Origin of the sequence: Afipia massiliensis (genome assembly GCF_014203115.1) — a bacterium.
Taxonomy (GTDB): Bacteria; Pseudomonadota; Alphaproteobacteria; order Rhizobiales; family Xanthobacteraceae; genus Afipia; species Afipia massiliensis.
In genome coordinates, this window is sequence record NZ_JACHIJ010000001.1 from 171,492 (window position 1) to 229,162 (window position 57,671).

Annotated in this window: 50 protein-coding genes (2 of these 50 cut by a window edge); 5 read left to right on the forward strand and 45 right to left on the reverse strand. The window is 62.5% G+C overall.

Annotated features, from left to right (window positions below):
- From HNQ36_RS00790 to HNQ36_RS00810, 5 genes are all read right to left on the reverse strand, one after another.
- Positions 1–1,986: the 5' portion of a ComEC/Rec2 family competence protein gene (locus HNQ36_RS00790; RefSeq protein ID WP_246395194.1), read on the reverse strand. 486 nt of this gene lie to the left of the window's left edge; the window shows 1,986 of its 2,472 coding nt (coding positions 1–1,986); it begins with the start codon at positions 1,984–1,986; its stop codon lies beyond the left edge, outside the window.
- A 131-nt stretch (positions 1,987–2,117) separates the two neighbouring features.
- A complete protein-coding gene (locus tag HNQ36_RS00795; RefSeq protein WP_184082076.1) occupies positions 2,118–2,354 on the reverse strand; it encodes a tautomerase family protein in 237 nt (78 codons plus the stop codon).
- 12 nt (positions 2,355–2,366) lie between these two features.
- Positions 2,367–3,077, reverse strand: coding sequence for an SDR family NAD(P)-dependent oxidoreductase (locus HNQ36_RS00800; protein WP_184082077.1), 711 nt, complete (start codon positions 3,075–3,077; stop codon positions 2,367–2,369).
- 146 nt (positions 3,078–3,223) lie between these two features.
- Positions 3,224–4,159 (reverse strand): LysR family transcriptional regulator, encoded by a 936-nt coding sequence (locus HNQ36_RS00805; protein ID WP_184082078.1) that lies wholly within the window; start codon positions 4,157–4,159, stop codon positions 3,224–3,226.
- Positions 4,160–4,294: 135 nt separating this feature from the next.
- A complete protein-coding gene (locus HNQ36_RS00810; RefSeq protein WP_184082079.1) occupies positions 4,295–5,965 on the reverse strand; it encodes a glutamine--tRNA ligase/YqeY domain fusion protein in 1,671 nt (556 codons plus the stop codon).
- Between the two features lie 212 nt (positions 5,966–6,177).
- Here HNQ36_RS00810 and gltX point away from each other — a divergent pair, with 212 nt between their 5' ends.
- Both gltX and gltA read left to right on the forward strand, forming a co-directional pair.
- Positions 6,178–7,608, forward strand: a complete 1,431-nt coding sequence (gene gltX, locus HNQ36_RS00815; RefSeq protein ID WP_184082080.1) for a glutamate--tRNA ligase — start codon at positions 6,178–6,180, stop codon at positions 7,606–7,608.
- Between the two features lie 161 nt (positions 7,609–7,769).
- Positions 7,770–9,074 carry a citrate synthase gene (gltA, locus tag HNQ36_RS00820; RefSeq protein ID WP_046829943.1) on the forward strand — a complete coding sequence of 435 codons (1,305 nt, stop codon included), beginning with the start codon at positions 7,770–7,772 and terminating at the stop codon, positions 9,072–9,074.
- Between the two features lie 76 nt (positions 9,075–9,150).
- Here the strand turns inward: gltA and lpxB are convergent, their stop codons facing one another.
- From lpxB to dnaE, 16 genes are all read right to left on the reverse strand, one after another.
- Positions 9,151–10,326, reverse strand: coding sequence for a lipid-A-disaccharide synthase (gene lpxB / locus HNQ36_RS00825; RefSeq protein ID WP_184082081.1), 1,176 nt, complete (start codon positions 10,324–10,326; stop codon positions 9,151–9,153).
- Positions 10,323–11,177 (reverse strand): LpxI family protein, encoded by an 855-nt coding sequence (locus HNQ36_RS00830; protein WP_184082082.1) that lies wholly within the window; start codon positions 11,175–11,177, stop codon positions 10,323–10,325. Before HNQ36_RS00830 ends, lpxB begins: the two co-directional genes overlap by 4 nt.
- Positions 11,174–12,004 carry an acyl-ACP--UDP-N-acetylglucosamine O-acyltransferase gene (gene lpxA / locus HNQ36_RS00835; protein WP_184082083.1) on the reverse strand — a complete coding sequence of 277 codons (831 nt, stop codon included), beginning with the start codon at positions 12,002–12,004 and terminating at the stop codon, positions 11,174–11,176. The genes HNQ36_RS00830 and lpxA overlap by 4 nt, the downstream gene beginning before the upstream one ends.
- A 150-nt stretch (positions 12,005–12,154) precedes the next feature.
- On the reverse strand, positions 12,155–12,613 hold the full coding sequence (gene fabZ, locus HNQ36_RS00840) for a 3-hydroxyacyl-ACP dehydratase FabZ (RefSeq protein WP_184082084.1): 459 nt from the start codon (positions 12,611–12,613) through the stop codon (positions 12,155–12,157).
- Positions 12,613–13,698 (reverse strand): UDP-3-O-(3-hydroxymyristoyl)glucosamine N-acyltransferase, encoded by a 1,086-nt coding sequence (gene lpxD, locus HNQ36_RS00845; RefSeq protein ID WP_184082085.1) that lies wholly within the window; start codon positions 13,696–13,698, stop codon positions 12,613–12,615. The genes fabZ and lpxD overlap by 1 nt, the downstream gene beginning before the upstream one ends.
- 143 nt (positions 13,699–13,841) lie before the next feature.
- Positions 13,842–16,364 carry an outer membrane protein assembly factor BamA gene (bamA, locus tag HNQ36_RS00850; RefSeq protein WP_184082086.1) on the reverse strand — a complete coding sequence of 841 codons (2,523 nt, stop codon included), beginning with the start codon at positions 16,362–16,364 and terminating at the stop codon, positions 13,842–13,844.
- A 172-nt stretch (positions 16,365–16,536) separates the two neighbouring features.
- On the reverse strand, positions 16,537–17,685 hold the full coding sequence (locus HNQ36_RS00855) for a site-2 protease family protein (protein WP_184082087.1): 1,149 nt from the start codon (positions 17,683–17,685) through the stop codon (positions 16,537–16,539).
- 46 nt (positions 17,686–17,731) lie between these two features.
- The gene (gene dxr, locus HNQ36_RS00860; RefSeq protein WP_184082088.1) at positions 17,732–18,955 is read right to left on the reverse strand and encodes a 1-deoxy-D-xylulose-5-phosphate reductoisomerase; all 1,224 of its coding nucleotides are present in this window, start codon (positions 18,953–18,955) and stop codon (positions 17,732–17,734) included.
- A gap of 4 nt (positions 18,956–18,959) precedes the next feature.
- The gene (locus tag HNQ36_RS00865) at positions 18,960–19,814 is read right to left on the reverse strand and encodes a phosphatidate cytidylyltransferase (protein WP_430641337.1); all 855 of its coding nucleotides are present in this window, start codon (positions 19,812–19,814) and stop codon (positions 18,960–18,962) included.
- Positions 19,811–20,581, reverse strand: a complete 771-nt coding sequence (locus HNQ36_RS00870) for an isoprenyl transferase (protein WP_184082089.1) — start codon at positions 20,579–20,581, stop codon at positions 19,811–19,813. The genes HNQ36_RS00865 and HNQ36_RS00870 overlap by 4 nt, the downstream gene beginning before the upstream one ends.
- 10 nt (positions 20,582–20,591) lie before the next feature.
- On the reverse strand, positions 20,592–21,155 hold the full coding sequence (gene frr / locus HNQ36_RS00875; RefSeq protein WP_046829953.1) for a ribosome recycling factor: 564 nt from the start codon (positions 21,153–21,155) through the stop codon (positions 20,592–20,594).
- Positions 21,156–21,263: 108 nt separating this feature from the next.
- Positions 21,264–21,980, reverse strand: coding sequence for a UMP kinase (pyrH, locus tag HNQ36_RS00880; RefSeq protein WP_046829954.1), 717 nt, complete (start codon positions 21,978–21,980; stop codon positions 21,264–21,266).
- Between the two features lie 96 nt (positions 21,981–22,076).
- A complete protein-coding gene (gene tsf / locus HNQ36_RS00885) occupies positions 22,077–23,000 on the reverse strand; it encodes a translation elongation factor Ts (protein WP_184082090.1) in 924 nt (307 codons plus the stop codon).
- A 171-nt stretch (positions 23,001–23,171) separates the two neighbouring features.
- The gene (locus HNQ36_RS00890) at positions 23,172–24,167 is read right to left on the reverse strand and encodes a 30S ribosomal protein S2 (RefSeq protein WP_046829956.1); all 996 of its coding nucleotides are present in this window, start codon (positions 24,165–24,167) and stop codon (positions 23,172–23,174) included.
- A 237-nt stretch (positions 24,168–24,404) separates the two neighbouring features.
- On the reverse strand, positions 24,405–26,774 hold the full coding sequence (locus HNQ36_RS00895; RefSeq protein WP_184082091.1) for a caspase family protein: 2,370 nt from the start codon (positions 26,772–26,774) through the stop codon (positions 24,405–24,407).
- A 110-nt stretch (positions 26,775–26,884) separates the two neighbouring features.
- Positions 26,885–30,406 (reverse strand): DNA polymerase III subunit alpha, encoded by a 3,522-nt coding sequence (gene dnaE, locus HNQ36_RS00900; RefSeq protein WP_184082092.1) that lies wholly within the window; start codon positions 30,404–30,406, stop codon positions 26,885–26,887.
- Positions 30,407–30,936: 530 nt separating this feature from the next.
- Here dnaE and HNQ36_RS00905 point away from each other — a divergent pair.
- A complete protein-coding gene (locus tag HNQ36_RS00905; protein ID WP_184082093.1) occupies positions 30,937–31,209 on the forward strand; it encodes a DUF3551 domain-containing protein in 273 nt (90 codons plus the stop codon).
- 16 nt (positions 31,210–31,225) lie between these two features.
- On the opposite strand, the gene HNQ36_RS00910 is transcribed toward HNQ36_RS00905, so the two are convergent.
- The 3 genes from HNQ36_RS00910 to proS form a co-directional block, all read right to left on the reverse strand.
- A complete protein-coding gene (locus HNQ36_RS00910) occupies positions 31,226–31,924 on the reverse strand; it encodes an ABC transporter ATP-binding protein (RefSeq protein ID WP_046830312.1) in 699 nt (232 codons plus the stop codon).
- Between the two features lie 8 nt (positions 31,925–31,932).
- Complete coding sequence (locus tag HNQ36_RS00915; protein WP_046829960.1) at positions 31,933–33,201, reverse strand: lipoprotein-releasing ABC transporter permease subunit; 1,269 nt, start codon at positions 33,199–33,201, stop codon at positions 31,933–31,935.
- A gap of 96 nt (positions 33,202–33,297) precedes the next feature.
- Positions 33,298–34,617, reverse strand: a complete 1,320-nt coding sequence (gene proS, locus HNQ36_RS00920) for a proline--tRNA ligase (protein ID WP_184082094.1) — start codon at positions 34,615–34,617, stop codon at positions 33,298–33,300.
- Positions 34,618–34,790: 173 nt separating this feature from the next.
- Between proS and HNQ36_RS00925 the strand changes: the two genes are divergently transcribed.
- Entirely contained in the window at positions 34,791–35,171 is a 381-nt protein-coding gene (locus tag HNQ36_RS00925; RefSeq protein WP_184082095.1) for a hypothetical protein, read from the forward strand.
- Positions 35,172–35,228: 57 nt separating this feature from the next.
- On the forward strand, positions 35,229–37,328 hold the full coding sequence (locus tag HNQ36_RS00930) for a TonB-dependent receptor family protein (RefSeq protein WP_184082096.1): 2,100 nt from the start codon (positions 35,229–35,231) through the stop codon (positions 37,326–37,328).
- A 446-nt stretch (positions 37,329–37,774) separates the two neighbouring features.
- Here HNQ36_RS00930 and HNQ36_RS00935 read toward each other — a convergent pair whose 3' ends face one another.
- The 21 genes from HNQ36_RS00935 to HNQ36_RS01035 form a co-directional block, all read right to left on the reverse strand.
- Entirely contained in the window at positions 37,775–38,050 is a 276-nt protein-coding gene (locus HNQ36_RS00935) for a DUF1467 family protein (RefSeq protein WP_184082097.1), read from the reverse strand.
- Between the two features lie 14 nt (positions 38,051–38,064).
- Complete coding sequence (gene mce, locus HNQ36_RS00940; protein WP_006020751.1) at positions 38,065–38,469, reverse strand: methylmalonyl-CoA epimerase; 405 nt, start codon at positions 38,467–38,469, stop codon at positions 38,065–38,067.
- A gap of 29 nt (positions 38,470–38,498) precedes the next feature.
- Positions 38,499–40,169 (reverse strand): ribonuclease J, encoded by a 1,671-nt coding sequence (locus tag HNQ36_RS00945; RefSeq protein WP_184082098.1) that lies wholly within the window; start codon positions 40,167–40,169, stop codon positions 38,499–38,501.
- Positions 40,169–40,978, reverse strand: a complete 810-nt coding sequence (locus HNQ36_RS00950) for a biotin--[acetyl-CoA-carboxylase] ligase (protein ID WP_184082099.1) — start codon at positions 40,976–40,978, stop codon at positions 40,169–40,171. Before HNQ36_RS00950 ends, HNQ36_RS00945 begins: the two co-directional genes overlap by 1 nt.
- Positions 40,978–42,405 (reverse strand): NADH-quinone oxidoreductase subunit NuoN, encoded by a 1,428-nt coding sequence (gene nuoN / locus HNQ36_RS00955; protein ID WP_184082100.1) that lies wholly within the window; start codon positions 42,403–42,405, stop codon positions 40,978–40,980. Before nuoN ends, HNQ36_RS00950 begins: the two co-directional genes overlap by 1 nt.
- Positions 42,406–42,429: 24 nt before the next feature.
- Positions 42,430–43,938, reverse strand: a complete 1,509-nt coding sequence (locus HNQ36_RS00960) for an NADH-quinone oxidoreductase subunit M (protein WP_184082101.1) — start codon at positions 43,936–43,938, stop codon at positions 42,430–42,432.
- Complete coding sequence (gene nuoL, locus HNQ36_RS00965) at positions 43,938–46,019, reverse strand: NADH-quinone oxidoreductase subunit L (protein ID WP_184082102.1); 2,082 nt, start codon at positions 46,017–46,019, stop codon at positions 43,938–43,940. Before nuoL ends, HNQ36_RS00960 begins: the two co-directional genes overlap by 1 nt.
- Positions 46,020–46,027: 8 nt before the next feature.
- Complete coding sequence (gene nuoK, locus HNQ36_RS00970) at positions 46,028–46,336, reverse strand: NADH-quinone oxidoreductase subunit NuoK (RefSeq protein WP_002711592.1); 309 nt, start codon at positions 46,334–46,336, stop codon at positions 46,028–46,030.
- Positions 46,333–46,971, reverse strand: a complete 639-nt coding sequence (locus HNQ36_RS00975) for an NADH-quinone oxidoreductase subunit J (protein WP_184082103.1) — start codon at positions 46,969–46,971, stop codon at positions 46,333–46,335. The genes nuoK and HNQ36_RS00975 overlap by 4 nt, the downstream gene beginning before the upstream one ends.
- 9 nt (positions 46,972–46,980) lie before the next feature.
- Complete coding sequence (nuoI, locus tag HNQ36_RS00980) at positions 46,981–47,469, reverse strand: NADH-quinone oxidoreductase subunit NuoI (RefSeq protein ID WP_046829971.1); 489 nt, start codon at positions 47,467–47,469, stop codon at positions 46,981–46,983.
- A gap of 10 nt (positions 47,470–47,479) precedes the next feature.
- The gene (nuoH, locus tag HNQ36_RS00985; RefSeq protein WP_184082104.1) at positions 47,480–48,520 is read right to left on the reverse strand and encodes an NADH-quinone oxidoreductase subunit NuoH; all 1,041 of its coding nucleotides are present in this window, start codon (positions 48,518–48,520) and stop codon (positions 47,480–47,482) included.
- Positions 48,521–48,530: 10 nt separating this feature from the next.
- Positions 48,531–50,606 carry an NADH-quinone oxidoreductase subunit NuoG gene (nuoG, locus tag HNQ36_RS00990; RefSeq protein WP_184082105.1) on the reverse strand — a complete coding sequence of 692 codons (2,076 nt, stop codon included), beginning with the start codon at positions 50,604–50,606 and terminating at the stop codon, positions 48,531–48,533.
- 5 nt (positions 50,607–50,611) lie between these two features.
- Positions 50,612–51,937, reverse strand: a complete 1,326-nt coding sequence (gene nuoF, locus HNQ36_RS00995; RefSeq protein ID WP_184082106.1) for an NADH-quinone oxidoreductase subunit NuoF — start codon at positions 51,935–51,937, stop codon at positions 50,612–50,614.
- A 10-nt stretch (positions 51,938–51,947) separates the two neighbouring features.
- A complete protein-coding gene (locus HNQ36_RS01000; protein ID WP_046829974.1) occupies positions 51,948–52,127 on the reverse strand; it encodes a hypothetical protein in 180 nt (59 codons plus the stop codon).
- Positions 52,124–52,894 carry an NADH-quinone oxidoreductase subunit NuoE gene (nuoE, locus tag HNQ36_RS01005; RefSeq protein ID WP_184082107.1) on the reverse strand — a complete coding sequence of 257 codons (771 nt, stop codon included), beginning with the start codon at positions 52,892–52,894 and terminating at the stop codon, positions 52,124–52,126. Before nuoE ends, HNQ36_RS01000 begins: the two co-directional genes overlap by 4 nt.
- 34 nt (positions 52,895–52,928) lie before the next feature.
- Entirely contained in the window at positions 52,929–53,897 is a 969-nt protein-coding gene (locus tag HNQ36_RS01010; protein ID WP_184082108.1) for an FkbM family methyltransferase, read from the reverse strand.
- Entirely contained in the window at positions 53,897–55,105 is a 1,209-nt protein-coding gene (locus HNQ36_RS01015; protein ID WP_184082109.1) for an NADH-quinone oxidoreductase subunit D, read from the reverse strand. Before HNQ36_RS01015 ends, HNQ36_RS01010 begins: the two co-directional genes overlap by 1 nt.
- Complete coding sequence (locus HNQ36_RS01020; RefSeq protein ID WP_184082110.1) at positions 55,105–55,752, reverse strand: NADH-quinone oxidoreductase subunit C; 648 nt, start codon at positions 55,750–55,752, stop codon at positions 55,105–55,107. The genes HNQ36_RS01015 and HNQ36_RS01020 overlap by 1 nt, the downstream gene beginning before the upstream one ends.
- A gap of 6 nt (positions 55,753–55,758) precedes the next feature.
- Positions 55,759–56,355, reverse strand: a complete 597-nt coding sequence (locus tag HNQ36_RS01025; RefSeq protein WP_046829980.1) for a NuoB/complex I 20 kDa subunit family protein — start codon at positions 56,353–56,355, stop codon at positions 55,759–55,761.
- On the reverse strand, positions 56,346–56,711 hold the full coding sequence (locus HNQ36_RS01030) for an NADH-quinone oxidoreductase subunit A (protein WP_046829981.1): 366 nt from the start codon (positions 56,709–56,711) through the stop codon (positions 56,346–56,348). Before HNQ36_RS01030 ends, HNQ36_RS01025 begins: the two co-directional genes overlap by 10 nt.
- Before the next feature lie 270 nt (positions 56,712–56,981).
- Positions 56,982–57,671, reverse strand: the 3' portion of a protein-coding gene (locus HNQ36_RS01035) for a tartrate dehydrogenase (protein WP_184082111.1). Its footprint extends 402 nt past the window's final position; only the last 690 of its 1,092 coding nucleotides appear in the window; the start codon falls outside the window, past its right edge; the stop codon is at positions 56,982–56,984.

A 57,671-nucleotide genomic window follows, 5' to 3' on the forward strand; every position in this document is an offset into this window, starting at 1 on the left:
CTTCAGCGTCAGCGCGATGGTCGAACCGTCCGCCGCCTGAACCACGCATCCGGACGTGTCGCACGACACGCCGTCGGTCAGCGACGCATCGGTTGCATTGCGCATGTCCGCATCGGCTGCGAGCCATTCGCGCGACAGGAACGCATCCTTTCCGGTGCGCATCAGGCGCAGTTTGCCGTCCTTGCCGCGCACAGCCACCGAGTGACCGTCCCGTGCAACAAGGATGTCCGGCTGCGGTGTCGTCAGCGCCCAGATCGTTGCGAACGCGATGAGCCCTGCACCCGCCCAGCGCAGTGGCGTTCGCAACAGACCCAGCGCGATAATGCCCGCGCTCATCGCGGCCAGCGGGCCGGTGCCGAACGATGCAATCCGGCCGATGGCGCCCGGAAGTGCGGCGACCCATTGCGCCACCGCGACCATCCAGCCGATGCCGACATCCATCAGCCGCCAGAACACGCCGTCGAATCCGAACGGCATGGCGAGCAATCCCAAGAGCCCCGCCGGCATCACCAGCACCGAGACCACCGGCATCGCCGCGAGATTGGCCAGCACGCCGTAGGGCGTGACGCGATGAAAGTGAAACGCCGCGTAAGGCATGGTCGCAAACCCTGCGACGAGCGATGCCAGCGCCAGCATGGTGATTTCACGCCCGCCCCAGAGCGCCGCACGCGCCACCTGCGCATTGTCCGGCGACACGAACAGGTTCGGCATCCCGATCTGGATCAGCGCCACGAGCCCGAGCGTCGCGGCGAACGACATCTGGAAACTCGGATGCACCAATGCTTCCGGCGCGATCAGCAGTACGATCATGGCCGCCACCGCGAGCGTGCGAAACGTGATTGCGCGCCGGTCGACCATCACAGCGATCAGCACCACCGCGGTCATGAAGAACGAGCGTTGCGTGGCGACTTCCGCACCCGACAGCAGAAGATAGAACGCAGCGGCGAGCAGCGCCGCAACCGCCGACCATTTCTTGATCGGGAATGTCACGGTGAGCGCGGGAAACAATGCGAGCAGCGCACGCACCGCGAAGAACACCACGCCCGCCACCACCGCCATGTGATAGCCCGAAATCGACAGCACATGACCGAGCCCGGATATGAACATAGCGTCGTTGACCGGGGCGGAAATCGCATCGCGCCGTCCGGTGAGCAGCGCCGTCGCAATGGCGCGGTTGTCGCCGCTGAGCACGCTGCGAATCCGCGCGTCGATCGCATCGCGCATGCCCTGCATCGCAGCCGCATAACGCAGATAGGTGCCACCGCTGCGCGGCGCCTCAACCGTTTTGATCGCGCCCATCGCGAAACCTGACGCGCCGATGCCCTGAAAGTACATGTCGCGTCCGAAGTCATAACTCCCCGGCCGCAGCGGCGAGAGCGGCGGCAACAGCCGCGCTTTCAGTTCGACAAAGCTGCCGACAGCAGGCGCGGTCCCCTTTTTGACCGACAGCCGCACGCGTTCAAGTTTGATCCCGCCGCGCGGCGACTCCATCTCCTCCACACGCAGCACGAAGCGATCGGTACGTTCACGCTCGTCGCGGGTTTCGACGAACCCTTTCATGGTTACGGAAAACATCGGCCGCGCCAGCACGCCATGGGCGACGCGCGCGGTTTTCAGCGCCGCCGTCGCGAACCCCGCCGACAGCGCGGCCAGCATCACCATGAGGGGAAAAATGCGGCTTCTTCGCGCGACGAAGGCCGCGACACAGAGCGCGGCAGCCGTCGCGGCCGCGACCGAGGCAACAGGTTCGCGATCCGCCGCGAAATAGACGGCAATCCCCGCGCCAAACGCGACCGGCACCCACGGCAACAACCGGCCCGGTCCGGCTTCCGCCGCGACCCAGCTCCGGAGCTTATTAGTTAGAAATGCGTATCCGCTCTCGGCGGCATCGCCGGCATCTGCGCGCACGGCACCGCGCGGCGGCCATGTGATGGCCCGTCCCGCCCGGCCTTGGGATCGCGTCTGATGCTCGCCCCCGCCCGCCATCGCTTCGCTCCGGCATCGCTTTCGCAATGCTAGCGGAAGCGATTGGGCTGGATAGCGGAACGGATGCAGAATGCGCTGTTCGATTTGTTAAAAAGACGGAGGCCGCCAATCGATGACGGCCTTCGTGCTGGTTATTTGCCGCTTGCGGCACGTTGCTTGCGATATTCGAGCGCGGGCAATCCGCCCCAGCCCCAGTTGTCTGTTTCGACCTCCTCAATGACGACGAAGGTCGACTCGAGGGGCTTGTGAAGCACGTCCAGCAGGAGCTGGCTGACGCCGGCGATAAGAGACGCCTTTTCCTCTGCCGTGACGGAATCCCGGCCAGGACCGGACCCTTCGCGCGTAACCTGGATCGTGACAATCGGCATGGTGGCCTCCCTTTAGTGACCGGCGCTCTGGCCGCCGTCGACATGAAGGATTTCGCCCGTCACGAAGCCAGCGGATTCAAGGTACAGAACTGCGTTCACGATATCGCTCATTTCGCCCATGTGCTTGACCGGATGAAGCGCAGCAAGAAACTCATGTGTCTCGGGCGGGTGCATCGGAGACTTGATGATGCCGGGCGACACGGCATTCACGCGGATGCCCTTGCCTGCATACTCGATCGCCAGCGCCTTGGTCGCCGAGTTGATGCCGCCCTTGGTGAGATTGGCCAGCACCGTCGGCACGCTCGCGGTCGGATTATCGGTCAGGCTGGTCGTAATGCTGACGATATGACCGGAGCCCTGCTTCAGCATTTCAGCCGCCGCACGCTGCGTGATGTGGAAGAAGCCGGCAACGTTGGTCGCGATCTTCGACGTGAAGTCCTCGACCGTGTATTCCGCGAACGGCTTGGCGATGAAGATGCCAGCATTGTTGACCAGCGTGTCGATCCGGCCGAAACGCGAGAGCGCTTCCTTGACGATACGATCGGCTGTCTCCGGTTCGCCGATGTCGCCAGCGACGGCCAGAATATCCGGATCGCTGCCCTGCTTGATCGAGCGTGACGTTGCGACGACGCGGTAGTTACGATCCCGGTACGCCTTGACCAGGCTGGCGCCGATCCCTTGGGATGCGCCGGTGACAATGGCAACTTTTTGCTGATTGCTCATGATCTGCCTCGATGATGTCCCAGCGGGCGGAGTGCTGCTGGTGGCCGCTCAGGGCCGGTGACCATCGTTCTATGGCGTCTCAAGAGGCGGCAGAATTGCCGCTGTTCGGCAGGCATTCTTCCCTCGATCGGAAGAATAACCCTCAATCAGGAACTCATTGCCCCCGCCTCTGCTGAAAGCCTGGCGAACTCCGCCCGCAGGCGCGGAAGGGCAAAATCCACGAAAGCGCGGACTTTCGGCACCGCCAGCCGGCCATGCGGCAAAACGAAATGAACCGGCATGGCCGGCGGTTCGGCATCGCGCAGCAGGAGCTTCAGCGATCCATCCTGCACCCGTTCGGCTACGTGATAGGTGTAAAGCCGCGTCACGCCATGGCCGTCTACCGCGGCGCCGAGTGCTGCCCGCACGCTGTTGACGACGAAGCGCGGCTTGAAGTGAACAGACCGCGCGATCGAACTTCCTGCGACCGGCGGAAAGACCCACGTGTCATGCCCCATATGCGTGGTGGTCACGATTTGATGCTTGGTCAGATCGGCCGGCTCGTTGATGTCGGGATGCGCAGCCAGATAACGCGGCGAGGCGGCGACCACCCGCTTGACGCCGCTGCCGATCCGAACAGCGACCATCGCGGAGTCCGGAAGTTCGGCGACACGGAGCGCGATGTCGATGCCTTCTTCGACGAGGTTGGCGTGGCGGTCGAGCAGGACGAGGTTCACCGAGACCGCAGGGAATGCATCAAGATAGGCATTGATGATGGGACGGAGGATTTCTTCGCCGCTGATCGGCGGTGCGGTGATCGTCAGCGTTCCGCGCGGAGCGGCGCGCTCGCCCGCGGCGGACAAATCGGCCTCTTCGAGTTCGATCAGGACGCGCCGGCACGCGGCGGCATATCGCTCACCCGCTTCACTCAGCTTGATCGAACGCGTGGTGCGGTGAAGCAGTTCGGCGCCGACATGATGCTCCAGAAAAGCAATCGCCCGGCTGACTGCGGCGGGTGACCGCCCGAGCCGGCGGCCTGCAGCGGCGAGGCTGCCTTCATCGAGGGCAGCCACGAACACCTTCATCGCTTCGATACGGTCCATACGTCGCCTTCCGTGTCGTGCCGCTCCGGCAATGCTAGCGGAAGCGACCGGACAGAACAGCGGAACGGATACGGAATACGCAAGACAATTGCGTCGCGAGCACCTGCTTCGGTGCTCGCGTTCACAGCGATTCAACTAGCCTGCGGTCGAGACCTTGGCCCAGGTGTCGCGCAGACCGACGGTGCGGTTGAAGACCAGCTTGCCCGGCGCGGAGTCCTTGTCGCGGCAGAAATATCCCTGACGCTCGAACTGTATCGCACCTTCGAAGTTGTCGCTCGCCAGCGCGGGCTCCAGCATCGCGGTGACGGTTTCGAGGGACTCCGGATTGATCTGCGCAACGAAGTTCGCGGCGTCGGGCTGCGGTGTCGTGAACAGCAGATTGTAAAGCCGCACCTCGGCCGGCACGGCTTCCGCCGCACTGACCCAGTGAATCGTCGCCTTGACCTTGCGTCCGTCAGGCGCGTTGCCGCCCTTGGTTGCGGGATCGTAGGTGCAACGCAGTTCGATAACCTCGCCTGCCGCGTTCTTGATGACCTCGCGGCAGGTGATGAAATAGCCGTAACGCAGCCGCACTTCCCTGCCCGGCGCCATGCGGAAGAACTTCTTCGGCGGATCTTCCATGAAATCGTCGCGCTCGATGTAAAGCTCGCGGCCGAACGGAATCTGCCGCGTGCCCTGCGCCGGATCGTCGGGATGGTTGACGGCTTCGAGTTTCTCGATCTGCCCTTCGGGATAATTCTCGATCACCACCTTGAGCGGATTGAGCACGGCCATGCGGCGGGGCGCGGTTTTATTCAGCACTTCGCGCACCACGAAATCGAACATGCCGATGTCCACGGTGCTGTTCGCCTTGGCGACGCCGATGCGCTTGACGAACTCGCGCAGCGCCTCCGCCGGAATGCCGCGCCGCTGCAGGCCCGCAAGCGTCGGCATGCGCGGATCGTCCCAGCCGGACACGTGCCCGCCGCGCACCAGTTCGGTGAGCACGCGCTTGGACAGCAGCGTGTAGGTCACGTTGAGCCGCGCGAACTCATACTGGTGCGGCCGGGACGGCACTGGAAGATGTTCGAGGAACCACTCGTAAAGCGGGCGGTGATCCTCGAATTCCAGCGTGCAGATCGAATGCGTGATGTGCTCGATCGCGTCGGACTGGCCGTGCGCAAAATCGTAGCTCGGATAGATGTTCCACGCGTCGCCCGTGCGCGGATGATGCGCGTGAAGGATGCGATACAGCACAGGATCGCGCAGGTTGATGTTGCCCGACGTCATGTCGATCTTGGCGCGCAGCACGCGCGCGCCGTTCGGAAACTCTCCCGCGCGCATCCGCGCGAACAGATCGAGGTTTTCGTCGACCGGCCGGTCGCGGAACGGGCTGTTCTGTCCGGGCTCGGTCAGGGTTCCGCGCGTCAGCCGGATCTCTTCCTGCGACTGGTCGTCGACATAGGCCTTGCCGGTGCGGATCAGATGCTGCGCCCAGGCATAAAGCTGCTCGAAATAATCCGACGCGAAATGCAGATGCTCGCCCCACTCGAAACCAAGCCAGCGCACGTCGCGCTCGATGGCGTCGATGTATTCCTGCTCTTCCTTGGTCGGATTGGTGTCGTCGAAACGCAGGTGGCAGCGGCCGCCGAATTCCTCGGCGATCCCGAAGTTCAGGCAGATCGACTTTGCATGGCCGAGATGCAGGTATCCGTTGGGCTCCGGCGGAAAGCGCGTCACCACGCCCTTTTCACGCCCCGAGGCCAGATCCGCAGCGACAATATCGCGGATGAAATCGCGGCCCGCGTTCGACGATTCGTCAGTCATTGGTACCCCTTTAAGCTGGGCCCTATGTGCCAAATCCGGGAGGCCACGCCAAGTGCCGCCCGGCGGTGACCTGACCGGACGTTTTGCTGGCAGAACCCCGGATCGGGTAACCCGAGCGTGTAAAATCCGCTGCAATTCCTGCTGAGACAGTGTGCCGTTGTTGTGATAAACGCCCGCCGATAACCTGACCGAGATGGATCGAACCGCCTGAAATGACCGAAACCGTTGTTACCCGCTTTGCGCCGTCCCCGACCGGCTTCCTCCATATCGGCGGCGCGCGCACCGCGCTGTTCAACTGGCTTTACGCACGCAAACGCAGCGGCAAGATGCTGCTGCGGATCGAGGATACCGACCGCGAACGCTCGACCGATGCCGCCATCACGGCGATCCTCGACGGCCTGAAATGGCTCGGGATCGAGTGGGACGACGAGACGATCTATCAGTTTTCCCGCGCCCCGCGGCATCGTGAAGTCGCCGAGCAACTACTCGCCGAGGGCAAGGCCTATCGCTGCTACGCGACCGCAGAGGAACTGACGCAGATGCGCGAGGCGGCCAAGGCCGAGGGCCGCGCGATCCGCTACGATGGCCGCTGGCGCGACCGCGATCCATCGGAAGCCCCTGCCGACCTCAAGCCTGTCATCCGGCTTCGTGCGCCCCTGACCGGCGAGACCGTGATCGAGGATCAGGTCCAGGGCCGCGTGGTCTGGCAGAACGAAAATCTCGACGACCTCGTGCTGCTGCGTTCCGACGGCAACCCCACCTACATGCTGGCCGTGGTGGTGGACGATCACGACATGGGCGTCACCCACGTCATTCGCGGCGACGACCACCTGATCAACGCCGCACGCCAGAAGCACATCTATGACGCCCTCGGCTGGAGCGTGCCGGTGATGGCGCATATTCCGCTGATCCACGGCCCCGACGGCTCCAAGCTGTCGAAGCGGCACGGCGCGCTCGGCGTCGATGCCTATCGCGCCCTGGGATACCTGCCGGAAGCGCTGCGGAACTACCTCGTGCGTCTCGGCTGGAGCCACGGCGATCAGGAAATCTTCTCGACCGAAGAGATGATCAAGGAATTCGACTTGCCGGCGATCGGGCGCTCCGCTGCGCGGTTCGATTTCGCCAAGCTCGAAAATCTCAACGGCCATTACATCCGCAACGCCGACGACAAGGCGCTGGTGGCGGCGTTCGAGGATGTGCTCCAATTCGTCCCCAACGGCGCAGCCATCGGCGCCAAGCTGAACGACACGACCCGGTCCCAGTTGCTTGCCGCCATGCCGGGCCTGAAGGAGCGCGCAAAGACCATCATTGAGCTGATCGACAGTTCGAACTTTATCTTTGCCGACCGGCCGCTGGAGCTTGAGCCAAAGGCCGCGGCGGTCCTCACGCCCGACACGCGCAAGCTGATTGGGGAACTTCGCTCGGTGCTGGAAACGGTCACTCCGTGGGCAGCAGATACCGCCGAGGCTGCCATGCGAACCTTTGCCGAGGCAAAGAACCTCAAACTCGGAGCGATTGCACAACCGCTGCGCGTGGCTCTGACCGGACGGACGACCTCCCCCGGAATCTTCGATGTTTTGGCCGTGCTGGGCAGGCAAACCTGCCTGGAACGCCTGCAGGATCAGGCTGAAGGCCCTTGGTGACTAACGCAAGGCTGCCCAAACTTTAGGTGCAGCCTACCTATCTTGCAGCGCACACAGCAATAAGCTACCCATTCGGGCCACACTTCTGGAATAAAGCGCCTACGTCCCTATATGGCCGTAAGCGTCACTCGCCCTGAGCAACACTTACCGGGGACTTCACGATGGATGCAAAGACCAACACCAAAAAAGCAACGCTGACGGTTGAAGGGAAGACCGTCGATTTCCCGGTGATGACCGGCACGGTCGGGCCGGACGTGATCGACATCAGCAAGCTTTACGCCCAGACCGGGATGTTCACTTACGACCCCGGCTTTACCTCGACCGGTAGTTGCGAATCCAAGATTACCTACATCGACGGCGACGAAGGCATCCTGCTGTATCGCGGTTACCCCATCGAACAGCTCGCCCAGAAAGGCGACTTCCTCGAGACCTGTTACCTGCTGCTGTACGGCGAACTGCCGAGCAAGGCTCAGAAGGAAGACTTCGATCAGCGCGTCACGAACCACACGATGGTTCATGAGCAGGTCGCTCGCTTCTTCCAGGGCTTCCGCCGCGATGCTCACCCGATGGCCGTCATGGTGGCCTCGGTCGGCGCTCTGGCCGCGTTCTATCACGACTCGACCGACATCAACGATCCGCACCAGCGGATGGTCGCCTCGATACGGATGATCGCGAAGATCCCGACGCTGGCTGCGATGGCCTTCAAGTACAACATCGGCCAGCCCTTCGTGTATCCGAAGAACTCGCTCGATTTCGCATCGAACTTCCTGCGCATGTGCTTCGCGGTGCCGTGCGAGGATTACAAGGTCAATCCAGTGATGGCGGAAGCCCTGGACAAGATCTTCATCCTTCACGCCGACCACGAGCAGAACGCGTCGACGTCGACCGTGCGCATCGCGGGTTCGTCCGGCGCCAATCCATTCGCCTGTATCGCTGCCGGCATCGCCTGCCTGTGGGGACCGGCTCACGGCGGCGCGAACGAAGCCGCGCTGCAGATGCTGGCCGAGATCGGCACCGTGGACAAGATTCCGGAATTCATCGCCAAGGTGAAGGACAAGAACAGCACCGTCCGCCTGATGGGCTTCGGCCACCGCGTCTACAAGAACTACGATCCGCGCGCGAAGATCATGCAGCAGATGTGTCACAAAGTGCTGGCGGAAACCGGCCACCAGAACGACCCGCTGCTCCATGTCGCCATGGAACTCGAGAAGATCGCGCTGAGCGACGAATACTTCATCCAGCGCAAGCTTTATCCGAACGTCGATTTCTATTCGGGCATCACGCTGAAGGCGATGGGCTTCCCCACCTCGATGTTCACCGTGCTGTTCGCGGTCGCGCGCACCGTCGGCTGGATCAGCCAGTGGAGCGAAATGATCCAGGACCCGCAGCAGAAGATCGGCCGTCCGCGCCAGCTCTACACCGGCGCGACCACTCGCGACTATGTCGGGATCGACAAGCGCAAGTAAGCGCAACACCACTCTCAACAAAAAGGCCGGTGCTCTTGCACCGGCCTTTTTCGTTGCGTGCTGGCAAGCGACGTGATTAGCGCATCGTCGCGATCACTCCGTCCGCGGCCAGTTCGCTCGGCCGTTTGCCGCCCGTGGACATGATCTGCTCCAGCCGGCCGAAGGCTTCCACTTGCCGCTGCCGCGCAGGCGTATCGCCCAGAATGTCCCGCAATGCCGGCGCGAGTTTTTCCGCCGTGAAATCCTGTTGCAGAAATTCCGGGATCACGTTTTCACCGAGAATGAGATTGGCCAGAATGATCGACGATGTCTGGATCACACGGCGCGCAACGAAGGCCTCGATCTCCGTGACGCGATAGGCTGTCACCATCGGCACGCCGGCCAGAGCCAGTTCAAGTGTCACTGTGCCGGACTTCGCGAGCGCTGCACGCGCCGTCCGGAACGCAGCCCTCTTGTCGCTGTCGCTGACCACGATCCTCGGCTGCACAGGCCACCTTTCGGCAGCCGTGCGGACGCTGTCCAGCAATTCGGGTGTGGTCGGCAATACCGGCTCGAACGTCACACCCTGAGAGCGCAACAGCCGCAGCGTTTCGCCAAAAATCGCCATGTTGCGCTTAATCTCGCTACGGCGGCTTCCCGGTAACACGACCAGCAGCGGCGGCGCGGCGGTCCTGCGCGCCAGTTCCTGCGCATTCGGTAGCAACGCATCGAGTTCGTCCAGCAAAGGATGACCGACGTAGCTGCACGGCGGACCAGCCAACTTGCGGTGAACCTCTGTCTCAAACGGCAACACCGCAAGAACACGATCGACATAGGCGCGCATCTTCTTCGCGCGTCCGCCTCGCCAGACCCAGACAGTGGGCGGAACATAGTTCACGACAGGGATCGAAGGATCGCGGGCACGAACGCGACGCGCCACACGATGGGTGAAATCCGGACTGTCGATCAGCACCAGAACATCGGGCTGCTCCTTCAGGACTGCGTCGGTTGCATCACGAAGACGCTGAAGGATCATCGGCAGCTTCTTCGGGATCGAAGCAAAACCAATGATCGACAATCCCTCGACTGAAACCAGCGATACGAGCCCCTGCTCCGCCATGTGACGGCCGCCGATCCCAACCAGCCTCACCGCAGGTCCGAGCCGCTCGCGCAACGCCGTCATCAACCCTGCACCGAGCCGGTCGCCGGATTCCTCCGCAGCGATCAGGAATATCGTTCGTGGTGCTTCAGGATGAGCGGGGCTCGTACTCACAACGGCAGTCCCGTGACGAACAGCCCGGCCTGATCGGCCTTCGCGGTCATCACATCGGCCTCGGCAACGAGCGAATGTCCGGCAACGGTACCGATGCCGGCAAGACCCGCGGCTACGATGCCGTCAATGGTCCTTGGACCGAGCGTCGGCAGGTCGAAGCGCAAGTCCTGGCTGGTCTTCGGCGTCTTGACCAGCACACCGCGGCCCGTCTTGGCGCGAATTCGCTTCTCTTCGCGCAGCCGCTCGACCCGAGCCAGAAGTGCGTCCGTACCCTCGATGTCTTCGACAGCGACGACGTGACCGTCAATGACCACGACGGCCTGACCGACGTCGAAGGGGCCGAGCGCCCGCAGCAGGTCGCGTCCTTTTGCAATGTCGGCCAGAGCGTCAGCGTCAGGAACCCGGCGTGTGAGGCTTCCTTCCGGCATCAGCAGTTCAGGCGCGACGTCTCCGATGCCAACGACGCGAAAGCCGTAGCGTTCAAAAATGCGGCTCACGCCCGACAACAGATGATCGTCGCCGCCGCGCAGCGCCGCTGCGATCGCGGGTATGGCGCGCACGGTGCCCCAGTCAAGACGAACGTCCGACAGTGCCGGCCTCACCATCCCGCCGAGGAATACGATGTCGCGGCATCCTTCGGACCGTATCAGCCGGGTCAGCCGGCCGACCTGGCCGAGCGCAACCCAATGATGCGGAAACTGCGTCACGCGAACCGGATCGCAAAAGCCCCTGACGGCAAATATAAACGGCGCGATCCCCCGTGCGCGCAGCGCCTCCGCGACCGAGAACGGCAGCACACCGCCTCCTGCAATGATGCCGACTGTCGCGGATATTTCGGGACCTGCTGTCATCGCGTTTCGAGGTGAGCACGCTCGGTTGATTTGTTGGGATTGTTATGGGCCATGCAGAGCGGACGCTTGTTGCCGTCGTCAATGAACGTCAGAATTTCCGCAATCGCAGGGTCGCTGTCAGCCATTGGTCGCACAGCCGCAAGCCGGTCGGAAAAGACGCCGCCACCATGGAAGAGCTGCTGATAGAATTCACGCACAAGCTGGAGGCGCTTGTGGGTGAATTTCCTCCGTCGCATGCCGACCACGTTCAATCCTTCAAGATGCGCAAACTGACCGCTCGCGAGACCGTAGGGAATGACGTCGTGCCGCAACCCGGAAACACCGCCGATCATGGCTTGGGATCCGATCCGGACAAATTGATGTGCCGCCGACAGGCCGCCTACAAATACATAGTCGCCGACTTCGCAATGGCCGCCGAGCTGCACTCCGTTCGCAAGAATGACATCGTTGCCGAGCTGACAATCGTGCGCGACATGACTATAGGCCATGAAAAATCCGCGCGCGCCGATGCGGGTGATGCCGCCTCCGGCGACCGTACCTGTGTTGATCGTGACAGATTCACGGATCATGCAGCTTTCGCCTATCTCGAGCCTCGTCACTTCCCCACGGTGACCCGAAGACTGCGGCGGCGTGCCGAGCGAAGCGAATGGATAAACTGTGCAGCCTGCGCCGAGTGTGGTTTGACCGGCGATGTTGACATGGGCGTGCAGCTTGCAGTCCGCGCCGATCGTCACGTTCGGTCCCACCACACAGTAAGGACCAATTGAGGCTCCATCTCCGATGACGGCTCCGTCCTCAACTCGCGCCGTTGGATCGATCTTGCTCATCAGCCCCTCTTGTGCCTGCTTGCCTTTCGCTCAGCCGAAAACTAACCGTGCAGACGATATGACATCGTTATAGTGCAAGCCCGTCCATCATCTGGAATGAAAGACGGCACGCGCATGGTCATCAATTGTTACGCATGATGACAGGACGCGTCAGTCGGCCAGCATCGCGCCGACATCGGCTTCCGCGACCACTTCGCCGTTAACCTTGGCGTCGCCGTGAAACCACCACATGTCCCGCCGCCGCGTCACAAGCTTCATATGATAGTGGATGATATCGCCCGGCCCCGTCGGCTTGCGAAACTTGCATTTATCGATGGTCAGAAAATACACCGCCGTCGGACGATCTGTTTCAGTCGACAGCATGCCGATCACGCCGGCGGTCTGCGCCATGCCCTCGATCATCAGCACGCCGGGATAGATCGGGCGGTTAGGGAAATGCCCCAGAAACTGCGGTTCGTTGGCGGATACGTTCTTGATGCCGATTCCGCTGAAATCCTTGCGGATATCGATCACCCTGTCGATCAGCAGCATGGGATAGCGATGCGGCAGAGTTTTCAGGATCTGCCCGATATCCACGGCCTCGATGGTGATTGGCGCCTTCTCGTCCATTATGTCTGTTCCTCGTCGCCCGAACCGGACGGCTTCGATTTCAATTTCGCACTGCCTTCCCGGCCCAGGCGCTCCACCTCAAACAGCTCGCGAAAGAACTGCTTGATCGGCTTGGCCGGCGAGCCGCCCCAGCGCGCGCCCGGCGGCACGTCGCCGACGACGCTGCTGCGTGCCGCGATCTGCGCCCCGTCGCCGATGGTGGCGTGATCGCTCACGCCAATCCGCGCCCCGAGGATAACCCCGTCACCGAGCGTCGAACTGCCCGCAATCCCGCTCTGGCTGACGACGATGCAGTTCCGCCCGATGGTCACGTTGTGGCCGATCTGGACCAGGTTGTCGATCTTGCTGCCCTCGCCGATCACGGTGTCATTCAGGGCGCCCCGGTCCACCGTCGTCCCGGCGCCGATCTCGACCCCGTTCTGGATGATGACCCGCCCGGCCTGCGGCACCTTCTGATGCCCTCTCGCGCCCATCAGGTACCCGAACCCATCCTGACCGATGCGGCAGCCGGGATGGATGATGACCTCGTTGCCGATGAAGGCGCAGAGGACCGACGCATTCGCGCCGATATTGCAGTCCCGGCCGATCCGGACACCCGCCCCGATCACCGCACCCGACCCGATCACGGTTCCGGAGCCGATTTCGACATCCGGTCCGATGACCGCGAGCGGATCGACCACGACGTCGTCCTCGAGATACGCGGACGGATGCACCACGGCACCGGCCGCGACACCGCTGTTGTCGAACCACGATGCAGGGCGCAGGGTATCGGGATAAAGCGACCGCATCACCGCGACAAAGGCCTTGTATGGCTCGGCGACGCGTAAAACCGCGACATGCGGGGGAACGCTGCCCTCCATGCGCTCGTTCACCAGACACGCGCCTGCATGCGTCTGTTCGAGCTGAGCCGCGTACTTCTTGCTTTCGCAGAATGTCAGATGAGCGGGCCCCGCGCGGTCCAGCGACGCCGCTCCCGCGATGGCCTTGCCGGCGCTCGATGGGTCGGCGAGCTGCGCACCGGTCAACGCAGCAAGGTCTGCCAGCGTCACCGGTGAAGGACGTTTAAAGAATGTCCCCTGCGTCATTCCACCCGCCGCGGTCAGGAAAATGCACTTTCCCGCGACGCGAACTCCGGACCGCAGAAGGAAAATGCCTGCAACAAAATACTTGAGCGGGTTCCAACCGGACGGCTGGAACCCGCTGTGTTAAGCGCGAGCCCGGTTTGAGCTCAGAATGACGTGCCGCCGCCGAATCGGAATTCCTGCGTCCGGTCAAACTTACCCTTGGTCAGCGGGACCGCATAGTCGAAGCGCAGCGGTCCGAACGGCGACTGCCAGATCAAGCCGACACCGACCGATGACCGGATCAATCCATCATCGCCGCCAACCGTGAGACACTGGTTTTGAGCGTTCTGCACAGGAGTACCGCCACATGAACCCACCAGAGAGGTCGCGCCCTGGTAGTCGAACAGCGAACCGGCGTCGGCATACACTGCACCCTTCAGGCCGATCTCTTTCGGCAGGAACCAGAACGGCATCTGCATTTCAGCCGAGGCGCCCCAGTATTTCGTACCGCCCAACGCATCCTGATAAGTGCCGACAGTGATGTCACGCGGACCGATACCGACAGGCGCGAAGCCGCGAACGAGGTTCGGACCCATCTGGAAATGATCCAGCATGCGGATGCCCTTGCCCGTGTCAGTGAGCACGCCGCCCTGAAGACGCAGCACGCCGACGACGTCCGCCACGATTGGCGTATACAGTTTCACATCACCGACCGTCTTCAGGTAGCTGACGTCACCGCCAACGCCGGCGAAATCCTGGTTCACGGTCGCAAGGATACCGGTGGTTGGATCCTTGTTGTTGTCGAGCGTGTTATAGGCGAGCGTGTAACCAACTGCCGACGTCGTGACGGCTCCCTTGGCAAGTCCCTGCTTCACAGCAACCGAAGCTTCGCCGTCCATAAAACAGTTGTTGGAGGCCGTGAACGGACTGCCGGGGGGATTCGGAATAGATCCGCCTAACGCCGCAATATATGCGGGCGTCGGGTAGAAGCCCGATCCCGGGACACCCGCGCCGAAATTATTACAGTTCGTCAGATATGCTGGCAGCGTGATTTCCTGCTGCGAGATCGAATAGCGCAGCTGCAGGTTCAAATCTTCACGCAGCTGGAAACCGAGGCGCGGGCTGAAGCCGATCGACTTCGAATCGTAGGATACGTAGTTCGAGGCGAGCTGCTTGCGCTGATAGAAGTCGAGACCCAGCGCCACGCGGTAGCCGAGCAGATAAGGCTCGACGAACGACAGCTGATAGCCCTGCGTGCGCTGGCCATACTGCACAGACGCCTTCGCATACAGGCCACGGCCCAGCAGGTTGCGCTCCGAAATACTGACTTCGCCAAGGAAGCCGTCCGCCGTTGAGTAGCCGCCGGACACCGAGAAGTCGCCGGTCGACTTCTCTTCGATATCAACATTCAGAACGACCCGGTCGGTTGACGAACCTGGTTCAGGGACGATCTTCACGACCTTGAAGTAGTCGAGGTTCTTCAGGCGACGCTCGGCGCGATCGACCAGCGCACGGTTGTAAGCATCGCCTTCGGAAATATCGAACTCGCGGCGAATGACGTAGTCGCGGGTTCGCGTGTTGCCGCGAATGTTGATTCGCTCGATGTAGGTGCGCGGTCCTTCTTCGATCGCAAACACGATCGAGACAGTGTGCGCTTCAAAGTTGCGGTCGCCACGCGGCTTCACGGTTGCGAACGCATAACCGCGGCGCGACGCCTCGATCGACATTTCCTCGACCGACTTCTCAACGGCTTCGGCGTTGTAGATCGAACCCACGCTGACACGCGACAGACTGCGGAGCGAGTTGCCGTCGAACGAGGCAATGCTGGACTGGAAGTCGACAGAGCCGACACGGTACTGCTGGCCTTCCTCGATCTTGAAGGTGACGAGGAATCCCTTGCGCTCAGGATCATACTCGGTCAGCGCCGCAACGATCTGGACGTCGGCGTAACCGTTCTTGAGGTAGTACCTGCGCAGGATATCGCGGTCGGCTTCGATGCGATCCGGGTCATAGACGTCGTTGGAAGCGAGGAAGCTGAGGAAATTGCTTTCGCGTGTCTTGATGACGTCCTTCAGCCGGTAGGACGAATAAGCCTTGTTGCCGACGAACTCGATCGACTTCACGCCGGTCTTTGCGCCTTCGGTGACTTCGAAGACCAGATCGACGCGGTTGTTCGGCTGCTCGATGATCTTGGGCTCGACCTTGACGTCGTAGCGGCCGTTGCGGCGATATATTTCGGTAATGCGCGCGGTGTCGGACTGAACCATCGCCCGCGACAGGGTCCCGCGCGCCTTGGACTGAACTTCGGCGATGAGCTGCTCGTCCTTGACCTTCTTGTTGCCTTCGAAAACCACACGGCCAATGACCGGGTTTTCAACGACCACAACGACCAGCCGGCCGCCCGCCTGGTTGATCTTCACGTCCTGGAACAGGCCGGTCTCGATCAGGGCCTTCAGGCCGTCGTCGATGCGGGCGCTGTCGAGGCGGCCGCTGGGGCCGGGCTTGAAGTAGGAACGGATGGTATCGGCTTCGATCCGGCGGTTGCCTTCCACACCAATGGAAGCCGCGGTCTGGGCAACGGCCTGCGACGACACGAGCGAGGCGGTCGCCACTGCGGCAACCGGCAAAGCAATCATGATCAGGGCGGCGGCCAAACCACCCCTTAACACTCGCAATCCAACCATCATGCGCCAGGCGCCCTTGTCATTCCAAAGCCGGTCCGTTTCCGGGCCGGGAGATTCCCCAAATATTGCACTGCTTGTAGCCAATTTTGCCTAATGGGCAAACGTCCTTTCGCAGGGCAATTCCAATTTCCCAACAAGACGTTGCTGATCGGCCACGCCTGTAAAAAAGCCTCAATCAGGACGAGGCCAGATGCAGGATGTCGTTGTAGGTCGCGAACAACATCAACATCAGCACAAGCGCCAATCCGACACGGAAACCGAGCTCCTGCGACCGCTCCGACAGCGGCTTCCCGCGAATGGCTTCGACTGCATAGAACAAAAGGTGTCCGCCATCCAGAAGCGGCACCGGAAACAGGTTCAGCAGGCCGATGGAAACCGAAAGGACCGCGGCTAGGTGAATCAGGGCCGAAAGGCCGATCGTGGCCACCTGCCCGGAGATCTGGGCGATCCGGATCGGTCCGCCAACCTGATCCGCATTCTCCCGGCCGGTGAAAATCCCGCCGATGTACGAAACGGTGCGGTCAACGACGAACCAGGTTTCCTTGACGCCCAGCCAGACAGCGGTCGCCGGGTTCACGGGTTTGGTGACGGTGTCGCCGGGACCCGTGGCACGGGTGATTCCCAGGATACCGACCCGGTGGACGTTGCCGAAGGTATCCTTGATTTCCTTGAGCTGAGGCGTTCCGTTCAGCTTTACGGTTTCGTCACCGCGCTTGACGGTGAACACCAGCGGCGTACCCGCCTTGGTGCTGACGATACGCTGCATCTCGGTGAAGCTTTCGATCGCGTCGCCGTTGATCCCCGTCACGATGTCGCCGGGCTTGAACCCTGCGGCCGCAGCGGCGCTGTTTTCCTGAATGGAATCGACGCGCGCGGTCTGGCTCGGCTTGCCGAAGAACGTGAAGAGCGCGGCGAAAATCACGATCGCGAGCAGGAAGTTCGCGATCGGCCCCGCAGCCACGATGGCCGCGCGAGCACCAACCCCCTTGTGATGGAAGCTGACCTTGCGCTCGTCGGCCGTCATGCCCTGGAGCGCGTCGGCGGACGGCGTGCTGGCTTCGGACTCGTCGCCAAAAAACTTGACGTAGCCGCCGAGCGGAATGGCCGAAACCTTCCAGCGGGTGCCGTGACGGTCGTTGAAACCGAACAGTTCCGGACCGAACCCGAGCGAGAACGTTAAGACCTTCACCCCGGCCCAGCGGGCGACGAGGAAATGGCCAAGCTCATGGAAGAAGACAACGATGGTCAGGACAAACAGGAAGGGAATGATGTAGCCGATCAGGCCATGACTCAACGTATTGAAACCACTCAGGAAAAAATCCACAACCCAATCCCTCACCAGCAGGCCGTCCGGCCCGATCCCCAACGCTCTAGGATGCCTTTAAGGCAATTTGAGGCAAGAGGGTGACCGCACTATTTCGTGCATCATGGTCAACGGAAATCGCGTCGTCGGCTGACGTCAGCGGCGCGAGATTCCCTGCCCGCACCCAGTTGTTCATGGTCGCCTCGACGAGCTGTGCGATGCCGCCAAACCGGATTTTCTGGGCGACAAAAGCCGCCACAGCGACTTCGTTCGCCGCGTTATAGACGGTCGTTGCGCCATTGCCCGTGCGCAGCGCGTCATAGGCGAGTTTCAGTCCGGGGAACCTGTCGTAGTCCGGCGCCTCGAAGGTCAGCGAGCCGATTTTCGCGAGATCCAGCGCCGCGGCACGTCCCACGATGCGATCCGGCCAGCCGAGGCAATGCGCAATCGGCGTGCGCATGTCGGGCGTGCCGAGCTGCGCCATCACGGAACGATCCGAAAATTCTACCATGCCGTGTACGATGGACTGCGGATGCACCAGCACATCGATTTCATCCGGCGACAAGGCGAACAGATAGGAGGCTTCGATCACCTCCAGTCCCTTGTTCATCATCGATGCGGAATCGATGGTGATTTTCTGGCCCATGCTCCAGTTCGGATGCTTCAGCGCCTGCGCCAAAGTGGCCTGCGCGATGTCGGCCGCTTTCCAGGTGCGGAACGGCCCGCCGGACGCGGTGATGATGACGCGAACCAGCTCTTCGCGGTTGCCGGATGCGAGCGCCTGAAACAGCGCGTTGTGCTCGGAATCCGCAGGCAGAATGCACGCGCCCGCTTTCGCGGCACGGTCCATGAAGAAGTCACCGGCGCAAACGAGACATTCCTTGTTGGCGAGCGCGATCGTCGCGCCGCGATCCGCTGCCGCGAGCGCGGGCTTCAAACCCGCCGCTCCGCTGATCGCAGCCATCACCCAGTCCGCCGGACGCTCGGCTGCCTCGATGATGGCGCTTTCGCCTGCGCCGTACGCAATGTTCGTTCCGGCGAGCGCGTCCCGCAATTCACCGAGCTTCGACGCATCGGCCACGGCGACAAACCGCGCGCCGAATTCCTTCGCGAGATTGGCCAGTCCCTCGACATTGCTGTTGGCTGTCAGCGCTTCGACCTGATAGCGCTCGGGCGACGCCCGCAGCAGATCCATCGTGCTGTCGCCGATCGACCCGGTGGCGCCGAGCACCGTAATGGTCCGCACCGCGGAGGCTGCGGCCCTGTTGTTACGCAACGGAACAGCGTTCATCACATCACCAAACCATGAAACCGCGACCGACGCCATCGAGGCCGCCGCGCATAAAACCAATGAGAGCGGCGAAAACAATCGCCGCAACGAAACCGTCGAGCCGGTCCAGCAAGCCGCCGTGACCGGGAATGATGTGGCTCGAGTCCTTGACGTCGAAACGGCGCTTGATCGCGGATTCGAACAGGTCGCCGAGTTGCGAAACAATCGACAGCACTGCGCCGAGCAGAAGCAGTGCAAGCATGCCGCCGAAACCAAGCCATGCGAATACCGCGGCAACGAAAAGGGCGAGTACCAGTCCGCCAATCGCGCCCGCCCATGTCTTCTTCGGGCTGACGCGCGGCCAAAGTTTCGGTCCGCCAATGCCGCGTCCCGCAAAGTATCCGCCGATGTCGGTCACCCAGACGACCAGAAGCACGAACATCAGCGCGACGAATCCGAAGTCAGCGTCGCGTCGGACAACAATCGCAGCCAATAGCGCCGCAGCGGCATAAACCAGTCCGCTTGCAACCCAGCCGCGCTGTCCGCGTCCGGCAACGGCGGCAAGCGCGATCCCCACAGCCACGATCCCGAGTGCGAGGTCCGTCCGTCGCATCATCAGACACACGCCGGCAATCGCCAGCGCGGTTATTCCTGCTGCGACGGCCAGCCGGTTACCGGATGCGCCGACGATCATCAGCCATTCGAAATACAGCAACGCGGCAGCCGCGATCACGATGCAGGCCCATGGCCAGCCGCCGATCCACGCAATCGCAATGGTCAGCGGAGCCATGACCAGCGCCGCAACGACGCGCATGAAGAGATTGCTCGAGCCTTTGGCAGTCTCCGGTGTCGCTGGCGTATCCGGGGCCACGCCGCTCACGATCCGGTCTTTGCGACGTTCTTGGCGATCAGGCCGCCGAAACGCCGCTCGCGGGTGGCGTATTCGGCAATCGCGCCTTCCAGCGCGGCCTTGTCGAAATCCGGCCAGTGAATCGGAACGAACACCAACTCGCTGTAAGCCGCCTGCCACATCAGGAAATTCGACAGCCGCTGCTCGCCGCTGGTGCGGATGATCAGATCCGGATCGGGAATGTCCGAGGTGTCGAGATAGCTGCCGAGCACGTCGGTCGTGATCGTCGCCGGATCGCGCTTGCCTTCCGCGACTTCGCGCGCAAGCCGCTGCGCCGCGTTGGCGATCTCCTGCCGCGATCCATAGTTGAACGCGACGACAAGCGTCAGCCGCGTGTTGTTTCGCGTCAGGTCCTCGGCTTCATTCAGAAGAGTGCAGATATCGGACTCGAGTCCGCCGCGCTCACCGATCACCCGAACGCGGACGCCATCGGCGTGCAGCGTCGCAAGATCGTTGCGGATGAAGCGCCGCAGCAGGCCGAACAGATCGCCTATCTCGCTCGCAGGCCGCGACCAGTTCTCGGAACTGAACGAAAAGATCGTGAGATAGGAAATCCCGAGTTCGCCCGTCGCGCGCACCACCTTGCGGAGCGCATCGACGCCGCGGCGATGACCTTCGGCGCGGGGCAGTCCCCTCGCCGCCGCCCAGCGTCCGTTGCCATCCATGATGATCGCAACATGCCGCGGCGCATCGGCACGATCCGATTCCTCTGGCTTTGGCATGGCGCCGTTCGACATTCGCGATCTCTTAAACCGTGAGAATTTCTTTTTCCTTGGTCGCAAGCGCCTTGTCGACGTCAGCGATGGCAGCATCGGTCGCCTTCTGAACCTCGTTCGAAAGGCGCTTCTCATCGTCTTCTGAGATCTGATGATCCTTCTCAAGCTTCTTGAGTACATCAAGGCCGTCGCGGCGCACGTGGCGCACGGCAACGCGTGCAGCCTCGGTGTACTTGTGTGCGACCTTCACCAGTTCCTTGCGGCGCTCTTCGTTGAGTTCGGGAATTCGCAGGCGGATGACCTGGCCTTCGGTCGCCGGGCTGAGACCGAGGTTCGAGTTGACGATGGCCGTTTCGACAGCCTTCACCATCGACTTGTCCCAGACCTGAACCGAGATCAGACGCGGTTCCGGCACGCTGACCGTCGCGACCTGATTGAGCGGCATGTGACTGCCATAGGCCTCGACTTGCACGGGCTCGACCATCGACGCAGAAGCACGGCCGGTACGCAGTCCGCCGAGTTCGTGCTTGAGGGCGTTGATCGCGCCCTCCATCCGGCGCTTCAGATCGTTGATATCGAAATTCCCGGCGGCCATGCGATGGTACTCCCTTCAAGTCTGATGCGGCTCAACGTCTCGGCCGCATCGCGTATCTTATTGTTCAGGCTCAAATTTTCCGCTTACGCGCTCCGGAATCGCAGCGCGTCAACCAGCGACAATCGTGCTCTTGCCCTTGCCGGCCAGCACGGCACCGATCGACCCCGGTTCCGCAATCGAGAACACGATGATAGGCAACGACGTCTCGCGGGCAAGCGCGAAGGCCGTCGCGTCCATCACCTTATAGCCGCCTTCCACCGCCTGCGAATGGCTCAGACGTTCGAATCGCTTGGCGGCTGGATCCTTCTTCGGATCGGCGCTGTAGACACCGTCCACGTTGGTGGCCTTGAGAACCGCCTGCGCGCCGATCTCGGCCGCGCGCAAGACCGCAGTGGTGTCGGTCGTGAAATATGGATTGCCGGTGCCGCCGGCGAGCACGACGATGCGCCCCTCGGCGAGATACCGGTGAGCCGCGCTGCGCGTGAACAGTTCGCAGACCTGCGGCATGACGAAAGCCGACAGCACACGCGCCGACTGACCCTTGCGCTCGAGCGCCGATTCCAGCGCGAGACAGTTCATGATGGTGGCCAGCATGCCCATCGTGTCGCCGGTGGTGCGGGACACACCACGGGAGGAGACCTCAACGCCGCGGAAAATATTACCGCCGCCGACGACGACGGCGATCTCAACGCCGAGTTCACGGGCCTTGATGAGGTCGCCGGCGATCCGGTCGATGGTGGGCTGGTGAATACCGAAGGACTGGTCTCCGGCGAGATACTCGCCGGACACCTTGACCACAACACGTCGATAAGCCGGTTCACCCATGCGATCGCTCACTCTTTCGAATTGAGCACACTCCGCAAGACAAGGATTGCCCGTTGCTGAATGCGCTCAGGATTCCGATTGGCGCGCGTCGTGTCGTTACCCCTGCCCGGCAGCGGCTGCGACTTCAGCAGCGAAATCGGATTCCTGCTTCTCGATTCCCTCGCCGAGAGCATAGCGCACAAATCCGGTCAGCTTGATAGGCGCGCCGACTTTGCCCTCAGCATCCTTCACAGCCTGCGCCACGGTCTTGGCGTTGTCGTGAATGAACGCCTGCTCCAGCAGGGTCACTTCCTTGTAGTAGGTCTTCAGACCCGATTCGACGATCTTCGCAATCATGGCGTCCGGCTTGCCCTGCTGACGGTACTTGTCGGCCATGACGTCCTTCTCGCGGCGCACAACCTCGGGATCGAGGCTTGCGGCATCGAGCGCCTGCGGATTGGCGGCAGCGACGTGCATCGCGATCTGACGGCCGAGGGTCGCCAGTTCATCCTTCGCGCCGGTCGACTCGAGCGCGACGAGCACGCCCATCTTCCCGAGGCCGTCGAACACGGCATTGTGGATGTAGCTCGCGATCACGCCATCGCTGACCGAGAGTTCGGCCGCGCGGCGCAGCGTCATGTTTTCGCCGATGGTGGCGATTGCGTCGGCGATCGCGCGCTCGACGGTGATGTCGCCGACCTTGGCAGCCTTGATCTTCTCGACATCGGTGCCGGTCTTGAGCGCAACCTGACCCACCATCTTCACGAGGCCCTGGAACTGTTCATTGCGCGCGACGAAGTCGGTCTCGGAGTTGACCTCGACGACAACGCCCTTGGTGCCTGCGGTGATGGCTGCGATCAGGCCTTCCGCAGCAACGCGGCCGGCCTTCTTGGCGGCCTTCGAAAGGCCCTTCTTGCGCAGCCAGTCGATGGCGGCTTCCATGTCGCCGCTGGTCTCGTTCAGCGCCTGCTTGCAGTCCATCATGCCTACGCCGGTCTTCTCGCGCAGATCCTTGACCATCGCTGCAGTGATCGTTGCCATCGTGGGATGTCCTTTGCCTGTGCGGGCCGCGCGGCGCAGCGTGTGCTGGCAAGCCGGATTCGACGCGCAGGATTTACATATAAGCTTGCGCGTAATCTGGTCGCAGAACCAATACGCGCCGTCGGGGGAAGTCGCGGCCGGAATGAACCGGCCGCGCGATACGTATAAGGCTTATTCCGCTTCCGCGGTCAGCGCCTTCGACTGGGCAACCCAGCCGTCGGCACGCGCCGGAAGACCGACTTCTTCGCCGATCTTGTGGGCGGTATCGTGATCGAGTTCGGCAAGCTGCCAGTAGTGGAAGATGCCTAGGTCGTTGAACTTCTTCTCGATCGCGCCGGACACACCGGTGAGCTTCTTGAGGTCGTCGGCAACGCCGCGCGGACCGGCAAGGCCCTGGAAGCCTTCCGACTTCGCAGGCGCGACAGCTTCCGGAACAGGGTTGGCCATTGCGCCGATGTCGATGCCAGCACCGCCCTGGGCACGCGAAATGCCGTCGATCACCGCGCGCGCGATGAGATCGCAATACAGCGAGATCGCACGGCCGGCGTCGTCGTTGCCGGGAACCACGTAGGTGATGCCCTTCGGATCGCAATTGGTATCGACGATCGCGGCCACCGGGATGTTAAGGCGCTGGGCCTCCTGGATCGCGATGTCTTCCTTGTTGGTGTCGATCACGAAGATCAGGTCGGGCAAGCCGCCCATGTCCTTGATGCCGCCGAGCGAGCGGTCGAGCTTGTCGCGCTCACGCGTCAGCGTAAGGCGCTCTTTCTTGGTGTACTGATGGCCTTCGCCCGAACCCAGCATCTCGTCGAGCTGGCGCAGACGCTTGATCGAACCGGAAACGGTCTTCCAGTTGGTCAGCGTGCCGCCGAGCCAGCGCGAGTTGACGAAGTACTGCGCAGAGCGCTTCGCGGCTTCCGCCACGCCGTCCTGTGCCTGGCGCTTGGTGCCGACGAACAGCACGCGACCGCCCTTGGCGACGGTGTCGCTGACAGCCTGCAGCGCGCGGTGAAGCAGCGGCACGGTCTGCGCGAGATCGATGATGTGAATGTTGTTGCGGGCACCGAAGATGTAATCCGCCATCTTCGGATTCCATCGGTGGGACTGGTGACCAAAGTGCACGCCAGCTTCAAGGAGCTGACGCATAGAAAATTCAGGAAGCGCCATAGTTCAATTCTCCGGTTGGTTCCTCCGGAAGCGTGTGAGCAAGACAAGCCAACGACAAAAGTCACGAATGACAAAAGTACTTGGCCCGGTTGCCACCGGACGGCTTTTTAGAGCCATGCTTCCGTGTGAGATGCGCGGCTTATACCCACGCCACCTTGGTTAAGCAAGCAAATCCGGCCGACTTTGCGGCCGGAAGCTGCCGATTTCAGCGAAGCGCTCGCCGGCGTCGCGCTCCTCTCAACCCGGCGGTCTGCCGGGCCGGGCCACAGGTGCAGGCCTCGGCGGAGGAGCCGCCCGTGGCGGTGGCGCCGCTGGCCGCGGGGCCATCTGGGGCCGTGGCGCCATTTGCGGTCGCGGAGCCATTTGCGGTGCCGGCCGCTGGAACTGTGGCTGCGGTCGCGGTGCCATCTGGGGTCGCGGTGGCGCGGCGGGCCGCTGGAACTGCGGCTGCGGCCTTGGCGCCATCTGCGGACGCTGAGGCGGAGCAGCCGGCCGTTGGAATTGAGGCCGTTGAACCTGCGGGCGTGGCGCAACCTCAGGCCTAGGCGCAGCCGTCGGCCTCTGAATTTGCGGCCGCGGCTGTACGGCAGGCCGCTCGGGGCGGCCCGGCCTTGCCTCCGGCCCGGACGGGGCGACAGTCCCCGGCTGCACGGATGGCGCTGCGACTCCCGGCTTGCCGTCGGAACCCCGGTCGGGTCGCCCCGGCCGATCGGGTCGCCCCGGGCGTGCATCGCGGTCCGGTTGCGGTCCGGTCACGCCGGGAGCCGGCAAGGTGCTCGGCAACGGGCGCGCTCCGGGGCGGGGCCGTCCATCCGGTCCGGCGCCTGGCGTTTGACCCGGCAGCACATTGCCCGGCCGAAGATTGCCCGGTTGAACGCTGCCGGGCTTCTGATCCTGCCCAGGTCCTCCCTGCTGACCAGGTCGTCCCAGTCCCGGAGCTCCCGGACGGCCGGCACCGGCTGCAACCGGCAGAACGCCCGGAGGCGGCGTCACCTTGCCCTGACGGATCAGGTTCGCTTTTCGCGTAGCCGACGGCGGCAAGCCCGGCGCAAACGCGGGTCGGGTGACTGCCGCATCGCGCGGTCCACCCGGCCGTCCCGGCCGACCTCCCGGCCCGAACTGGCCGCCGGGTCCCCCGGGTCTGATGCCAGCATCCGGCGGACGCCGGTTGATGACGGTGTTGATGACGTTCCTGTTGTGAATGTTGGCGAACAGGAAACGGTTCACCGGCGGCCGCACATAGATCGGCGGCCGGATGAAGATCGGGATCGGAATGAAGATCGGCTGCGGCAGATAATAGACATCCGCGTAATAAATCGGCGGATCGAGCACGATGAAATCTTCCGGCGGCGGCGGCAGGAAGAACACCGGCACCGGCGGCGGCGGCAGAAATCCAAACACCGGATCGTCGAACATCAGATACGGCCGGTAGACGTATTCGTACTCATAGTCGAGCGGTGGCGGCACGTCGTATGCGTACTCGTCGAATACCGGCGGCGGCTCGAGCGCCGCAGCGATATTGGCCAGACGGCGGCGCGCGTCCGCGGCATGGGGTCCCTTCGGATAGCGCTTCAGATAGGACCAGTAAGCCTGCTGGGTGTTGGCGCGGTAGGTCTGCCGCCATGTGACCGCCTCGCGGCGCGCGGCGATGATCGCCCTCACCCGCTTCGCCATCGGATCGTCCGGATAGGCGGCAAGGAAGGCCTCGTAGTCGGCAATCGTGTCGCGTTCGAGCGCCGCGATATAGGCGTCCTTCGCATCGAGGTCGCGGATCGGCTTGGATCGTGCGGCTGCCGCCGGATCGGCCTGAAGCGGCGGCGCATCCGGCGCACGCTCGAAGAACAGGAAGTCGCCTTCAAGTTTCTGCGCATCCCATGGCACCTCGGCGCCCTTGGTCACGTCGTTGACGCGCAGCTTCGTGCGGTTGAAAACTTCGGGAAGCGAAATGCCGCCGGTGCGGATCATTTCCGCCAACGCCTGGGCGTAAGGCCCGTAGTTCCCGGTCGGGTTCGGCGCGACCGTTCCGGGGGCCGCGTTGAACGCAATCAGACCTTTCGGCTCCGGCTCGATCAGTGCAAGACCGCCCGCGAGCGGCTGGCCTTCCTTCGCGAACGGATGATTGTAGGCCGCGTCGACCACGACGATGTTGGCCTTCAGCGGCAGTGCCGACAACTGGCGGATGTAATCGCCGACGCGCAGGCCTTCGACCGGAACGTCGGTGTCGCGCGCCATGGCGGCATCGACGGGCACGAAGTAGTTTTCGCCCGCGAGCTGCAGGCCGTAACCCGCGAGATAAACCATCGCGACGGTGTTCGGTCCCGCTTTCTGCGCCTTCTGGATGAAGTCGCGGAACGTCTGCCGCAGCGTCTCGCCGTCGAGATCGCGCGCGCCGACCACATCGAAGCCCGCTGCCTGCAGTGTCTGGGCGATCAGGCCCGCATCGTTGGCGGCTGTCGCCAGCGGCGCGCTTTGATAATTGCCGTTGCCGATAACCAGCGCGATGCGGGTTTGCTGGCCCTGCGCGGGCGGCGGGGTTTGTGCGTGAAGCGCCGACGCCATGGCAGCGAAAGCCAGTGCTGCCGCAAAAAGCCTGATCATCCCGCGCATGAGACGTGTCCCTCGTTCAGCCCAACGGCACAGTCAAACCCGCGCCGTCTGAACAGAGTTTGAACAAAAGGTAGTCGGAATAAGGCAGCCGGGTGGCCTGCGCGAAACGGTCACACCGTCTGAACGTCCACCACCCCCGAGACCGCCTTGATCGCACCGGCGATCTGGGGCGAGACCTTGAACCGGCCCGGCAGCTTCAGCTCCACTTCGGTTTCGAGGTCGAGCATCATCACCAGCGTGACTTCGCCGTCGCCGGCCGCCGGCCCTGCAGATTTGACCGGCTGGATTTTATTGCTGGCAGACGCGACCTGATGGCCTTCCAGCCGCTTGGAGATCGACTCCAGCGGCTTGTCGTCGCGCACGAAGATGCGCAAGCCCTTCTGGGTCTTGGCGGCGGCATCGTCGAGCGGCTCCGCATGGAGAATCCGTGCACGCACGTCCTCGCCCTGCAACTCCGCACCGATCTGCATGAGCACGGCCGATCCGGGCTCCAGCACGTCGCGGTACTGCGCGAGCCCCTCCGAGAACAGCACAGCCTCGAAATGTCCGGTCGGATCGGACAACCCGATGATGCCCATCTTGTTGCCGGTCTTGGTGCGGCGCTCCATCCGCGACACCACCGTCGCGGCGACACGTCCCGCAGTCGCACCGGTCTTCACCGCACGGGAAAACTCGCTCCACGACTGCACGCGCAGGCGTTTCAGCGCCGTCGCATAATCGTCCAGCGGATGTCCCGACAGGAAGAAGCCGATAGCGTCGTATTCGCGGCGCAGGCGGTCCGCCGGCAGCCACGGCTCCACATTGGGAAGCACAATGCTCGGCGCATCCGCCATGCCGCCGAACATATCGTCCTGACCCGACGTCGTGGCTTGATGCCCGCGCTGGCAGGCCGCGACGATGACGTCGGCGCCCGCAAACACCCGCGCACGGTTTGAATCGATGGTGTCGAAAGCACCTGCGGCAGCCAGACTCTCGACCACGCGCTTGTTGATGGCGCGTGGATTCACCCGCGACGCGAAATCGGCCAGTGACGTGAAGGCGCTGTCGCCGCGTGCTTCAACGAGAAGTTCGACCGCCTGCCCGCCGACGCCCTTCAGCGCAGCGAGTGCGTAATAGATCGTGTTGTCCTTGACCTCGAACGTCGCGCCCGACCGATTGACCGACGGCGCCTCGACCTTGAAGCCGAGCCGCTGCGCCTCGGCGCGGAATTCCGACAGCTTGTCGGTGTTGTTCATGTCGAGCGTCATCGACGCCGCGATGAACTCCACCGGATAGTGCGACTTCATGTAAGCGGTCTGGTAGGAGACCAGCGCATAGGCCGCCGCGTGGCTCTTGTTGAAGCCGTAGTCGGCGAACTTCGCGAGCAGTTCGAAGATCGTCTCCGCCTGCCCCTTGGTCACGTTGTTTTTCACTGCGCCCGCGACAAAGATCGCGCGCTGCTTTTCCATTTCCGCGCGGATCTTCTTGCCCATCGCGCGGCGCAGCAGGTCGGCGTCGCCGAGCGAGTAGCCCGCCATCACCTGCGCGATCTGCATCACCTGTTCCTGATAGATGATGACGCCGAAGGTTTCCTTGAGGATCGGCTCCAGCATCGGATGCAGGTACTCGGGCTCCTCGTCGCCGTGTTTGCGCGCGCAGTACGTCGGAATGTTCGCCATCGGACCCGGACGATACAGCGCGACCAGCGCGATGATGTCCTCGAAACGGTCGGGGCGCATGTCGACCAACGCGCGCCGCATGCCCTGACTTTCAACCTGGAACACGCCGACCACTTCGCCCCGCGCCAGCATCTCGTAGCTCTGCTTGTCGTCGAGCGGCAGCGTGGCGAGATCGACCTCGACCCCGCGCTGCTTCAGCAGCTTCACCGCGACATCGAGCACTGTCAGCGTCTTCAGGCCGAGGAAGTCGAACTTCACCAGTCCCGCAGGCTCAACCCACTTCATGTTGAACTGGGTGACCGGCATGTCCGATTTCGGATCGCGGTACATCGGCACCAGCTCGCTGAGTGGCCGGTCGCCGATCACGATGCCCGCCGCGTGGGTCGAGGCATGGCGCGTGAGCCCTTCAAGGCGTTGCGCGATGTCGAAGGCGCGCGCGACCACCGGGTCTTCGTCGCGGAAGGCCTGCAGCTTCGGCTCGCTCTCGATGGCCTTCGCCAGCGTGACAGGCGCCGCCGGATTTTGCGGCACCAGCTTGGTGAGCCGGTCCACCTGCCCATAGGGCATCTGCAGGACGCGGCCGACGTCGCGCAGCACGCCGCGCGCCTGCAAAGTCCCGAAGGTGATGATCTGCCCGACCTGCTCGCGGCCGTAACGGTCCTGCACGTAACGGATCACCTCGATGCGGCGGTCCTGACAGAAGTCGATGTCGAAGTCCGGCATCGACACGCGTTCAGGATTGAGAAAGCGCTCGAACAGCAGGCCGAACCGGATCGGATCGAGGTCGGTAATCGTGAGCGCATAGGCCACCAGCGAGCCTGCGCCCGAACCACGGCCCGGTCCGACCGGAATGCCCTGCGCCTTCGCCCACTTGATGAAGTCCGATACGATCAGGAAGTAGCCCGAATAGTTCATGCGGGTGATGACATCGAGCTCGAAGGCGAGACGCTTGCTGTAGTCTTCCTCGGTGATGCCCGGCGCCAGACCATGCAGCGCCAGGCGGCCTGCCAAGCCTTCGGCGGCCTGACGGCGCAACTCGGTTCCCTCCTCGGCTTCCGCGTCGCCGGAGTTATCACTTCCCACCGTGAAGCGCGGCAGGATCGGCTTGCGCGTTCGCGGCCGGTAGGCGCAGCGCTTCGCGATCTCGACGGTCGACGCCAGCGCTTCCGGCAGATCGGCGAACAGCACGGCCATTTCGGCGCGCGTCTTGAAGCGATGGTCTGGCGTCAGCTGATTCCGATCGGTTTCCGACACCAGACGCCCGCCCGCGATACAGAGCAGCGCGTCATGCGCTTCGTAATCGTCGGCGGTGGCGAAATACGGCTGGTTGGTCGCGACCAGCGGCAGGCCCATGGCATACGCCATGTCGATCAAAGCGGGCTCAACGCGGCGTTCGTTCTCAAGCCCGTGGCGCTGCAATTCGATGTAGAGCCGATCCCCGAACAGTTTCGCCAGGGTGTCGCAGCGCGCCTGAGCCAAAGCCGGCTGCTCGGCGCTGACGGCCTGCGCGATCACGCCGTCCGGTCCGCCTGTCAGCGCGATCAGCCCGGCGGTCTCGCCCTCCAGCCACTCGATCTTGATGTGGGGCGACTGATTGACCGGCGTGTCCTGAAACGCGCGGGAGTTCAGCTTCATCAGGCTGCGATAGCCGTCCTCGTTGGTCGCCAGCAGCACAAGCCGCGCGGGCGCAAGCGCGTTGCGGGCCGCAGGGTCCTGATCGCCGAAATCACCCGACATCGCGCAGCCGGTGATGGGCTGGATGCCGTATCCGGCGATCTTGTCGGAAAACTCCAGCGCGCCGAACATGTTGTCGTTGTCGGTCAGCGCCAGTGCGGGCTGATGATCGGCCTTGGCAAGTTCAGCCAGCTTGCCGATCGTCATCGATCCCTGCAGCAGCGAATACGCCGAATGCACGTGCAGATGGACGAACCCGGGGTCCGACGCGGACGACTTCGGTGTAATGGCTTTGGACATGCGGACCTGGCAACCTTCGCGGAGTTTCATCGGCGCGATGAACCGCCTGCGACGACAGGACGACTCATGAGGGTCGATGGTGGTGCCTTGTACAACAGGTGTCCACGCGGATGACGCGGACCCGTCTGTCTATGCCGGGTCCATCATCGTTTTCCCCAGCCTCGGGGCGTTCCCGAGGCCGGTTACCGACTACATCTGCGGAATGACTTGCGCCCAGATCGCGATCATTCCGACGAACAGCACAAGCGAGGTCAGCGCAGCAGCTTCTTCAACGAATGTCTTCAACATGACCGAACTCCCTAATCGACGCTCTACCGACTCTATGAGAACGTAATGGGAACATTGTTCCTTTTTTGTTCTTCAAGTCAAGCGTCGGAAATTCCGGCCCCTCGCCAGTGCTAACAAAACGTAAACGGCCCGTGACTTTCGCAAATTCATCAACAGCTACGCAGGAACGTGAGTTGACGGAGCATGTTAAAAACGGTCTGGGTTCAACAGGAATCCCGGGCGCCGCCCGGCAGGAGATCACAATGCGCAATCTACTTTTGGCCCTCGCGGTGCTCGGCACCGGTTTCGCCGTCCAGTCCGCCCCTGCGGAAGCCCGGGGAAACTATCCGTTCTGTCTGCAGGGCCGGGACATCGCCACCGGTCAGGGCGACTGCAGCTACGCGACCTATCAGCAGTGCCAGGCGACCGCAGCAGGAACCTATGCAGGCTGCTATGCCAATCCGTATTACGCCTATAGCGACGACGAGCCGGTTTATCAGCAGCCGCGCCGCCGCACCCAGCGCTCGGCCTACTGAGCCGACCTGATCGAGTTCAGTCGAGCTCGATGACGTGACCGTCCTGCAGCGAGACGCGGCGGTCCATCCGGGCAGCCAGGTCCATGTTATGCGTCGCGATCAGCATCGCGACGCGCGTTGCCCTCACCAACTGGGTCAGGGCCTTGAACACATGATCCGCGGTGTGCGGATCGAGATTTCCGGTCGGTTCATCCGCCAGCAGGACACGCGGCGCATTGGCCACCGCGCGCGCTATCGCCACGCGCTGCTGCTCGCCACCCGACAACTCGGCCGGCCGGTGCGTCACGCGCTCCGCCAATCCGAGATAGGCCAGGATTTCCTGTGACCGCTTGACGGTTTCCTTCTTCGGCAGACCGCGGATCATCTGCGGCATCATCACATTCTCGAGCGCCGAGAACTCCGGCAGCAGCCGATGCGACTGGTAGACGAAGCCGATATCGGTGCGCCTGATCTGGGTCCGTTCGATATCGGACAGTCCCGACGTCGCGGTGCCCCCGACATAAACCTCGCCCTCGTCCGCCTGCTCCAGCAGACCCGCGATATGAAGCAGCGTCGATTTGCCGGTGCCCGATGGTGCGACCAGCGCGACGGACTGCCCTTCCCACAGGGCCAGACTGGCGCCGTCGAGAATGGTCAGCGTTGCTTCGCCTTGTTTGTAACGCCTGCGGACGTCATGCAGATAGACGACCGGAACGCCATTTTCCCCCTGCTCCATCGGTGCGCTCATTCGTACCTGAGCGCTTCGATCGGATCGAGGCGCGCGGCGCGCCAGGACGGGTACAGCGTCGCCAGAAACGATAACGTCAGCGCCATGATTACGACCGCCGTGGTTTCTCCGACATCGACTTCAGCCGGAAGCTTGGACAGGAAATAGAGTTCAGGCGAAAACAATTCGGTATTGGTCATCCATGAGATGAACTGACGGATCGTTTCGATGTTGAGGCAGACAAGCAGGCCGAGCAGGAAGCCCACCAGCGTACCGACCACGCCGATGGCGGCGCCGGTGATCAGGAACACCCGCATCACCGAGCCCTGCGACGCCCCCATGGTGCGCAGGATCGCGATGTCGCTGCCCTTGTCCTTCACCAGCATGATAAGTCCCGAAACGATGTTCAGCGCCGCCACCAGCACGATCAGCGTCAGGATCAGGAACATCACGTTGCGCTCGACCTGCAGCGCATTGAAGAACGTGGAATTGCGTTGCCGCCAGTCCACCAGGAAGATCGGCCGCTGCGCCGCCTCGGTCACCGACTTGCGGTAGACATCGATCTTGTCGGGATTGACCGTATAGACCTCGATGGCAGTGACATCGTTGGCGCGGTTGAAATAAGCCTGCGCTTCGGGCAGCGGCATGAACACGAACGATGCGTCGTATTCGGACATGCCGATCTCGAAAACGGCTGCGACCTTGTAAGGCTTGATGCGCGGCGTCGTTCCCATCGGGGTCACCGCACCGCGCGGTGCAACCAGCGTAATGCTATCCCCGGCGCGCAGCGACAATTGATCCGCGAGCCGGCGGCCGATCGCAACGCCCTGCCCCTCGTCGAATCCTTCCAGCGTGCCCTGCTTGATGTTCTTGGCAATCGACGTGACGCTATTCAGGTCCTGCGCGCGGATACCGCGCACGAAAACGCCCGAAGCATTGAACGGCGACGACGCCAGCGCCTGCCCGTCGACCACCGGGGCGGCCAAGCGAATTCCCTGAACCTTGCTGATCCGCTCGGCGACTTCCTTCCAGTCGGTCAACGGCGATTCCAGCGGCTGAACAACGACATGGCCGTTCAGGCCGAGAATCTTGTCGAGCAATTCCTTGCGAAAGCCGTTCATCACCGCCATCACGATGATGAGCGTTGCGACGCCGAGCATGATGCCGAGAAACGAAAAGCCGGCGATGACCGAAATGAAGCCCTCTTTGCGCCGCGCCCGCAGGTAGCGGGACGACAGCATCCATTCGAATGGCGCAAAAGGTGGTGTCCGAACTGGCTCGCTCATGTCTGTTCCATAGTCCGGATTTTCATACGAATCGGGCTAATTCTAGTCGCGAGCTACCGCGACCGCGACCGCACTGAAGATAAATCCGTGTATGACTCAGGCGGTGAAGCGGTTGATCGCCTCATCCAGGCTCATGAACTCGCGCGATCCGTCACTGCGGCGCTTGATTTCAACCTTGCCCTCGGCGAGGCCCTTCGGGCCGATCAGGATCTGCCACGGAATGCCGATCAGGTCGGCGGTGGCGAATTTGCCGCCCGGCCGCTGGTCGGTATCGTCGTAGAGAACATCGACACCCTTGGCGTTCAACGCGGCGTAGAGCTTTTCGCAGGCGGCTCCGGTCTCGGCGCTGTCCTGCTTCAGGTTGAGAATCGCGATGCGGAAAGGCGCGACTTCCTCCGGCCATTTGATGCCGTTTTCGTCATGGCAGGCCTCGATGATCGCGCCCACGAGGCGCGACACGCCGACGCCGTAAGACCCGCCGTGGATCGGCCTCTCCGCGCCATCGGGGCCGGACACCATGGCTTTCATGGTGTCCGAATACTTGGTGCCGAAGTAGAAGATCTGCCCGACCTCGATGCCGCGGGTCTGCACCCGCTTGTCGGCGGGGACTTCGCTCTCATAGCGCGCATTGTCGTGAACATCCTCAGTGGCGGCATAGAGATCCGTCCACTGCTTGATGATCGGCGTCAGGTCGCCGTTGTAATCCACGTCCGAACCCGGCACCGGCAGGTCGAGCACGTCCCTGTTGCAGAACACGCCGGATTCACCGGTCTCCGCCAGCACGATGAATTCATGGGAGAGATCGCCGCCGATGGGTCCGGTCTCGGCGCGCATCGGGATCGCCTTCAGGCCCATGCGGGCGAAGGTGCGCAGGTAAGCCACGAACATGCGGTTGTAGGACAGCCGCGCCGCCGCCTCGTCGACGTCGAAAGAGTAAGCGTCCTTCATCAGGAATTCGCGGCCGCGCATCACGCCGAAACGCGGACGCTGCTCGTCGCGGAATTTCCATTGGATATGATAGAGGTTGAGCGGAAGGCTCCGGTAAGACTTCACGTAGGCCCGGAAGATTTCCGTGATCATTTCCTCGTTGGTCGGACCGTAAAGCAGCTCGCGCTTGTGGCGATCCTGGATGCGCAGCATCTCCGGGCCATAGGCGTCGTAACGCCCGCTCTCGCGCCACAAATCAGCAAGCTGCAACGTCGGCATCAACAGTTCGATGGCGCCGGCGCGGTTCTGCTCCTCGCGAACGATCTGCTCGATCTTCTTCAACACCCGGAAGCCGAGCGGCAGCCACGCATAGATGCCCGCAGCTTCCTGCCGCATCATCCCGGCGCGCAGCATCAGGCGATGCGACACGATCTCCGCTTCCTTGGGCGTCTCTTTGAGAATTGGCAGAAAAAAACGCGACAATCGCATGGGAACACTCAGGGTTTCGATTTGATCCGGGAATCGGCGGGGGAAGCTTGGGAACCTTTTCAGTGAAAGCGGATCAAATGGCAAAACACAAGAGAAAGCATGCCGTGCGGCGGGGCGGCATCCACCGGGTTTGCGGTTCCCGCAACCCATGGTAACAGCCTGATGGGGTCAAGATGACGGCAACACGGATCAGATCGATAGGACGATGGGCGGCGTTTGTCGCGGCCTATGCGCTTGTCTTCAACGTGATGCTGACCAGCGCCCTGCTGGCCACGATTTCTCCGTCCAAGCTAAACGCCTTCCACGAACTCTGCCTCAACGGCAGTTCGGCGGTCCCTGACGCTGACGGCAACACCGATTCCGGCAAGCCGGTTGTCCGTTGCCCGATGTGCCTGTCCAGCGCCGTAGCGACGGCCGACCAGCCGCCGCAGACCCCGGCGTTGGCGATCCGTATCGCGCTGCGCGTCCTGTTCGAACCCGCAGCCCACGATCACGTCGTTGTCCGCTTCGCGGAGAGCGATCACCAGCCCCGCGGCCCTCCCCACCTGAGCTGACGACCCGCGCTTTGGCGCATCCGTTCAATCGTCAATCTCACTGGTGGGACTCAACCCATGTTTTCCGTTTCCATACGGGCGCGCAGCATTCTGCTGGCGTCCGCTGCGGCCGTCGCGACGATCCCGTTCGCACGCGCGCAAACCGCACCTCAATCGCTTCCGCCCGTTGTTGTTGAAGCCGAACGGCAGGATCAACCTGCAAACCCTCGTCCGGTCGCTACCTCTCCCGTACCGCTCGGCGCAAAAACCGCGCAGCAAGCCCGTCAGGAGATTCAGCAGACGCCCGGCGGCGTCGCCATCGTCTCGGCGGAAGATTACAAGAACAACTCCGTCGCGAGCACGATCAAGGACGTTCTCGGCTACGTGCCGGGGGTCTTTGTGCAGCCGAAATGGGGCGACGACAGCCGCCTGTCGATTCGCGGCTCCAGCCTGTCGCGCAATTTCCATCTGCGCGGCATCCAGCTCTACATGGACGGCATTCCGATCAACACGTCCGATGGCTATGGCGACTTCCAGGAGATCGACCCAACCGCCTACAAGTATGTCGAGGTCTACAAGGGCGCGAACGCGATGCAGTTCGGCGCGAACTCCCTCGGCGGCGCGATCAACTTCGTGACGCCGACCGGCCGCAACATCGGCATCAACAGCGCCGGCGTCGACATGGGGTCGTTCGGCTATCGCCGTTTTCAGGGCAGCGTAGGTGGCGCGAACGGTCCATGGGATGCTTTCTTCACGGCGTCGAACCAGCAGGCCGAGGGCTTCCGGGATCACAGCTACGGTCACAGCACCCGCGCCAGCGGCAACGTCGGCTATCAGTTCTCGCCGGATTTCGAGACCCGCTTCTATATCAACGCCAACGACATCCGGCAGCGTATTCCGGGGGCCGTCACCAGAACGTCCGCGCTGACCTCACCGCAGACCGCAGCAGCCGGCAACGTCATCAACGACCAGCAGCGCAATATCGATAGCGGACGGATCGCCAACAAAACGACGATCCGGTTCGACGCTACCACGGTCGAATTCGGTGCATTCGCGGTGGACCGCCACCTGATGCATCCGATCTTCCAGTGGCTGGATTATCAGTACAAGGACTACGGCGGATTCGGGAAAGTCACCGATGACCGGATCATCGGCGACTTCCGCAACCGGCTGGTCGCGGGTGTCAACGTCGTCAACGGCGAAATCGACAACAAGCAGTATCAGAATATCGGCGGCTACAAGGGCGCGCTGCTGTCGTCGTCGCTCGACAAGTCGAAGAACACCTCCGCCTACGTCGAGAATTCATTCTACTTCCTGCCGAATGTCGCCGCGATCGGCGGCACGCAGTTCCTGTATGCGACGCGCGATCGGACGGCCCGGTTTGGAAATACGTCGAGCGGCTCGACGGAGTTCAATCTGTGGAGTCCCAAGGGCGGGTTGTTGTGGGACATCGATCTCACCTGGCAGGCCTTCGCCAACATCTCGCGCAGCGCCGAGGTGCCGAGCTTCGGTGAAAGTTCGGCCGTGCCGGCGATTCCATTCTGGCTGATCCGGCCACAGACAGCGACGACCTATGAAATTGGTACGCGCGGCCGGCGTCCCGACCTGACATGGGAACTGACCGGCTACCGCGCCGAGATCAAGAACGAACTGCAATGCATGTTCGGCGCGCCCGGACAGTGCAACGTGGTCAACGCTGACCGCACTGTCCATCAGGGCATCGAGGCCGGCCTCGGCGCTGCGGTGTTCAAAAACATCTTCACGCCCGACGCGGACAAGGTGTGGATCAACCTCGCCTACACCTACAACGACTTCCGTTTCGATAACGACATCAACTTCGGCAATAACCAGCTTCCCGGCGCGCCGCGTCACTTCCTGCGCGCCGAGGCGCTCTACAGGCATGCGAACGGCTTCTACATCGGGCCGAATGTCGAATGGGTCCCGCAGGCTTACTACGTGGATAACTTCAACACGGTCACCACGCAGGCCTACGCAATCTGGGGACTGAAGGCCGGCGTCGATGACGGCAAGTATTCGATGTATCTCGAAGCCCGCAACATCGCGAACACCGCGTACATCGCAAGCACCAGCATCACGCGACTCGCAAATGCCGCATCACCGCTCTTCGAGCCTGGCACGGGGCGCGCGATTTACGCGGGAATGAAAGTCCGATGGTAGTTGCCCACCATTTTCCGAGCGATCAACTTGGACCAAGTCAAAACGCCGTCAAAAGCCTTGTTTTCAGGCTGAACCGGGGAATTGTGCACTGCCGCAAAAATGGACATTTAATGCTGAATAACGTGACAAAGAAGAAACGTTCGGCTACAAAAACGCGTCAGCGCGATACGGCTAATCGCCGCATCGTCTGGTGGTCCAAGTCTCGGGAGGAGCCCCTGACGCGCACAAGCAGCGTCGCCCCGTCCAATCAAGGATAAATCCAACCTTTTCGGGGAAAATAGGGTCGACACAATTTTTAGAGCAGGGCCTTGGCCCTGCTCTTTTTTCTTCCGCAATGTTCGAAGGCGCGCACGATCACATATCGGTGCAAGCGCCGCGCAATGCAGATGAAATATATCGCAGGTGCAATCGATGTCCGGAGTTCGCTTCGCGGACTTCCGAACCAGCTAAAGCGGAATGCCCATCAGTTGGGTCAGGCGTTCGATATTGAGATAGCCCGCTCTGAAGGCCCACATTCCCGCAGCGAAGATCACGGCGGAGATCACCGTGGTCCACAGCAGCTTGCGTCCCATGCGTGCAGCACTGGGCGCACCCGGATCGGTACCGGCAATCTCCTCGCCGTTCTCCATCTGGCTGCGCACGCCGAACGGCAGCACGGCGAACAGCACCACCCACCAGAGCACGAAGTAGATCGCGAGCGCGGTTGAGATCGAATAGAACATCTATCTAAAGCCCTTCAGGACTGTTCGATTTCGACGAGCGCGCCGGAGAAATCCTTGGGGTGCAGGAACAGCACCGGCTTGCCGTGTGCGCCGATCTTCGGATTGCCGTCGCCCAGCACACGAGCGCCCTCCGCAATCAGCGTATCGCGCGCGGCAATGATCTCCGGCACCTCGTAGCAGATGTGATGGATGCCGCCGTCAGGATTACGCTCGACAAATTTCGCGATCGGCGAATCTTCGCCGAGCGGCTGGATGAATTCGATCTTGGTGTTGGGCAGCGTCGCGAACACCGTGATGACGCCGTGTTCGGGCAACGGCACCGCGCCGGAAATTTCCGCACCGAACGCCTTGCCATAGATCTGTGCGGCCTTTTCGGCATCCTTCACCGCAATCGCCACATGATTAAGCCGGCCCAGCATATTTCACTCCTCAAGATATCGAGCGGAAATCAAACCATCAGCACGTGAACGACGCAAAGCGTCTTCTTGCCCCACTGCTCGTTGATTTCGGAGCGCACCGCGCGCCGCACGGATTCGGCGATCGCATCGGGATCGCGGCGGCGCGCACGCGGCAGATTCTCGACCGTCGAGACGACGACATCGAAAACATCGTCCGCGATCACCTCGCCTTCCTTATTCTTTTCCGGAATACCGACCAGATCAACCTCGGGATCGTCGGCGAGATCGCCCTTCTCGGTTACGGCGATGGCGACGAAGGCGCAGCCCGCAAACGCCAGCCGCCGACGCTCGACAACAGCACGCGCCTTTTCGGTTTCAAGGATGTTGCCATCCTTGAAGATACGCCCGTTCGGCAGTTCCTCGATGATCGCCGGATCGCCCGGCCCCAACCGCACCAGATCGCCGTTCTTGCAGATCAGCACCTTGGGCACGCCACAGGCACGCGCGAGCTTGGCATGCTCCGACAGATGCAGCGCTTCGCCATGCGCGGGAATCAGCAGTTGCGGGCGAACCCACGAAATCATGTCGCGCAGTTCGTCGCGCCGGGGATGACCCGAGACATGGACCATGTGGGTCCGGTCCGTGATGACCTCGATGCCCTGCGTCACGAGTCCATTGATGATCGCGCCGACCGCCTTCTCGTTGCCGGGAATGGTGCGCGACGAGAAGATCACGGTGTCGCCCTGGTTCAGCGTCACCTGCGGATGATCGTCGTTGGCGATGCGCGCCAATGCCGCACGCGGCTCGCCCTGGCTGCCGGTGCACAGCGCCAGCACCTTGTCCGGCGGAAAATGTCCATACATATCCGCACCGCGAAACGCCTGCACGCCATCGAGATAACCGGTCTCGCGGGCGACCTGCACCACCCGCTCCATCGCGCGCCCGACCACAACGACCTCGCGGTCGGCGGCTTTCGCCGCGTCGGCCACGGCGCGCAGCCGCGCCACGTTGGACGCGAATGTCGTGACCGCAACGCGTCCGCGCGCGGCCTTCACAAGTTCGGTGATGTTCTTGGCGACTTCCTGCTCGGACGGCGAGCGGCCTTCGCGCACCGCGTTCGTCGAGTCCCCGACCAGCGCCATCACGCCTTGATCGCCGATTTCGCGCAGCCGCTTCTCGTCGGTCGGCTTGCCGATGATCGGCGTCGGATCGATCTTCCAGTCGCCGGTATGCAGCACGGTTCCGGCGGTGGTGCGGATCGCGAGTGCGTGGGATTCGGGAATCGAATGCGCGACCGGAACGAATTCCACGCTGAAGGGGCCGACATCGATGGTGCCGCCAGAAGGCACGACTGTGACCGGGATCTTCGGCGGATTGCGCTCGCTGGCGCATTTGGCTTCGAACAACGCAGCGCTGAACTGCGTCGCGTAGATCGGGCACTTCAACTGCGGCCACAGATCGATGATGGCGCCGAAATGATCCTCGTGGGCGTGGGTGAGAACCAGCCCGACCAGATTCTTCCGCTCCTTCACCAGAAAGCGGATGTCCGGCATGATGACATCGATGCCCGGCAGGTGCTCCTCGTTGCCGAACGACACGCCGAGGTCGATGGCGAGCCAGCTTCGCTGGTGCCGGTTGCCGAGGCCGTAGATCGACAGGTTCATGCCGATCTCGCCGACACCTCCCAGCGGTGCAAACGTCAGTTCGTCAGGTCGCGACATCAGGTAGCTCCAGACGATTTGGCCGATCCAAAATGAACATCGCCGGCGGCGATGGGCGTGCGCTTGCCGTCGCGGGCCGCGACGATCAGGCAACCGGTGTCGTCGATGGTCTCGAAGATACCCTCGACAGGCGCTCCGTTCGACTGGATCGAGACGGCTTCACCCAAACCCGCCGCGCGCTCCAGCCACAGGCGGCGGATCTCGGAAAAGCCTTTGCCGTTGTCCCAGATGCCGCGGAACTCGGCCCATGAATCCGACAAAGCCATGAACAGATCGCCTGCGCTGGCCGTGATCCCGAGCGCGGCAAGCGATGTCGCCGGATAGGGTGTCCCTTCCGGCGCAGACACCACATTGGTTCCCATCCCGACGGCGACACAGAGACCGCCACCGATGGTTTCCGCTTCAAGCAGAATACCGGACAGCTTTTCGCCGTCCGCCAGAACGTCGTTCGGCCATTTCAGAAGAAACTTGCCCTTGGCCGCCCCGCCCGATCGCATGCGATATTCCACACTGACTGCCTGCAACGCCGCTTCGAGCGCGAGACCCGCGGCGAACCCCAGCGTCGCCGCGACGGGAGGCTGAGCGTCAACCGTCTCAAGAATGGTGGCCGCGAGATTGCCGCGCGGAGATACCCATGCGCGCTGCCGGCGTCCGCGTCCAGCGGTTTGCTGGTCCGTCACCAGCCAGAGCGGACCGCGCTCGCCCGCCCGCGCCCGCTCCAGCGCTTCGGCATTGGTCGAACCGATACTGTCGAACGCCGCGAGACGATAGTTCTGGGCTCTGGCCCGTGGACCGAGCGCGAACGCCATTAAAACAGCGACTTCGCTGCGACGGTGGCGGCGTTCACCAGCGGTGCGGGGTAGACGAAGAACAGCAGGTTGAAGATGCCTGCGAACGCCAGCACCACCCGAAGCTCGACGTGCATCGGCTCCATCGCTTCCTTCGGCTCGTCGAAGTACATCACCTTGATGATGGTGAGATAATAGAACGCGCCGACCACGCTGGTCACCACGCCGATCACCGCCAGCGTGAACAGTCCGGCCTTGATCGCGGCGAGGAACACATAGAACTTCGCGAAGAAGCCGGCGAGCGGCGGAATGCCCGCCAGCGAGAACAGGAACATCGCGAAGAAAAACGCCAGCATCGGATTGGTCCGCGATAATCCCGAGAAATCGCTGATCGTCTCGACCGCCTGACCGTTGCGCTTCATGGCGAGGATGATGGCGAAGGTGCCAAGCGTCATGGCGACATAGATCGCGATATAGACCAGCACGCCCTGCGCGCCCTGCTCCGTTCCGGCAGCAAGACCGACCAGTGCAAAGCCCATGTGACCGATGGACGAATACGCCATCAGGCGCTTGATGTTCTTCTGGCCGATGGCCGCGAACGATCCCAGCGCCATCGAGGCGATGGAGACGAACACGATGATCTGCTGCCACTGCGGCACGATGCCGGGGAATGCGGTGAGCGCCACGCGCGTGAACACGGCGAGCGCCGCGACCTTCGGGGCCGACGCAAAGAACGCGGTAACAGGCGTCGGCGCGCCTTCGTAAACGTCAGGCGTCCACATGTGGAACGGAACGGCAGACACCTTGAAGCAGAGGCCTACCAGCAGGAACACCAAACCGAACAGCAGGCCGATGTTGCCGCCCTTTGCCTCGGCTGCAATGCCCGCGAAGCTGACCGTGCCGGTGAAGCCGTAAATCAGCGACGCGCCGTAAAGCAGCATGCCCGACGACAGCGCGCCGAGAACGAAATACTTCAGGCCGGCTTCGGTGGACTTGGTGTCGTCGCGATGGCTGGCGGCGACGACGTAAAGCGCAAGGCTCATCAGCTCGAGGCCGAGATAGAGCATGATCAGATCGGCGGCGGAGATCAGCACCATCATGCCGACGGTGGAGAGCATCACCAGGATCGCGTATTCGAAGATCTTCGCCTGCTCGGCGAGATAGGCGCGCGACAGGATCAGCGTCACGCCGGAACCGAGCAGCGCCAGGATTTTCAGGAAACGCGCGTAATCATCGACGATGAAGCTGCCGCCGAAGGTCGTGAGCTTGCCGCCGGGCAGCCACAGCACCAGCGCGCCCGTGATAACGAGAAGTACAACCGCAAGTCCGGTCACCAGCGACGTCGTCTGCCCGCTGCGAAACGCGCCCAGCATCAACAGCGCCATGGCACCGGCCGCAAGCACCAGCTCCGGCAGCACGGGGAGCAGCGAATATCCTGCGAAAGTCATAAGTCCGGTCCTGACCCGTTGTTCTTACTGAACCAGCGCCGCCGCTTTCACGGCGGTGATGGCAGTGTTGTAATTATTGACAAGCTGCTGCACCGACGCCGCCGACATATTGAGCACCGGCTGCGGATACACGCCAAAAAGAATGGTGAGGAACACCAGCGGGGCGAGAATGATGCCTTCCCGCAGCGTCAGATCCTTGATGCCCGCAAGCGCCGGCTTGTCCATCACGCCGAACACCACCTTGCGATAGAGCCACAGCGCATAGGCCGCCGACAGGATGACACCCAGCGTCGCGACCGTCGCGGTCGGGATGCTGACCTTGAAGGTGCCGATCAGTGTGAGGAATTCGCCGACGAAGCCGGAAGTGCCCGGCAAGCCGACATTGGCCATGGTGAACACCATGAAGACAAGCGCGTAAAGCGGCATCCGGTTCACGAGGCCGCCATAGGCGGCGATCTCGCGGGTATGCAGCCGGTCGTAGACAACGCCGACGCAGAGGAACAGCGCGCCCGACACGATGCCGTGCGAGATCATCTGGAACACGCCTCCGGCGATGCCCTGCGTGGTGCCGGCGAAGATGCCCATGGTGACGAAGCCCATGTGGGCCACCGACGAGTAAGCGATCAGCTTCTTGATGTCTTCCTGCATCAGCGCGACCAGCGACGTGTAGACGATCGCGATCGCAGACAGCGAGAAGACCAGCGGAGCGAAGTCATACGACGCCAGCGGGAACATGGGCAGCGAGAACCGCAGGAAGCCGTAGCCGCCCATCTTCAGCAGGATCGCGGCCAGCACGACGGAGCCAGCGGTCGGCGCTTCGACGTGCGCATCCGGCAGCCAGGTATGAACCGGCCACATCGGCATCTTCACCGCGAAAGAGGCGAAGAACGCCAGCCACGCCCATGTCTGCAGGCTGCGCGGAACGGCGGTGTTCATCAGCGTCGGGATGTCCGTGGTCCCGGCATTGAGGTACAGCGCCATGATGGCGAGCAGCATCAGCACCGATCCGAGCAGCGTGTAGAGGAAGAACTTGAAGCTGGCATAGACCCGGCGCGGTCCGCCCCACACGCCGATGATCAGGAACATCGGAATGAGGCCGCCTTCGAAGAACAGGTAGAACAGCACGAGATCGAGCGCGGAGAACGTGCCGACCATCAGCGTTTCGAGGAATAGAAACGCCATCATGTATTCGCGCACGCGCACCGTCACCGACTTCCAGCTTGCGAGAATGCAGAACGGCATCAGCGCAGTGGTCAGGATCACGAACGGCAGCGAAATGCCGTCGACGCCCATGTGATAGGTGATGGTGTTGGCGAGCCACGGCGCCTTCTCGACGAACTGGAAGCCGGGATTCGACGCATCGAACCGCATCACCAGAATGAGCGACACCGCGAAGGTGATGATCGTGGTCCAGAGTGCGATCCAGCGTGCATTGCCGCGCGCGGCTTCGTCATCGCCGCGGCTGAGATAAATCAGGACCGCGCCGACGACCGGCAGGAACGTAACAACGGAAAGGATGGGCCAGGTTGTCATTATTGGCCCCCGAGACCGAATATGAACCACGTGATGAGACCGGCTGCACCGATCAGCATCGCGAAGGCGTAGTGATAGAGATAACCGGTTTGCAGGCGGACCACGTTGCGCGTCACGTCAAGCACGCGCGCCGACACCCCGTCAGGCCCGAAACCGTCGATGATGGCGCCATCGCCCTTCTTCCAGAGGAAGCGGCCGAGCCACTTCGTCGGACGCACGAAAATGAAATCGTACAGTTCGTCGAAGTACCACTTGTTGAGCAGGAACCGGTACATGCCCGGGTGCTGGTTCGCGAGTTCAACCGGCAGATAGGGCTTGCGGATGTAGAACAGCCACGAGACGATGAACCCGACCACCATCATCACCGTCGGCAGGAAGGCAATCATCGCCGGGATGTGATGCATCTCATCGATGATCTTCGGATGGTTCTTCAGCGACTCGCGGAAAAACTCTCCGATCCCGTGTCCGGCGAACAGTTCCTTGAACGGGAAGCCTGCGAGGATAGAACCCGCGGCCAACACGCCGAGCGGGATCAGCATCGTATAGGGGCTCTCGTGCGCAGCCTCATAGTGCTCCTTGTCGTGCGGCTCGCCATGGAACGTCTTGAAGATCAGACGCCATGAGTAGAACGAGGTCAGGCCCGCGGCGATCACGGTGCAAAGGAAACCGTAAAGCGCGAACGGATTCTGCGCGACGAAGGCGGACTCGATGATCGCGTCCTTGGAGAAATAACCTGCCGTCAGCGGGAAGCCCGTCAGCGCCAGCGTGCCGACCACCATCGTGATGTAGGTGAACGGGATCTTGTCCTTCAGGCCGCCCATGGCGCGGATGTCCTGCTCGTGATGCATCGCATGAATCACGGAACCAGCGCCCAGGAACAGCAGCGCCTTGAAGAACGCGTGCGTGAACAGGTGGAACATGCCGACCGAGTATGCGCCCGCGCCCATCGCCACGAACATGTAGCCGAGCTGCGAACAGGTCGAATACGCAACGATGCGCTTGATGTCGTTCTGCACGAGGCCGATGGTGGCGGCGAACAGCGCGGTGGTCGCGCCGATCAGCATCACAGCAGCTTGCGCGTTCGGCGCGAGTTCGAACAGCGGCGACAGACGCGCCACCATGAACACGCCGGCGGTGACCATCGTCGCGGCGTGGATCAGCGCGGACACCGGCGTCGGGCCTTCCATGGCGTCCGGCAACCAGGTGTGCAGCAGGAACTGCGCGGACTTGCCCATCGCGCCCATGAACAGCAGCAAGCAGGTTAACGTCAGCGCGTCGACATCCCAGCCGAAGAAGTGAATGGTCTTGCCGGTCAGGCCGGGGGCAGCGGCGAAGATGGTGTCGAAGTCGGTCGATCCCACCAGCATGAAGACCGCGAAGATTCCGAGCGCGAAGCCGAAGTCGCCGACGCGGTTGACGACGAAAGCCTTGATCGCGGCGGCGTTCGCCGACGGCTTCTGGTACCAGAAGCCGATCAGCAGGTAGCTCGCGAGGCCCACGCCTTCCCAGCCGAAGAACAGCTGCACAAGGTTGTCCGCCGTCACCAGCATCAGCATCGCGAAGGTGAACAGCGACAGGTAAGCCATGAACCGAGGACGGTTCGGATCCTCGTGCATGTAGCCGATCGAATACAGGTGCACGAGCGACGACACCGAGGTCACGACGACCAGCATGACGGCAGTCAGCGTATCGACACGCAGCGCCCAATTGACGACGAGGTCGCCTGAGCCGATCCAGGTGAACAGCTGAACGCGGGCGTCGTGGTGCAGGAAGCCGACATCGACCAGCGCCATCCAGGACAGCGCAGCCGAGATCAGCAGCAGAGCGGTCGTGACGACTTCCGCAGTGCGCGAACCGGCAGCCGGTGGCTCGACCGGACCATGATCGTCGTGCCCGTGGGCGTCGTGATCATCATGCGCTGCGTGCGCGTGAGCCGCGCCGTGACCGTGATCGTCATGCCCATGACCATGGGCATGATCCATCTCGTCGCCGCTCGGGTTGCGTGCGTGCGCGCCATAAAGCGCCACCGCACCCGCAATGAGCGCGCCGATCAGCGGCAGGAAGACGATGGCCTGAATCATGGCGCGAATTAACCCTTCATCAGATTGATGTCCTCGACCGCAATCGATCCCCGATTGCGGAAGAACACCACCAGCACGGCAAGACCGATCGCGGCTTCTGCCGCCGCGACCGTCAACACCAGCAACGCGAATACCTGCCCGACGATGTCGCCGAGAAACGCCGAGAACGCCACGAGGTTGATGTTCACGGCGAGCAGAATGAGTTCGATCGACATCAGGATGACGATGACGTTCTTCCGGTTGAGGAAGATGCCGAGAATACCGAGCGTGAACAGGATCGCCGCTACGGCGAGGTAATGACCGAGGCCGATCGTCATTTCACCCACTCCCCGGAATCCGCATCCTGCAGGCCCTGCCCCGCGGTCACCTTGCGCACGTCCATCGCGGCCGCCTTGGTGCGGGCGTTCTGCACGTTGATGTCCTGACGCTTGACCTTCGGCTTGTGCCGCAGCGTGAGCACGATGGCGCCGATCATCGCGACCAGCAGGATCAGCCCCGACAACTGGAAGTAAGGCAGATACTTCGTGTACAGCACGAGACCGAGCGCCTCGGTGTTGCTGACGCCACTCGGGATCGGCGACGTGATCGCCTTCGCGATATTCGGGTTCAGGACCCAGCCCCCCGCCACCAGCAGCAGTTCCGCGAGGAACACCGCGCCGATCAGCAGACCGAACGGAAGATAGTCGATGAAGCCCTGGCGCAGTTCGGCGAAGTCCACATCGAGCATCATGATGACGAACAGGAACAGCACCGCGACCGCGCCGACGTAGACCACGATCAGGATCATCGCGAGGAATTCCGCGCCGAGCAGCATGAACAGCCCGGCTGCGTTCACGAACGCCAGGATCAGGAACAGCACCGAATGCACAGGGTTGCGCGAGGTCACGACCATGACCGCTGACGCCACGCAGACGCCGGCAAACAAATAGAAGAAGAGCGCGGGACCGATCATACCCTCACCTCACCGGTACGGCGCGTCGAGTTCGATGCTTTTCGCAATCTCACGCTCCCAGCGGTCACCGTTAGCGAGCAGTCTCGCCTTGTCATAATAAAGTTCCTCGCGCGTTTCCGTCGCGAATTCGAAATTCGGACCTTCGACGATGGCGTCGACCGGACATGCTTCCTGGCACAACCCGCAATAGATGCACTTCACCATGTCGATGTCGTAGCGCACCGTACGGCGCGTGCCGTCGTTGCGGCGCGGACCGGCCTCGATGGTGATGGCCTGCGCCGGACAGATCGCCTCACACAGCTTGCAGGCGATGCAGCGTTCCTCGCCGTTCGGATAACGGCGCAGCGCATGCTCGCCGCGGAAGCGCGGTGAGATCGGTCCCTTCTCGAAGGGGTAGTTCAGCGTCGGCTTCGGCTTGAAGAAGTAGCGCATGGCGAGAATGAACGCCGAGACGAACTCTTTCAGCAGAAGCGAGTTGGCTGTGCTTGCTATGCCCATGACGACGACCTCATTTCGGAGCAAGCCCCCCGAATTGCAAAACAGCGGCGACGATCACGACCATCGCCAGCGACAACGGCAGAAACACCTTCCAGCCCAGCCGCATCAGCTGGTCGTAGCGGTAGCGCGGCACAATCGCCTTCGCCATCGCGAACAGGAAGAACATGAAGAACAGTTTCAGCACGAACCAGATAACGCCCGGCACCCAGGTGAACGGCGCGAACGGGATCGGCGACAGCCAGCCGCCGAGGAACAGGATCGTCGCCAGCGCGCACATGGTGGTGATGGCGACATACTCGCCGAGCATGAACAACAGGTACGGCGTCGAGCCGTATTCGGTCATGAAGCCGGCGACCAGTTCTGATTCCGCTTCAACCAGATCGAACGGCGGACGATTTGTTTCCGCCAGCGCTGACACGTAGAAAATCACGAACATCGGGAACAGCGGCAGCCAGTACCAGCCGAGAATGCCGAGCTTGGTATCCTGTGCCGCGACCACGGCCGTCAGGTTCAGCGAACCGACGCACAGCAACACGGTGATGATGACGAAGCCGATGGAGACTTCGTACGACACCATCTGCGCGGCGGAGCGAAGTGCGGCGAGGAACGGATACTTCGAGTTCGACGACCAGCCGGCCATGATGATGCCGTAGATCGACAGCGACGAGATCGCGAAGATGTAGAGCACGCCGACATTGATGTCAGCGATCACCCAGTTGAGATTGACCGGGATCACCGCCCACGCGGCCAGTGCAAGCACGCACGTGACCAACGGCGCGAGCAAAAACACGACCTTGTTCGCGCCGTCCGGAATCGTTGGTTCCTTGAGCACGAACTTCAGCAAGTCCGCGAAGGATTGCAGCAGGCCCCACGGCCCGACCACGTTGGGGCCGCGCCGGATCTGCACTGCCGCCCAGATCTTTCGGTCGGCCAGCAGGATGTAGGCAATCGCAACCAGCAGCAGCACGAGCAGCAGCACGCTCTGCGCGACCATGATGATCAGCGGCCACAGAAAGCCGGTCCACAACTCGCTTGCGAAGAATTCGGTCATCGGATCACGCTCACTCCGCCGCCGTCAGAATTTGCCCGGAGGCGAGCTTCGAACATTCGGCCATCACAGCGGAAGCCCGCGTGATGGGATTGGTCAGGTAGAAGTCCTGCACGGCGCTCTTGAATGGGCCCTTCTCGACCGAACCGCCACGCGCCGCAAGCGCTTTCACGCCAGCCGCGTCGCCCGCCTCGATCTGGTCGATCCGCATCAGGTGCGGCACGGCCTTGAAGATCGCCTGACGCAATTGCGCCAGCGAGTCGTAAGGCAGCTTCTTGCCGACAGCTTCCGACAGCGCGCGGATAATCGCCCAGTCCTCGCGCGCGTCGCCCGGCGGGAACGCGGCGCGGTTGGCCATCTGCACACGGCCTTCGGTGTTGACGTAGATGCCGGCCTTCTCGGTATAGGCCGCGCCCGGCAGGATGACATCGGCGCGGTGCGCGCCCTTGTCGCCGTGCGTGCCAATGTAAACCACGAAGGTGCCGTCCGCCGGATTGACGTCGTCGGCGCCCAGCGAGAACAGCACGTCGAGCGTGCCGAACGTGGTCATCTGCGCCACGGTCAGACTGCCCGGGCCGTGCGCAAAACCAATGTCGAGCGCACCGACCTGCGACGCCGCCTTGTGGAGCACCGCAAAGCCGTTCCAGCCATCCTTGAGCGCGCCGAAGTCCGCAGCGAGCTTCGCCGCCAGCGCCAGCGCCGCAGCGCCGTCGTGACGGGCAGCAACGCCCGCGCCGACCAGCACGATCGGGTTCTTCGCGCCCTTCAGCACGTCGGCGAAGGAATGCTTGCCCGCCGCCAGATCGGTCAGCGTATCAGTACCGGCACCGAGATGCTCGTAGTCATAAGTGAGATCAGCCTTATCGCCGATCACGCCGATCTTGAGCGCACCGGTGCGCCAGCGCTTGCGGATGCGCGCGTTGAGCACGGCCGCTTCCTTGCGCGGATTGGAGCCGACGATCAGCAACGCATCCGCCTGCTCGATGCCGGAGATGGTTGGATTGAAGATGTAGGACGCGCGACCGGCTTTCGGATCGAATGCCGCGCCATCCTGGGTGGAGACATTGGTCGAGCCAAACTTGCTCATCAGATCCTTGAGCGCGAACATATCTTCGACGCTGGCGAGATCGCCCGCAATCGCGCCGATACGCACGCCGTGCAGCGGTGCGGTCTTCGCTGCAATCGCAGCGAACGCTTCGGACCACGATGCCGCGCGCAGCTTGCCGTTCTCGCGAATGTACGGCCGGTCGAGCCGCTGCGTGCGCAGGCCGTCGACGATGTGGCGCGTCTTGTCGGAGATCCACTCCTCGTTCACATTTTCATTGATGCGCGGCAGGATGCGCATCACTTCGCGGCCACGCGTATCGACGCGGATCGCGGAACCGACCGCATCCATCACGTCGACGGACTGGGTCTTGCCGAGTTCCCACGGACGCGCAGCAAATGCATAAGGCTTCGAGGTCAGCGCGCCCACCGGGCAGATGTCGACGAGGTTGCCCTGCAACTCCGACGTCAATGCGCTTTCGAGATAGGTCGTGATCTCGACGTCTTCGCCGCGGCCGGTCAGGCCCATTTCCGGCACGCCGCAAACTTCTGTTGTGAAACGGACGCAGCGCGTGCACTGGATGCAGCGGGTCATCGAGGTCTTCACCAGCGCGCCGATGTACTTGTCTTCCACCGCGCGCTTGTTCTCGGCAAAGCGGCTGGTGTCGACGCCGTAGCCCATCGCCTGATCCTGCAGATCGCACTCGCCGCCCTGATCGCAGATCGGGCAATCCAGCGGGTGGTTGATGAGCAGGAATTCCATCACGCCTTCGCGTGCTTTCTTGACCATCGGCGACTTGGTCTTGATCGCCGGCAGTTCGCCGTTCGGGCCGGGACGGCAATCGCGCACACCCCAGGCGCAGCTCGCGACCGGCTTCGGCGAGCCCGCGACCTCAACGAGGCACATGCGGCAGTTGCCGGCGATGGAGAGACGCTCGTGATAGCAGAAGCGAGGAATCTCAGCGCCCGCGACCTCACACGCCTGCAACAGCGTGTACTCGCCCGGAACGTCGATCTCTTTGCCGTCGATGAGAATTTTGGTCATCGCCATTACTCCGCCGCGACCATGTGGACCGGATCGAGGACGCCCTGATCGTCCAGCGTGGACTTGCGCGTGAAATCATCGATGCGCCGCTCGATTTCCGGACGGAAGGCGCGGATCAGCCCCTGAATTGGCCAGGCCGCCGCGTCGCCGAGCGCGCAAATGGTGTGGCCTTCGACCTGCTTGGTGACTTCCAGCAGCATGTCGATCTCGCGCTTGTGGGCGCGACCCTCGACCATGCGCGACAGCACGCGCCACATCCAGCCGGTGCCCTCGCGGCACGGCGTGCACTGGCCGCAGCTTTCATGCTTGAAGAAGTAAGAGATACGAGCGATGGCCGCGACCACATCGGTCGACTTGTCCATCACGATCATGCCGGCAGTGCCGAGGCTCGACTTCGCGGCGCGAGTGCCGTCGAAATCCATGATGAGATCCTGACAATCCGCCGCCGGGATCAGCGGACAGGATGCGCCGCCGGGAATAACCGCCAGCAGATTGTCCCAGCCGCCGCGAATGCCGCCGCCGTGCTTCTCGATCAGTTCACGGAACGTGGTGCCCATGGCGTCTTCGACAACGCAGGGTGTGTTCACATGACCCGAGATGCCGAACAGCTTGGTGCCGACATTGTTGGCGCGGCCGATGCCCGCGAACCACGCAGCGCCACGCCGGAGAATGTCCGGCGCGACCGCGATCGACTCCACGTTGTTAACGGTAGTCGGACAACCATAGAGACCGACGTTCGCCGGGAACGGCGGCTTCAGGCGCGGCTGGCCCTTCTTGCCTTCGAGGCTTTCGAGCAGCGCTGTTTCCTCGCCGCAGATATACGCACCGGCGCCGTGGTGGACATACATCTCGAACGGATAGCCGTGGATGTTGTCCTTGCCGATCAGCTTGGCCTCATAAGCCTGATCGACGGCAGCCTGCAGATGCTCGCGCTCGCGGATGAATTCGCCGCGCACATAGACGTAGCAGACATGCGCACCCATGGCGGCGCTCGCGATCAGGCAGCCTTCCACCAGCAGATGCGGATCGTGCCGCATGATCTCGCGATCCTTGCAGGTGCCGGGCTCCGACTCGTCGGCGTTGACGACCAGATAGCTCGGACGACCGTCGGCGTTGTCCTTCGGCATGAATGACCATTTCATGCCGGTCGGGAATCCAGCACCGCCGCGCCCGCGCAGGCCCGATGCCTTCATCTCGTTGACGATCCAGTCGCGGCCCTTGTCGATGATCGCCTTGGTGCCGTCCCATGCGCCGCGACGGCGTGCGCCTTCGAGACCCCAGTCGCCCTGGCCATAGAGATTGCGGAAGATGCGGTCCTTGTCGTCGAGCATAGTCGCTACCTTAAGACCCTGAACGCTTGGATTGCTGATACGCGAGCCCGCCCGCCATCGTTCCGAACCCGATGGCCCAGAACACGGCTGACTGAAGCTCGGTCTTCAAGATGTAAAAATTCAGCACGAAGATGAACACCGCCGCGCAAACGGCGTGAAACGCGATATGCTTGAGAAGCTGTGTGCTCATGACGCGCCTTTCGGTGGTTTTGTCGCGGTCGCATCGCCCATCGGCGGCTTCGGCGACGGACGCTCTTGCACGTTCGCGGACTCGGTCTGCTTCTTGGACTCGGCATCTGTGAGCGCCGGCTTACCCGGTGCGGATGCCTTACCCTTGTTATCGTTGTCGGCGTCCGACGTGAGCGAGGTCAGTCCGGTCACGGGCGCGGCAAACTGGCGGTCGATCTGCGGACCGGGCTTCGGCGGATTGCCCGAGGCGAAGCCGTCGAGCACCTTGCCGAAACTCTCCGGCGTCAGATCCTCGTAGGTGTCCTTCCAGATCATCACCATGGGCGCGTTCACGCAGGCCCCGAGGCACTCGACCTCTTCCCAGCTGAAATTGCCGTCAGCCGAGACGTGGAACGGATCGTGATGAATCCGGTTCTTGCAGACCTCGATCAGATCCTTCGAGCCGCGCAGCATGCACGGCGTCGTGCCGCAGACCTGCACGTGCGCCTTCTTGCCCACCGGCTCGAGCTGGAACATCGTGTAGAAGGTCGCGATTTCCAGCACGCGGATGTAAGGCATCTCAAGCAGATCGGCGACCGCGCGGATCGCGACTTCCGATACCCAGCCCTCGTGCTGTTCCTGAACGCGCCACAGGATCGGGATCACCGCCGAGGCCTGACGGCCGGGCGGATACTTCGCGATCTGGGCTTTCGCCCACGTCAGATTCTCCGCGCTGAACGCGAAGCTGGTGGGCTGCTTTTCTTTCGGGGCCAAACGGCGGACGGCCATCGTTAAATCTTTCGGTCTTTCATTGCGCCACTACCTATCGCGTCATGGCGCGGCGCGCGTTGCCAGAATTCATGCTGTAGATGCGCTGTTCCCAGAACGCGCTCGATGTCGCGAACACGTTATAACCAACGTGCGAGGCGACCTTGATGCGGTCGAGCGTGGACAGTTGCGTCAGCGCCTCGAAGCGATCAGTCGCCGGATCATGGATGATCGCCTTCATCGGCGTGTGTTCGAGAATGTAGCGCGACACGCTGTGGGTCGGATCGTTGCCGTGCTCCTCGCAGACCACGACCGAATCCGTTTCCAGAATCCGCTTGCCGCCCTTCATCGCGTCGATCTCGACGCCTTCGACGTCCAGCTTGATGATGTACTTGCCCTGCGCCGGGATCCTGCCATCCACGATCAGGTTATCGAGCGCCAGTACCGTGACTTCCTCACCGCCCGCATTCTCACCACCGGCAATGCTGAAGGCTTCATGCTTGGTGCCCGACAGGCGCGCCGTGCCGCGCGCGGACCCGATGGCGGCGTTGATCGCCTCAAAGCGCCCGCCGTTGATCTTCGCGTTGTGCGCCAGCCGCGGAAAATTCCGTGACGACGGCTCCATCGCGATCGACCGGCGCGAGCCGAAGCGCTGGCTGGAGACCATCACCGACCAGTAGCCGTAGTTCGCGCCACAATCGATCAGCGTGTAATCGACGTCCTTCGAATCCAGCAGGAACAGTTCAAGCTCGTCTTCGTACTTGAAGGTGCGGTTGAGCAGCTTGCTCCAGTAGCCGTCGCCGTAAGGAAACGAAAACGTCGCGTCCGGATTGAGCATGATGTTGATGTCGCGCTCGGGCAGCAGCGTCTTCAGAAGATTGGCCGCACTGTTGTAACCGCGATGCGAGATATACGCGCCGACCTTTGACCCCGCGAGCAGCGCGAAGCCGATGCTGCGCTCCCACGGCGTAGCACCGGTCATCTCGCCGGTGATGCGGTCAAAAATAATCGGCTGCTGCGTCATCAGCGATCCACCTCGCCGAACACGATGTCGAGTGAGCCGAGAATCGCCGACACGTCGGCCAGCAGATGCCCCTTGCAGATGAAGTCCATCGCCTGAAGGTGCGCGAAGCCCGGCGCGCGGATCTTGCACTTGTACGGCTTGTTGGTGCCGTCAGCGACCAGGAACACACCGAACTCGCCCTTGGGCGCTTCGACCGCGGCGTAGACTTCGCCGGCGGGCACGTGCACGCCTTCGGTATAAAGCTTGAAGTGATGGATCAGCGCTTCCATCGAGCGCTTCATCTCGCTCCGCTTGGGCGGCGCGATCTTGTTGTCCTCGACGACAACCGGCCCCTGCCCCTCAGGCGCGCGCAGCTTCTCGATGCACTGCTTCATGATGCGCACCGACTGGCGCATCTCTTCCATGCGGATGCAGTAGCGATCGTAGCAGTCGCCGTTCTTGCCGATCGGAATATCGAAATCCATCTCGGCGTAGCATTCGTAAGGCTGCGACTTGCGCAGATCCCACGCAGCACCCGAGCCGCGCACCATCACGCCGGAGAAGCCCCACTCCCACGCCTGCTCAAGGGTCACGACGCCGATGTCGGCGTTGCGCTGCTTGAAGATGCGGTTGTTGGTCAACAGCGTTTCGAGATCGTCGCATACCGTCAGGAACGGATCGCACCAGTTATAAATATCGTCGATCAGCTTCGGCGGCAGATCCTGATGCACGCCGCCGACGCGAAAGAACGCCGCGTGCATGCGCGAGCCGGAGGCGCGCTCATAGAACACCATTAGCTTCTCGCGCTCTTCGAAACCCCAGAGCGGCGGCGTCAGCGCACCGACGTCCATCGCCTGCGTGGTGACGTTGAGAAGATGCGACAGGATGCGGCCGATCTCGGAATACAGAACGCGGATCAACTGTCCGCGCCGCGGCACGGTGATGCCGAGCAGCTTTTCCGCCGCGAGGCAGAACGCATGTTCCTGATTCATCGGCGCGACGTAATCGAGCCGGTCGAAATACGGGATCGCCTGCAGATAGGTCTTCTGCTCGATCAGCTTTTCGGTGCCGCGATGAAGCAGACCAATATGAGGGTCCACGCGCTCGACCACTTCGCCGTCAAGCTCCAGCACAAGGCGCAGCACGCCGTGCGCCGCCGGATGCTGCGGTCCGAAGTTGATGGTGAAATTGCGCATGCCGGTAGCTTCAGCGTTCAGAACCTCGGTCATCAGCCACCTGCCTTTGCAGGAGTAGAACCGGCGGGCGCCGGGGGCGCGCCGGCCTTCTCGTCACCCGGCAGCGGATAGTCCGCGCCTTCCCATGGCGAGAGGAAGTCGAATTTGCGGAATTCCTGATTGAGCCGCACCGGCTCGTACACGACGCGCTTTTCCGCGTCGTCGTAGCGAACCTCGACGAAACCGGTCAGCGGGAAATCCTTGCGCAGCGGATGGCCGTCGAAGCCGTAGTCGGTCAGCAGGCGGCGCATGTCCGGATGCCCGGTGAAGATCACGCCGTAGAGATCGTAGGTCTCGCGCTCGAACCAGTCCGATCCCGGAAACACGCTGATGATCGACGGCACCTGCGTGGTTTCGTTCGCCTCGCCGCGCAGCCGGACGCGCGCGTTCAGCACCGGCGACATGAAGTGATAAATCACGTCGAAGCGGTTCTCGCGGCCGGGATAGTCCACCGCGGTGACGTCGGTGAAGTTCACGAAGCGGAAGCGCGGATCGGTCTTCAGCACGCGAACGACATCGATGATCTTCGCCAGATCGACCGAGATCGTGAGCTGGTTGAACGCAACGGAATGACCAAGCGCCGCGCTAGGTAGCGCGGCCAAGATCGTCTGGCCAAGAGCGTCTAGTTTCGCATCATCCATGTGCGATTACCGTTCAATCGTTCCGGTGCGCCGGATCTTCTTCTGCAGCAGCAGCACGCCGTACAGCAGCGCTTCCGCCGTCGGCGGACACCCCGGAACATAAATATCGACGGGCACGATGCGGTCGCAGCCGCGCACCACCGAATACGAATAGTGATAGTAGCCGCCGCCGTTGGCGCACGATCCCATCGAGATCACGTAGCGCGGCTCCGGCATCTGGTCGTAGACCTTGCGCAGCGCGGGCGCCATCTTGTTGGTCAGCGTGCCGGCGACGATCATGACGTCCGACTGGCGCGGCGACGCGCGCGGCGCGAATCCGAAACGCTCGACGTCGTAGCGCGGCATCGAGACCTGCATCATTTCGACCGCGCAGCATGCGAGGCCGAAGGTCATCCACATCAGCGAGCCGGTGCGCGCCCAAGTGATCAGGTCGTCGGTCGCGGCAACGAAGAAACCCTTGTCGGACAGTTCGCTGTTGATCTCGAGAAAATACCTGTCGTCCGCGCCGACCGGCAGACCGGTGCGCGGATCGAGAATCCCCGTCGCCGCCTGCGAGACTGCCGGCTGCATGATCGAGGGCGCCGTGTTCGGGCTCAATCCCATTCCAGCGCTCCCTTCTTCCACTCGTAGGCAAACCCGACGGTCAGCACAGCGAGGAACACCATCATCGACCAGAACCCTGCGAGGCCGAGTTTGCCGAACGCCACCGCCCACGGAAACAGGAAGGCGACTTCCAGATCGAAGATGATGAACAGAATCGCGACGAGGTAGAACCGGACGTCGAATTTCATGCGCGCATCATCGAACGCATTGAAGCCGCATTCGTAGGCCGAAAGCTTTTCCGGATCGGGCTGCTGATAGGCAACGATGAAGGGCGCAACCAGCAGTGCGAGACCGATCACGGTCGCGACTCCGATAAACACCACAAGTGGCAGATAGTTCTGCAGAATTCCGCCCATCGGCGACCCTTATGCTGTCGGCTTTGTTCCCGAGATTCGCGGAACATTGGAATGGTTCTGAGGGATAGCGCAGCGCAACACGCAGGGCAAGACAAGCTATTTTTATTGCTCAGGTTCTTCGCAATTTCGACATGGCGCCATGCAGCGGGCGCGCAGGACGCACACCCGTCTCGTTCGCTGCGAGGACTTGGGGCCTCTGGAACTAAAGACTAAGGGCGCGCCGTCCGGTCCGATAAATCAGCGGAAAATTGGACCGGACGCGGTAGGGCTTCAGGACAGCACGCGCGCGATTTCCTTGCCGCATGCAACCGTGTCGGCCTTGCCGCCGAGATCCCTCGTTCTCAGTTTTTCGTCGGCCAGAACGGTTTCGATGGCCGTCACAATCGCCTTGCCGGCTTCGGGCTCGCCGAGGTGATCCAGCATCATCGCCGCCGACCAGATCTGGCCGACCGGGTTGGCGATCCCCTGCCCGGCGATGTCAGGCGCGGACCCGTGTACCGGCTCGAACAGCGAGGGAAACTTGCGTTCCGGATTGAGGCTCCCCGAGGGGGCTATGCCGATGGTGCCGGTGCAGGCCGGTCCCAGGTCGGACAGGATGTCCCCGAACAGGTTCGAGCCGACCACGACGTCGAACCAGTCCGGATGCAGGACGAAGTTCGCGGCCAGAATATCAATATGATACTTGTCCCACTTCAGGCCGGGGTAATTCTTGGCCATTTCTTCGACCCGCTCGTCCCAGTACGGCATCGTGATCGAGATGCCGTTCGACTTGGTCGCGGATGTCAGGTGCTTCTTCGGGCGGCTTTGCGCGAGCTCAAAGGCGAACTTCAGAATCCGGTCGACGCCGACGCGCGACATGACGGTTTCCTGAAGCACCACCTCGCGGTCGGTGTTGGGGAACATGCGCCCGCCGATCGATGAATATTCGCCCTCGGTGTTCTCGCGGACGACGAAGAAGTC

Bases quoted from the DNA above. Each gene is read 5' to 3' on its own strand.
- HNQ36_RS00975 (WP_184082103.1), bottom strand. From the start codon at position 46,971: ATGATCGGTCCCGCGCTCTTCTTCTATTTGTTTGCCGGCGTCTGCGTG.
- HNQ36_RS00925 (WP_184082095.1), top strand. From the start codon at position 34,791: ATGACGGCAACACGGATCAGATCGATAGGACGATGGGCGGCGTTTGTC.
- HNQ36_RS01000 (WP_046829974.1), bottom strand. From the start codon at position 52,127: ATGAGCACACAGCTTCTCAAGCATATCGCGTTTCACGCCGTTTGCGCG.
- frr (WP_046829953.1), bottom strand. From the start codon at position 21,155: ATGGCCGCCGGGAATTTCGATATCAACGATCTGAAGCGCCGGATGGAG.
- nuoE (WP_184082107.1), bottom strand. From the start codon at position 52,894: ATGGCCGTCCGCCGTTTGGCCCCGAAAGAAAAGCAGCCCACCAGCTTC.
- HNQ36_RS01030 (WP_046829981.1), bottom strand. From the start codon at position 56,711: ATGGGCGGAATTCTGCAGAACTATCTGCCACTTGTGGTGTTTATCGGA.
- HNQ36_RS00795 (WP_184082076.1), bottom strand. From the start codon at position 2,354: ATGCCGATTGTCACGATCCAGGTTACGCGCGAAGGGTCCGGTCCTGGC.
- nuoL (WP_184082102.1), bottom strand. From the start codon at position 46,019: ATGATTCAGGCCATCGTCTTCCTGCCGCTGATCGGCGCGCTCATTGCG.
- HNQ36_RS00915 (WP_046829960.1), bottom strand. From the start codon at position 33,201: ATGAGCGAGCCAGTTCGGACACCACCTTTTGCGCCATTCGAATGGATG.
- HNQ36_RS01015 (WP_184082109.1), bottom strand. From the start codon at position 55,105: ATGACCGAGGTTCTGAACGCTGAAGCTACCGGCATGCGCAATTTCACC.
- HNQ36_RS00910 (WP_046830312.1), bottom strand. From the start codon at position 31,924: ATGGAGCAGGGGGAAAATGGCGTTCCGGTCGTCTATCTGCATGACGTC.
- HNQ36_RS00810 (WP_184082079.1), bottom strand. From the start codon at position 5,965: ATGACTGACGAATCGTCGAACGCGGGCCGCGATTTCATCCGCGATATT.
- pyrH (WP_046829954.1), bottom strand. From the start codon at position 21,980: ATGGGTGAACCGGCTTATCGACGTGTTGTGGTCAAGGTGTCCGGCGAG.
- nuoI (WP_046829971.1), bottom strand. From the start codon at position 47,469: ATGGGCATAGCAAGCACAGCCAACTCGCTTCTGCTGAAAGAGTTCGTC.
- dnaE (WP_184082092.1), bottom strand. From the start codon at position 30,406: ATGTCCAAAGCCATTACACCGAAGTCGTCCGCGTCGGACCCCGGGTTC.
- mce (WP_006020751.1), bottom strand. From the start codon at position 38,469: ATGCTGGGCCGGCTTAATCATGTGGCGATTGCGGTGAAGGATGCCGAA.
- HNQ36_RS01010 (WP_184082108.1), bottom strand. From the start codon at position 53,897: ATGACGCAGCAGCCGATTATTTTTGACCGCATCACCGGCGAGATGACC.
- HNQ36_RS00830 (WP_184082082.1), bottom strand. From the start codon at position 11,177: ATGACAGCAGGTCCCGAAATATCCGCGACAGTCGGCATCATTGCAGGA.
- lpxA (WP_184082083.1), bottom strand. From the start codon at position 12,004: ATGAGCAAGATCGATCCAACGGCGCGAGTTGAGGACGGAGCCGTCATC.
- proS (WP_184082094.1), bottom strand. From the start codon at position 34,617: ATGCGATTGTCGCGTTTTTTTCTGCCAATTCTCAAAGAGACGCCCAAG.
- HNQ36_RS00950 (WP_184082099.1), bottom strand. From the start codon at position 40,978: ATGGCGTTCGCGCTCGGTCCACGGGCCAGAGCCCAGAACTATCGTCTC.
- fabZ (WP_184082084.1), bottom strand. From the start codon at position 12,613: ATGGACGAGAAGGCGCCAATCACCATCGAGGCCGTGGATATCGGGCAG.
- tsf (WP_184082090.1), bottom strand. From the start codon at position 23,000: ATGGCAACGATCACTGCAGCGATGGTCAAGGATCTGCGCGAGAAGACC.
- HNQ36_RS00890 (WP_046829956.1), bottom strand. From the start codon at position 24,167: ATGGCGCTTCCTGAATTTTCTATGCGTCAGCTCCTTGAAGCTGGCGTG.
- nuoG (WP_184082105.1), bottom strand. From the start codon at position 50,606: ATGACCAAAATTCTCATCGACGGCAAAGAGATCGACGTTCCGGGCGAG.
- nuoK (WP_002711592.1), bottom strand. From the start codon at position 46,336: ATGACGATCGGCCTCGGTCATTACCTCGCCGTAGCGGCGATCCTGTTC.
- gltA (WP_046829943.1), top strand. From the start codon at position 7,770: ATGGATGCAAAGACCAACACCAAAAAAGCAACGCTGACGGTTGAAGGG.
- HNQ36_RS00905 (WP_184082093.1), top strand. From the start codon at position 30,937: ATGCGCAATCTACTTTTGGCCCTCGCGGTGCTCGGCACCGGTTTCGCC.
- HNQ36_RS00805 (WP_184082078.1), bottom strand. From the start codon at position 4,159: ATGGACCGTATCGAAGCGATGAAGGTGTTCGTGGCTGCCCTCGATGAA.
- bamA (WP_184082086.1), bottom strand. From the start codon at position 16,364: ATGATGGTTGGATTGCGAGTGTTAAGGGGTGGTTTGGCCGCCGCCCTG.
- HNQ36_RS00870 (WP_184082089.1), bottom strand. From the start codon at position 20,581: ATGTCGAACGGCGCCATGCCAAAGCCAGAGGAATCGGATCGTGCCGAT.
- HNQ36_RS00800 (WP_184082077.1), bottom strand. From the start codon at position 3,077: ATGAGCAATCAGCAAAAAGTTGCCATTGTCACCGGCGCATCCCAAGGG.
- lpxD (WP_184082085.1), bottom strand. From the start codon at position 13,698: ATGACGCAGGGGACATTCTTTAAACGTCCTTCACCGGTGACGCTGGCA.
- gltX (WP_184082080.1), top strand. From the start codon at position 6,178: ATGACCGAAACCGTTGTTACCCGCTTTGCGCCGTCCCCGACCGGCTTC.
- HNQ36_RS01025 (WP_046829980.1), bottom strand. From the start codon at position 56,355: ATGGGATTGAGCCCGAACACGGCGCCCTCGATCATGCAGCCGGCAGTC.
- HNQ36_RS00935 (WP_184082097.1), bottom strand. From the start codon at position 38,050: ATGTTCTATTCGATCTCAACCGCGCTCGCGATCTACTTCGTGCTCTGG.
- nuoF (WP_184082106.1), bottom strand. From the start codon at position 51,937: ATGCTCGACGACAAGGACCGCATCTTCCGCAATCTCTATGGCCAGGGC.
- HNQ36_RS00930 (WP_184082096.1), top strand. From the start codon at position 35,229: ATGTTTTCCGTTTCCATACGGGCGCGCAGCATTCTGCTGGCGTCCGCT.
- dxr (WP_184082088.1), bottom strand. From the start codon at position 18,955: ATGAACGCTGTTCCGTTGCGTAACAACAGGGCCGCAGCCTCCGCGGTG.
- HNQ36_RS00895 (WP_184082091.1), bottom strand. From the start codon at position 26,774: ATGCGCGGGATGATCAGGCTTTTTGCGGCAGCACTGGCTTTCGCTGCC.
- HNQ36_RS00945 (WP_184082098.1), bottom strand. From the start codon at position 40,169: ATGTCGCGACCTGACGAACTGACGTTTGCACCGCTGGGAGGTGTCGGC.
- nuoN (WP_184082100.1), bottom strand. From the start codon at position 42,405: ATGACTTTCGCAGGATATTCGCTGCTCCCCGTGCTGCCGGAGCTGGTG.
- HNQ36_RS00960 (WP_184082101.1), bottom strand. From the start codon at position 43,938: ATGACAACCTGGCCCATCCTTTCCGTTGTTACGTTCCTGCCGGTCGTC.
- nuoH (WP_184082104.1), bottom strand. From the start codon at position 48,520: ATGACCGAATTCTTCGCAAGCGAGTTGTGGACCGGCTTTCTGTGGCCG.
- HNQ36_RS01020 (WP_184082110.1), bottom strand. From the start codon at position 55,752: ATGGATGATGCGAAACTAGACGCTCTTGGCCAGACGATCTTGGCCGCG.